General features: G+C 74.1%; 48 protein-coding genes and 2 pseudogenes (1 of these 50 only partly in view). 21 read left to right on the top strand and 29 right to left on the bottom strand.

Features of this window, described 5'->3' with window-relative positions; translation table 11 throughout:
• A protein-coding gene (locus tag ACFY2K_RS06970) for an MFS transporter (RefSeq protein WP_387710015.1) crosses the window boundary here: on the bottom strand, positions 1 to 608 show its 5' portion. 745 nt of this gene lie to the left of the window's left edge; 608 of the gene's 1353 nt are visible here — the first part of the coding sequence; the start codon lies at positions 606 to 608; its stop codon lies beyond the left edge, outside the window.
• A gap of 318 nt (positions 609 to 926) precedes the next feature.
• Here ACFY2K_RS06970 and ACFY2K_RS06965 point away from each other — a divergent pair, with 318 nt between their 5' ends.
• Positions 927 to 3266, top strand: a complete 2340-nt coding sequence (locus ACFY2K_RS06965; RefSeq protein WP_387710013.1) for an ATP-binding protein — start codon at positions 927 to 929, stop codon at positions 3264 to 3266.
• Between the two features lie 39 nt (positions 3267 to 3305).
• Here ACFY2K_RS06965 and ACFY2K_RS06960 read toward each other — a convergent pair whose 3' ends face one another.
• The 4 genes from ACFY2K_RS06960 to ACFY2K_RS06945 form a co-directional block, all read right to left on the bottom strand.
• On the bottom strand, positions 3306 to 4016 hold the full coding sequence (locus ACFY2K_RS06960; protein WP_387710012.1) for a DUF6193 family natural product biosynthesis protein: 711 nt from the start codon (positions 4014 to 4016) through the stop codon (positions 3306 to 3308).
• Between the two features lie 222 nt (positions 4017 to 4238).
• Entirely contained in the window at positions 4239 to 5609 is a 1371-nt protein-coding gene (locus ACFY2K_RS06955; RefSeq protein ID WP_387710010.1) for a TolB family protein, read from the bottom strand.
• 214 nt (positions 5610 to 5823) lie between these two features.
• Entirely contained in the window at positions 5824 to 6618 is a 795-nt protein-coding gene (locus ACFY2K_RS06950; RefSeq protein ID WP_387710008.1) for a YcnI family protein, read from the bottom strand.
• A 160-nt stretch (positions 6619 to 6778) separates the two neighbouring features.
• The gene (locus ACFY2K_RS06945; protein ID WP_387710007.1) at positions 6779 to 7615 is read right to left on the bottom strand and encodes a hypothetical protein; all 837 of its coding nucleotides are present in this window, start codon (positions 7613 to 7615) and stop codon (positions 6779 to 6781) included.
• A 364-nt stretch (positions 7616 to 7979) separates the two neighbouring features.
• Between ACFY2K_RS06945 and ACFY2K_RS06940 the strand changes: the two genes are divergently transcribed.
• On the top strand, positions 7980 to 10028 hold the full coding sequence (locus ACFY2K_RS06940) for a glycosyltransferase (RefSeq protein WP_387710005.1): 2049 nt from the start codon (positions 7980 to 7982) through the stop codon (positions 10026 to 10028).
• Positions 10029 to 10035: 7 nt separating this feature from the next.
• Positions 10036 to 10794, top strand: coding sequence for a polysaccharide deacetylase family protein (locus ACFY2K_RS06935; RefSeq protein ID WP_380592181.1), 759 nt, complete (start codon positions 10036 to 10038; stop codon positions 10792 to 10794).
• Positions 10795 to 10863: 69 nt separating this feature from the next.
• Here the strand turns inward: ACFY2K_RS06935 and ACFY2K_RS06930 are convergent, their stop codons facing one another.
• Entirely contained in the window at positions 10864 to 11340 is a 477-nt protein-coding gene (locus ACFY2K_RS06930; RefSeq protein WP_380531150.1) for a MarR family transcriptional regulator, read from the bottom strand.
• A gap of 415 nt (positions 11341 to 11755) precedes the next feature.
• On the opposite strand from ACFY2K_RS06930, the gene ACFY2K_RS06925 reads away from it, so the two are divergent.
• Positions 11756 to 13264, top strand: a complete 1509-nt coding sequence (locus tag ACFY2K_RS06925; protein WP_380531152.1) for a tyrosinase family protein — start codon at positions 11756 to 11758, stop codon at positions 13262 to 13264.
• Positions 13265 to 13298: 34 nt separating this feature from the next.
• Here the strand turns inward: ACFY2K_RS06925 and ACFY2K_RS06920 are convergent, their stop codons facing one another.
• Positions 13299 to 13634, bottom strand: a complete 336-nt coding sequence (locus ACFY2K_RS06920; protein WP_380531155.1) for a hypothetical protein — start codon at positions 13632 to 13634, stop codon at positions 13299 to 13301.
• A gap of 77 nt (positions 13635 to 13711) precedes the next feature.
• Positions 13712 to 14110: a VOC family protein gene (locus ACFY2K_RS06915; protein ID WP_380643215.1), complete on the bottom strand. Its 399-nt coding sequence runs from the start codon at positions 14108 to 14110 to the stop codon at positions 13712 to 13714.
• 106 nt (positions 14111 to 14216) lie between these two features.
• Here ACFY2K_RS06915 and ACFY2K_RS06910 point away from each other — a divergent pair, with 106 nt between their 5' ends.
• Positions 14217 to 15254: a helix-turn-helix transcriptional regulator gene (locus tag ACFY2K_RS06910; RefSeq protein WP_387710003.1), complete on the top strand. Its 1038-nt coding sequence runs from the start codon at positions 14217 to 14219 to the stop codon at positions 15252 to 15254.
• A 197-nt stretch (positions 15255 to 15451) separates the two neighbouring features.
• On the opposite strand, the gene ACFY2K_RS06905 is transcribed toward ACFY2K_RS06910, so the two are convergent.
• Complete coding sequence (locus ACFY2K_RS06905) at positions 15452 to 16750, bottom strand: Ig-like domain repeat protein (protein ID WP_387710001.1); 1299 nt, start codon at positions 16748 to 16750, stop codon at positions 15452 to 15454.
• Between the two features lie 379 nt (positions 16751 to 17129).
• Between ACFY2K_RS06905 and ACFY2K_RS06900 the strand changes: the two genes are divergently transcribed.
• Positions 17130 to 17783 carry a class I SAM-dependent methyltransferase gene (locus ACFY2K_RS06900; RefSeq protein ID WP_387709999.1) on the top strand — a complete coding sequence of 218 codons (654 nt, stop codon included), beginning with the start codon at positions 17130 to 17132 and terminating at the stop codon, positions 17781 to 17783.
• A gap of 51 nt (positions 17784 to 17834) precedes the next feature.
• Here the strand turns inward: ACFY2K_RS06900 and ACFY2K_RS06895 are convergent, their stop codons facing one another.
• Positions 17835 to 18464, bottom strand: a complete 630-nt coding sequence (locus ACFY2K_RS06895) for a LysE family translocator (protein ID WP_380592170.1) — start codon at positions 18462 to 18464, stop codon at positions 17835 to 17837.
• A 190-nt stretch (positions 18465 to 18654) separates the two neighbouring features.
• On the opposite strand from ACFY2K_RS06895, the gene ACFY2K_RS06890 reads away from it, so the two are divergent.
• The gene (locus ACFY2K_RS06890; protein WP_380532921.1) at positions 18655 to 19269 is read left to right on the top strand and encodes an Imm43 family immunity protein; all 615 of its coding nucleotides are present in this window, start codon (positions 18655 to 18657) and stop codon (positions 19267 to 19269) included.
• 77 nt (positions 19270 to 19346) lie between these two features.
• Here the strand turns inward: ACFY2K_RS06890 and ACFY2K_RS06885 are convergent, their stop codons facing one another.
• Complete coding sequence (locus ACFY2K_RS06885; RefSeq protein WP_387709996.1) at positions 19347 to 20564, bottom strand: serine hydrolase domain-containing protein; 1218 nt, start codon at positions 20562 to 20564, stop codon at positions 19347 to 19349.
• Between the two features lie 216 nt (positions 20565 to 20780).
• Between ACFY2K_RS06885 and ACFY2K_RS06880 the strand changes: the two genes are divergently transcribed.
• Positions 20781 to 21494, top strand: coding sequence for a MarR family transcriptional regulator (locus ACFY2K_RS06880; protein ID WP_380592164.1), 714 nt, complete (start codon positions 20781 to 20783; stop codon positions 21492 to 21494).
• A 39-nt stretch (positions 21495 to 21533) separates the two neighbouring features.
• Here the strand turns inward: ACFY2K_RS06880 and ACFY2K_RS06875 are convergent, their stop codons facing one another.
• The gene (locus ACFY2K_RS06875) at positions 21534 to 22814 is read right to left on the bottom strand and encodes a glycoside hydrolase family 10 protein (RefSeq protein ID WP_387709994.1); all 1281 of its coding nucleotides are present in this window, start codon (positions 22812 to 22814) and stop codon (positions 21534 to 21536) included.
• Between the two features lie 168 nt (positions 22815 to 22982).
• A complete protein-coding gene (locus ACFY2K_RS06870; protein ID WP_387709992.1) occupies positions 22983 to 23324 on the bottom strand; it encodes a hypothetical protein in 342 nt (113 codons plus the stop codon).
• Between the two features lie 356 nt (positions 23325 to 23680).
• Between ACFY2K_RS06870 and ACFY2K_RS06865 the strand changes: the two genes are divergently transcribed.
• The 4 genes from ACFY2K_RS06865 (at position 23681) to ACFY2K_RS06850 (ending at position 27202) form a co-directional block, all read left to right on the top strand.
• Complete coding sequence (locus ACFY2K_RS06865) at positions 23681 to 24796, top strand: molybdopterin-dependent oxidoreductase (protein ID WP_387710193.1); 1116 nt, start codon at positions 23681 to 23683, stop codon at positions 24794 to 24796.
• Positions 24793 to 25281, top strand: coding sequence for a hypothetical protein (locus ACFY2K_RS06860; protein WP_387709990.1), 489 nt, complete (start codon positions 24793 to 24795; stop codon positions 25279 to 25281). Before ACFY2K_RS06865 ends, ACFY2K_RS06860 begins: the two co-directional genes overlap by 4 nt.
• A gap of 186 nt (positions 25282 to 25467) precedes the next feature.
• Positions 25468 to 26313, top strand: coding sequence for an aldolase (locus ACFY2K_RS06855; RefSeq protein ID WP_387709988.1), 846 nt, complete (start codon positions 25468 to 25470; stop codon positions 26311 to 26313).
• Between the two features lies 1 nt (position 26314).
• Entirely contained in the window at positions 26315 to 27202 is an 888-nt protein-coding gene (locus ACFY2K_RS06850; protein WP_380528688.1) for a dihydrodipicolinate synthase family protein, read from the top strand.
• 59 nt (positions 27203 to 27261) lie between these two features.
• Here the strand turns inward: ACFY2K_RS06850 and ACFY2K_RS06845 are convergent, their stop codons facing one another.
• Both ACFY2K_RS06845 and ACFY2K_RS06840 read right to left on the bottom strand, forming a co-directional pair.
• Complete coding sequence (locus ACFY2K_RS06845; protein WP_380643199.1) at positions 27262 to 27837, bottom strand: helix-turn-helix domain-containing protein; 576 nt, start codon at positions 27835 to 27837, stop codon at positions 27262 to 27264.
• Between the two features lie 120 nt (positions 27838 to 27957).
• Complete coding sequence (locus ACFY2K_RS06840; protein ID WP_387709986.1) at positions 27958 to 30039, bottom strand: alpha-galactosidase; 2082 nt, start codon at positions 30037 to 30039, stop codon at positions 27958 to 27960.
• Positions 30040 to 30239: 200 nt separating this feature from the next.
• On the opposite strand from ACFY2K_RS06840, the gene ACFY2K_RS06835 reads away from it, so the two are divergent.
• The gene (locus ACFY2K_RS06835; protein WP_387709984.1) at positions 30240 to 32720 is read left to right on the top strand and encodes an RICIN domain-containing protein; all 2481 of its coding nucleotides are present in this window, start codon (positions 30240 to 30242) and stop codon (positions 32718 to 32720) included.
• Between the two features lie 120 nt (positions 32721 to 32840).
• Here ACFY2K_RS06835 and ACFY2K_RS06830 read toward each other — a convergent pair whose 3' ends face one another.
• Positions 32841 to 34286, bottom strand: a complete 1446-nt coding sequence (locus ACFY2K_RS06830) for a serine hydrolase domain-containing protein (protein WP_387709982.1) — start codon at positions 34284 to 34286, stop codon at positions 32841 to 32843.
• Between the two features lie 292 nt (positions 34287 to 34578).
• Between ACFY2K_RS06830 and ACFY2K_RS06825 the strand changes: the two genes are divergently transcribed.
• Positions 34579 to 36318: an Imm49 family immunity protein gene (locus ACFY2K_RS06825; protein ID WP_387709980.1), complete on the top strand. Its 1740-nt coding sequence runs from the start codon at positions 34579 to 34581 to the stop codon at positions 36316 to 36318.
• Positions 36319 to 36367: 49 nt separating this feature from the next.
• On the opposite strand, the gene ACFY2K_RS06820 is transcribed toward ACFY2K_RS06825, so the two are convergent.
• Complete coding sequence (locus ACFY2K_RS06820) at positions 36368 to 36718, bottom strand: winged helix-turn-helix transcriptional regulator (RefSeq protein WP_380528677.1); 351 nt, start codon at positions 36716 to 36718, stop codon at positions 36368 to 36370.
• A 99-nt stretch (positions 36719 to 36817) separates the two neighbouring features.
• Here ACFY2K_RS06820 and ACFY2K_RS06815 point away from each other — a divergent pair, with 99 nt between their 5' ends.
• Both ACFY2K_RS06815 and ACFY2K_RS06810 read left to right on the top strand, forming a co-directional pair.
• Complete coding sequence (locus ACFY2K_RS06815; RefSeq protein WP_380592147.1) at positions 36818 to 37642, top strand: polysaccharide deacetylase family protein; 825 nt, start codon at positions 36818 to 36820, stop codon at positions 37640 to 37642.
• On the top strand, positions 37639 to 38580 hold the full coding sequence (locus ACFY2K_RS06810; protein WP_387709978.1) for an NmrA family NAD(P)-binding protein: 942 nt from the start codon (positions 37639 to 37641) through the stop codon (positions 38578 to 38580). Before ACFY2K_RS06815 ends, ACFY2K_RS06810 begins: the two co-directional genes overlap by 4 nt.
• Positions 38581 to 38985: 405 nt before the next feature.
• Here the strand turns inward: ACFY2K_RS06810 and ACFY2K_RS06805 are convergent, their stop codons facing one another.
• From ACFY2K_RS06805 to ACFY2K_RS06775, 7 genes are all read right to left on the bottom strand, one after another.
• Entirely contained in the window at positions 38986 to 40179 is a 1194-nt protein-coding gene (locus tag ACFY2K_RS06805; RefSeq protein WP_380592143.1) for an MAB_1171c family putative transporter, read from the bottom strand.
• Positions 40179 to 40700 carry a hypothetical protein gene (locus tag ACFY2K_RS06800; protein WP_380592141.1) on the bottom strand — a complete coding sequence of 174 codons (522 nt, stop codon included), beginning with the start codon at positions 40698 to 40700 and terminating at the stop codon, positions 40179 to 40181. Before ACFY2K_RS06800 ends, ACFY2K_RS06805 begins: the two co-directional genes overlap by 1 nt.
• A gap of 73 nt (positions 40701 to 40773) precedes the next feature.
• Entirely contained in the window at positions 40774 to 41382 is a 609-nt protein-coding gene (locus ACFY2K_RS06795; protein ID WP_387709976.1) for a hypothetical protein, read from the bottom strand.
• 145 nt (positions 41383 to 41527) lie between these two features.
• Entirely contained in the window at positions 41528 to 41878 is a 351-nt protein-coding gene (locus tag ACFY2K_RS06790; protein WP_380528666.1) for a 5-carboxymethyl-2-hydroxymuconate Delta-isomerase, read from the bottom strand.
• A gap of 177 nt (positions 41879 to 42055) precedes the next feature.
• Positions 42056 to 42448 (bottom strand): ribonuclease domain-containing protein, encoded by a 393-nt coding sequence (locus ACFY2K_RS06785; protein WP_380528664.1) that lies wholly within the window; start codon positions 42446 to 42448, stop codon positions 42056 to 42058.
• 100 nt (positions 42449 to 42548) lie between these two features.
• Positions 42549 to 43736: a DUF6183 family protein gene (locus ACFY2K_RS06780; protein ID WP_387709974.1), complete on the bottom strand. Its 1188-nt coding sequence runs from the start codon at positions 43734 to 43736 to the stop codon at positions 42549 to 42551.
• A 32-nt stretch (positions 43737 to 43768) separates the two neighbouring features.
• A complete protein-coding gene (locus ACFY2K_RS06775; RefSeq protein WP_380528661.1) occupies positions 43769 to 44845 on the bottom strand; it encodes a phosphatidylinositol-specific phospholipase C domain-containing protein in 1077 nt (358 codons plus the stop codon).
• Positions 44846 to 45122: 277 nt separating this feature from the next.
• On the opposite strand from ACFY2K_RS06775, the gene ACFY2K_RS06770 reads away from it, so the two are divergent.
• On the top strand, positions 45123 to 45776 hold the full coding sequence (locus tag ACFY2K_RS06770) for a dihydrofolate reductase family protein (RefSeq protein ID WP_380528659.1): 654 nt from the start codon (positions 45123 to 45125) through the stop codon (positions 45774 to 45776).
• 79 nt (positions 45777 to 45855) lie between these two features.
• Here ACFY2K_RS06770 and ACFY2K_RS06765 read toward each other — a convergent pair whose 3' ends face one another.
• Both ACFY2K_RS06765 and ACFY2K_RS06760 read right to left on the bottom strand, forming a co-directional pair.
• Complete coding sequence (locus ACFY2K_RS06765; protein WP_380397908.1) at positions 45856 to 46734, bottom strand: geranyl diphosphate 2-C-methyltransferase; 879 nt, start codon at positions 46732 to 46734, stop codon at positions 45856 to 45858.
• Positions 46735 to 46796: 62 nt separating this feature from the next.
• Positions 46797 to 48131, bottom strand: coding sequence for a family 2 encapsulin nanocompartment cargo protein terpene cyclase (locus ACFY2K_RS06760; RefSeq protein ID WP_380595063.1), 1335 nt, complete (start codon positions 48129 to 48131; stop codon positions 46797 to 46799).
• A gap of 677 nt (positions 48132 to 48808) precedes the next feature.
• Between ACFY2K_RS06760 and ACFY2K_RS06755 the strand changes: the two genes are divergently transcribed.
• Positions 48809 to 50134 (top strand): radical SAM protein, encoded by a 1326-nt coding sequence (locus ACFY2K_RS06755; RefSeq protein WP_380528655.1) that lies wholly within the window; start codon positions 48809 to 48811, stop codon positions 50132 to 50134.
• Positions 50135 to 50182: 48 nt separating this feature from the next.
• Here the strand turns inward: ACFY2K_RS06755 and ACFY2K_RS06750 are convergent, their stop codons facing one another.
• Together ACFY2K_RS06750 and sph are read right to left on the bottom strand one after the other, a co-directional pair.
• A complete protein-coding gene (locus tag ACFY2K_RS06750) occupies positions 50183 to 50986 on the bottom strand; it encodes a thioesterase family protein (RefSeq protein ID WP_380397902.1) in 804 nt (267 codons plus the stop codon).
• Positions 50987 to 51201: 215 nt separating this feature from the next.
• Positions 51202 to 52179, bottom strand: a pseudogene (gene sph / locus ACFY2K_RS06745) (sphingomyelin phosphodiesterase).
• 286 nt (positions 52180 to 52465) lie between these two features.
• Here sph and ACFY2K_RS06740 point away from each other — a divergent pair.
• Complete coding sequence (locus ACFY2K_RS06740) at positions 52466 to 54013, top strand: Na+/H+ antiporter (RefSeq protein ID WP_380595061.1); 1548 nt, start codon at positions 52466 to 52468, stop codon at positions 54011 to 54013.
• 22 nt (positions 54014 to 54035) lie between these two features.
• On the opposite strand, the gene ACFY2K_RS06735 is transcribed toward ACFY2K_RS06740, so the two are convergent.
• Positions 54036 to 54464 carry a DUF3592 domain-containing protein gene (locus ACFY2K_RS06735; protein ID WP_380528650.1) on the bottom strand — a complete coding sequence of 143 codons (429 nt, stop codon included), beginning with the start codon at positions 54462 to 54464 and terminating at the stop codon, positions 54036 to 54038.
• Positions 54465 to 54608: 144 nt separating this feature from the next.
• Between ACFY2K_RS06735 and ACFY2K_RS06730 the strand changes: the two genes are divergently transcribed.
• Both ACFY2K_RS06730 and ACFY2K_RS06725 read left to right on the top strand, forming a co-directional pair.
• Positions 54609 to 55310, top strand: a complete 702-nt coding sequence (locus ACFY2K_RS06730; RefSeq protein WP_380595057.1) for a hypothetical protein — start codon at positions 54609 to 54611, stop codon at positions 55308 to 55310.
• Positions 55311 to 55582: 272 nt separating this feature from the next.
• A pseudogene (locus ACFY2K_RS06725) lies at positions 55583 to 57084 on the top strand (hypothetical protein); the annotation flags it as partial.

The raw sequence follows: 57084 nt of genomic DNA, 5'->3' as shown, positions 1-57084 counted from the left end.
GCCACGAAGCCCCAGCGCCAACCGCCGTTCTCCAGACCGGACTTGCCGATGGCGTGGATCAGCAGGGTGAGCACCCCGAAGGACAGCAGCGAACCCAGGATGATCCCGCCGTAGGAGACCGAGCTGAACGCGAACCGGTGCCGGGGCGGCGCCGTCTCGGTCACGTACGCGGCCACGCTCGGCGCCTCCCCGCCGAAGGCGAGCCCCTGCACCACCCGCACCACGACGGCCAGCACCGCCGCCCAGACGCCGATCGTCCGCTGCCCCGGCAGCACGGCGAGGCCCAGGCTGGCGACGGCGATCACGGCCATGCCGAGGCTGAGCGCGAAGCGCCGCCCCCGCGTGTCGCTGAGCCGGCCGATCAGGTACGAGCCGACCGGGCGGGCGACGAAGCCGACCGCGAAGGTGGCGTACGCGGCGAGCGTGCCGCTGACCCCGCCCTTGCCGTGGCCGAAGAGGTCGGCGGCGAAGTAGGGCGCGAGCACGGCGTACACGTTCCAGTCGAAGGACTCGACCACCGACCCCACCGTCGCCGCCGCCAACTCCCGTCGCCGGCCCCCGTCGTGCACCCCGTCACGGGCGGGGGCGGTATCGATGCGATCTGTCATGGCGTCAGCATGACACCGTTCGACCTGCGGCGGAATCGGGTTCGGCGACCGCTGCGGCGCGAACCCGGCGACCCGGCGACGGCCGGCGCGCGGCCGGTGCGGCGGCGAGCCGCGGTACCCCCGTAACCGCGCCTCGCCGCCGGACGGGCCCGACACCGTCGGGCCAAGCCTTCATCCTCGCCCCGGGACGAGGACGACGACCACGACGTTGACCTGACGTTGACCTGACACTTGGCCTCCGGGGGACTACGCTCAGGCGCGATCCGGGTCGGCCGGGCGGGGCGGCGACACGGTGCGCAGGGAATCCGGAGGGAACGGGTGGGGGCTGCTGCTTTCGCCGCGCTGCTGCGCGAGCGACGTCTGTCGGTGGGGTGGAGCCAGGACGAACTGGCCGACCGCTCAGGGGTGTCGGCCCGGTCGATCAGCGCGCTGGAGGCCGGTGGCCGCCGACCGCGGATGTCCTCGGTGGTCCGGCTCGCCGAGGCCCTCGGCGTCGCCCCGGACGCCCGGGCCCACTGGCTGGCCGCCGCCCGGGAGAGCGATGCGCCTCCCGCCGTGCCCGCCCCGGAGAGCGCGCCGCCGCCCTCCCCGCCGCCGCTGCCCTCCCCGGGGGCCTCGGGCCCGCAGCAACTCCCCATGGCGATCCGGCACTTCACCGGCCGGGCCGGTGAGCTCCGGGCCCTCGACGCCCTGCTCGCCGACGTGACCCCCGGCTGCGGCGCGGTCGTGATCTCGGCGATCGCCGGCACCGCCGGTGTGGGCAAGACCAGCCTCGCCGTGCACTTCGCCCACCGGGTGGCCGACCGCTTTCCCGACGGCCAACTCTTCGCCAACCTGCGCGGGTTCGACCCGGCCCGGGCCCCGGTCGACGCCGCCGACGTGGCCCGCGGCTTCCTGGACGCCCTGGGCGTCCCGGCCCTGCGGATCCCCGCCGACCCCGACGGGCAGCTCGCGCTCCTGCGCAGCCGGCTGGCGGGCACCCGGACGCTGATCGTCCTGGACAACGTCCGGGAGGCGGAGCAGGTCCGCCCGCTGCTGCCGGGCTCCACCACCTGCCTGGTCGTCGTCACCAGCCGCAACCGGCTGCCCGGCCTGGTCGCCCTGGACGGCGCGGTACCGATCGCCCTGGACGTGCTCTCCCGCGAGGAGGCCCGCGAACTGTTCGCCCGCCGCCTCGGCGCGACCACCGTCGCCGAACAGCCCGACGCGGTCGACGAACTGATCGAGCTGTGCGCCCGGCTGCCGCTCGCCCTCAACATCGCCGCCGCCCGGGCCGCCGACCACCCCGGCACCCCGCTCGGCGTCTGGGCGCGCGAGCTGCGCGACTCCCGGGCCCGCCTGGACCTGCTGTCGGCGGGCGACAGCCACGCCGACGTCCGCCTGGTGCTCTCCTGGTCCTACCACGCCCTGGCCCCGCAGGCCGCCCGGCTGTTCCGGCTGCTCGGCCTGCACCCGGGCCCCACCATCAGCGTGCCGGCGGCCGCGAGCCTCACGGGCCGCCCGCCGACCGAGACCCGCGCCCTGCTGGAGGACCTGCACCGGGCCCACCTGATCACCGCACCCGAACCCGGTCGGTACACCTTCCACGACCTGCTGCGCGCGTACGCCGCCGAACAGGCGGCCGCCCTCGAACCACCGCAGGGCCGGGCCGGGGCGACCCGGCGGATGCTCGACCACTACCTCCACACCGCCCACCGCGCGGCCGGGCTCGCCTACGCCGACGACGCCTCCTGGCACCCGCTCGACCTCGCCCGCCCCGCCGCCGGAGTGACACCCGAACAGCTCACCGACCGGCAGCAGGCGCTCGCCTGGTACCGGGACGAACAGCCCGTGCTGGAACGGATCGTCGACGCCTCGCACGCGGCCGGGGCCGACCTGCACACCTGGCAACTGGTCGGCGCCCAGGTGCCCTACCTGCTCAAGTCGGGCCTGTGGCAGCAGTGGCAGCGCGCCGGCGAGACCGCGCTGGCCGCCGCCCGACGCGCCGGCGACCCCGACCGCCGGGCCCACGCCCACCGCTGGCTCGGCCAGGTGCACCGCTCCCAGGACCGCCAGCCCGAGGCCCAGCGCGAACTACGCCTGGCCCTGGCCCTGTTCGAGGAGACCGGCGACCGGCCGCGCGAGGGCCGCACCAGGCTCGACCTCGCCATCGCCCACGGCGAGGTCCGGGACGACGCCGAGGCGGTGGCCGAGTCCCGACGGGCCCTGGCCCTGTTCGAAGAACTCGGCGACCCCTCCGGACAGGCCCTCGCCCTCAACAGCATCGGCTGGTACCTGGCCCAGCAGGGCGAGCTGCGCGCCGCGCTCACCCACTGCCGGCGCGCCCTGGACCTCGCCCGCGAGGCCGGCAACCTGCCCGGCCAGTCCTCCATCTGGGACAGCATCGGCTACATCCACCACCGACTCGGCGAGTACCGCGAGGCCCTGCCCGCCTACCACGAGTCCCTGAACCTGCGGCGGGCGGTCGGCGACTACTTCCTCCAGGCCGACATCCACACCCACCTCGGCGACACCCACCTCGCCCTCGGCGACCGGGAAGCCGCCCGAGCCGACTGGACCCGCGGCCTGGCCATCCTGGACGACCTCCAGCACCGCGACGCCGAAGCCGTCCGGGCCCGCCTCCACCGCCTCGACGCCGCCCCGGACACGGACCGATAGCAGGCCTCGGATCCCGAGCCGAGCCGCTCGAACGGCGCTCTAACGCGCCGCTCCGATCCCCTCCGGCAGGACGGCCACCACGAAGGCCACGGCCTCCTCCGGCGTCTCGAAGCGCGCGAGCAACGTGCCCCCGTTCCGTACCCCGTAGAACCCCTCGTCGTGCGGCCAGATCATGGGCCCGACCCTTGTCGTGGTCCGCTTCGCCGTGATGCTGGTGGAGAACCCGAGGTTGAAGTGGCTGGTCACCGGCATCAGTTGGCGGAGCACCGGCTGGGCGTACGCCGCCGCCAGCAGCGCATGCACGCGCGGGAACCGGTTCATCGGCGGCATGTGGATGCCGTCGAGTCGGCGGCACCACTCCAGCTCGACGGCACCGAGCGGCTCCCGCTCGTGCGCGAGGGCCCAAGGGCGGAACTCGATGCACGGGGCCTGCTCCCTGGTTCCCGCGAGCCCCGCTCCACCCGTCCAGGCCACCACCGCCCTGACCACCTCGGCCGGGTCGGCGGTCGACCCGCCGGCCAGGCACCGGCCATTGCTCTGGAGGTACACCCAGAAGGTCCGACGCTGCTCGTCGGCCGGGCGCACCCACACCCGCCGGTCGAGCCCCGCGTCGACGTACGCGGCTGTGCCCCTCCACGGTCCTTCGTGCTCAGGCAGAACGACCCCGAGGCCCTCCGCCGCACGCAGCAACCTCTCCCCGAGCGTCACGCCACCCCAGTCGTCCTCGCCGGACCCCACCTCGAAGCCCATCCGACCAGTATGCCGCCGAGCGCATCGACGGTCTCCGTCGATCAGGCTACGGTCCTCCTCACCTCGGGCCGGGCGCCGGCCGGGGTCGATGCCTTCTGCTCGGACGGTGCGCGCCGAGGGCTGTGACGGCGGTACGGCGGAACTGCTGGTCCACCTGCCGGCCCTCCCCGTTCGACGGTGTCGGGGCACGCTACCACCGGGGTGACCGGCAGGTGGTCCGTCTCACGGGCGGCGCAGGAAGACGTCCTGGAGGAGGTTGGTGTCCCCCGGGACGAGGTTGCCGTCGTCGGCGTTGAAGATCACGGTGTCGCCGGTGGCATCGACCCGGGGGGCGGAGGAGGCGGCCGTGCTCTGGGCGCCGTCGCGGGTGAGGCTGACCCGCTCGGTCGTCCCCGTCCGCAGGTCGCGGCGGAAGACGTCGACGGCGCCGTTGGTGTCGCCGGGGACGAGGTTGTCGGCGGCGGAGTCGAAGTAGACCCAGCGGCCGTCGGCGGTCATCTCGCCGCCGGAGGATTCGCCGTCCGGTGTGCTGCCCGACAGCCCGGTGTCGACCTGGGTGGTCCGGCCGGTGGCCAGTTCGTGGGCGTACACGTCCAGTCGGGTGCCGCCGTGGCCGGGGCTGCCCTGGCCGTAGGTCGCGAGGGAGTAGAGCAGGTAGCGGCCGTCCCGGCTGATCCGGGCGTCGTGGGCGGCGTCGCCCAGGTGCCCGGCCGCGTCCAGGCTGCCGGCGGCGATCCGGCCGGTGCCGGCCTTCCAGACGTAGTAGGGGTAGTAGTGCGGCCGGGCCAGTGCGGGGGCCGCGGTCGCGGCCGGGGTCGCGGCGGGGAGCAGGTTGCCCGCCCGCGAGCCGAAGGAGACGGTGGAGCCGTCGGCGCTGATCGTCGGGTCGAAGGAGTTGGCCTCGGCGGCCGTGCCGTCCGCGCCGACGGTGACCAGGCGGCTGGTGCCGGTCCGGCGGTCGGTGACGTAGACGTTGTTCTGGCCGGTGACCGCCGCGCCGCTGGCGAGGTCGCCGCGGTTGGACACGTAGGCGACGTAGCGCCCGTCCCGGCTGATCGACGGGCTCTCGGCGTCGTAGCGGCTCTGGTCGTCGGTGGTGGGCAGGCCGCCCGCGGTGACCAGCTCGGTGCGGCCGGTCCAGCGGTCGCGGACGTAGACGTCGCTGCGGTGCTTGGCGCCGCCAGGCAGCACGTTGGTGGCACTGGCGCTGAACGCCACGTACCGGCCGTCACCGCTGATCGAGGCCTGGAAGGTCATGGCGTTCAGCTTGGATCCGTCGTCGGCGACGCTGACCCGCTCGACGTGGCCGTTGCGCAGGTCCCGGACGTAGATCTCGACGTTGTTAGGGGTACCGGGTAGCGGCAGCAGGTTGGTGGCGGTCGAGGAGAACAGGGCGTAGCGGCCGTCGTCGCTCAGGCCGAGGGCGGTCGAGTAGCCGTCGAGCTGTTCGCCCTTGGGGCCTTCGCTGACCCGGGCGGTCTCGCCCTTGGGCGGCCGGGCCTCGGCGGCGGGCATCGCGGCGCCGGCCGCGAGGGCGGCCACCAGGACGGCGGCGGCGCGGGCCGACCGGCGACGGGTGCGGGCGGTGGTCATGGATCATCCTCCCCAGATGACGGTGCCGGGCCCGAACACCCCCCGCGGCCCGGTTCGGGACGAGCCAACCGCCCGCGCGGACGGCCGGTCAACGACCGTGGGCCAGGTCGTCCGGAAACACGCCACCGCCGGGGCTTCCGGCCGAAACCTCCCGCTCCGCTACGCCGCCGGGGCCGGGCCGGTGCGGCAGGAGAGCGCCGCACCGGCCCGGGGCTCACGCCGAGGTGCCCGTACGGCCGCGGCGGCCGAGCAGTACGCCAGCCGCCGCAGCGAGGACGCCGAGCACGCCGACCACGATGCCGGCGATGCCGAGACCGCGGGCGGTCGAGTCGCTGGCGTCGGCCTTCGCCGCAGCAGCCGCAGCCGTCGCCGTCGCCGTCGGCGCTGCCGTCGCACCGCCCGACGGCGCCGGAGTCGCGGCGCCCGCGCTGTCCCCGTCGGCGGCCGCGGCCGTCAGGTGCAGCACGGGGGCCGGGTTCTTCGGCTCCGGCTGTCCGGCCTGGGGCTCCTCGATCCAGCGCACCACATTGCCGTCGCTGTACGTCTGGAGGGCCTTGAAGACCACCTGGTCGGTGCCCTCGGGCAGCGCGCCGAGCTCGACGGTGAAGTCCTGGTAGTGGCCGGGGCTGATCTGGCCGCCGGTCCAGATCACCTGGGAGACCACGTCGGTGACGTCCCCGTCGTCGGTGTGGATCGGGGTGGTGAGCTTGGTCGTGGTGATCTTGTCGGTCCAGCCGGGCACCGGCGCGACCAGGGCGGACGGGACGGGGTGGTCGGTCGGGAAGTCGATCTCCACCTTGACGGTGCTCTTGGTGTCGTCCTCGTTCGGCACCCGGAAGGCGAAGGTCCGGTCGGTGGCGTTCTTCGGGACGCTGGACGGGTCCACGATGACGTGCGCGGAGGCCGTGGTGGCGGCGGCCAGGACGGTCGCGGCCGCCAGGGCGGCAGCGGCGGCCAGGCGGGTGGTGCGGGTCAAGGGAGTCGGGCGGGTCAGGCGGGAAGCTCGCATGATGCGGTCGTTCTCCAGAGGAGGGCACGCGTGGCCGCGCACGGGCGGGCGGCGGGCCGGTGTCCGAACCGGGACGTCGTCGGCCGCCGTACGGGAGGTCGCGTGCGGTGGGTGATCGGGGGCGGGAGGACGGCCTGGCCCGGGAGCGTCCCCGCTCCGGTCACGCCGTCGCACACCCCGGCGGGCCGCGCCTGATCACCACGTGCCGTAGGAAGGCCGAGCACGCCCGGCCCGAGCGGTCGGCGCCCGAGGCCCGGCGCAGCGCGCGCCCGGGGGCGTTCAGCCCGTCCCGCAGGGCCGTGAACAGGGCCAGTACGCCTCGGAGTTGAGCCGCGCAGGCCCGCCCGGTGGCCTCGGCGGCGCGGGCCGCGAGCCGGACCAGCGCCCACACCGCCGCCTCGCCCCGGCGCAGCCACCAGCCGGCGGCGAGGGTCGCGCCCAGGTGCGCCAGGAGCATCGCGGGGCTCAGCCCGACGAGCGTCGCATGGCACCAGAAGCCGAGGTGGCTCGCCGCCACGGCGGTGTGGTGGGCGGTGCCCGCGCCTGCGCTCGCCGTGACGTGCGTCATGGCAGCGCTCCGACGCCCGGCCATCCCCGGCATGCCCGCCATGTCCGGCATCCCACTCATATCCGGCGTTCCGGCCGTCCCACCGGTGCCGCCCCGCGCCGTCCCCGACTGCCCGGCCCCGGTACCAGCCCCGGCAGCGGCCCCGGCCGCGTGGAACAACAGGTGCAGGCCCGCCTGGCCGCCCAGCAGAGCGCCGACGATCGCCCGGGCCGAACGCTCCCGCCGCGCACCGACCACGGCGAACGCCGCGACCAGCACCCACCCGAGCAGCAGCACGCCGGGCGACAGCCGGTCCCCCGAGGCCAGCACGTGCCCGGCGGCGGACAGCACGAGGCAGACCGTCGCGAAGGGCAGGGCCCGCAGCACGCGAAGGTCGAGGGCGGCGGCGCGCACCGGTAGCGGTGCGGGCCCGGCGTCGAGGTCGGTCATGGCGGCGCCATCATGGCACGGGATCCCTGGGCCCCGTCGGGGTCTCCCCTGATTCGTCCCCGATCCGGCGCCCGGCGGCGTTTCGGCCCACCCCGCCCCGGCTACCACAGCCGTACGACCCGTCCGGGAAACCGGGCCGCAGGCCTTCATCGCGGCACGCCGGAGGGGTAGTTGAGCTTAAGCGGATCTTCAGCAAGCCCCTGTCATCCTGACCGTGCCGCGGTTCGCCGCGGCCCCAGCCGCCGCTCGTCGCACCAGGCGGCTTCCCCCCGCGCCCCGGCCGCGTCCGGGCACCGGATCGTGCCCGGACGGGCACCGGAAGCCACCCGCCCCTGCCCCGTCACCGCCAGAGGATCGGCCGATCGTGTCGCAACTCCCGCACCTCCACGAGGCATCGGCGCACCACGCCGACGCGTCCCGCCCGTCCGCGCCAGCCGCCTCGACCGCCGCCGGGACCGCCGCCGGGCGCGTCGTCATCGTCTCCGCGAGCGTGGGCGCCGGGCACGACGGCGCCGCCGCCCAACTCGCCCTGCGCCTGGCCGGGTCGGGCCACACCGTCGACCGCTGGGACTTCCTGGACCTGGTCCCCGCCGGGCTCGGACCACTGGTCTCGGAGTGCTACCGGCGGCTGCTGACCATCGCCCCCTCCGCCTACCAGCGGATCTACTCCAGCACCGAGTCCACCGGCCGGCCGGGCGCCCTGATCCGGCTGATCCAGCGCAGCACCCACCGCAAGCTGCTGCGCGCGCTGCCGCCGGACACCCGCGCGGTGGTGGCCACCTACCCGATCGCCGGGCAGGTGCTCGGCACCCTGCGCAGCCGGGGTCGGCTGGCGGTGCCCGCCGCGGTCTACCTGACCGACTTCTCCGTGCACCCGCTCTGGGTGGCGCCCGGCGTCGACCTCCACCTGGCGGCCCATCCCGTCCCCGCCGAACAGGCGCGTGCGCACGGGGCCGAGCGGGTCGCGGTCGCGGGCCCGGTGGTCGACCCCCGGTTCACCCCGACCACGGAGGCCCTGCGCACGGCCGCCCGGGACCGGTTCGGGCTGCCTCCGGGCGCACCGCTGGCCCTGCTGGTGGCCGGCTCCTGGGGGGTGGGCGAGGTGGCGAGGGTGGCCGCCGAGGTGCGGGCCACCGGGGCGGCGGTGCCGGTCGTGGTGTGCGGGAAGAACCGGGCCCTGGCGGAACGGCTGCGGGCGGACGGCGTCGAGCACGCCTTCGGCTGGGTCCGGGACATGCCCGGCCTGATGCACGCCTGCGACGTGCTGGTGCAGAACGCCGGGGGCCTGACCTCGCTGGAGGCGTTCGCCTGCGGCCTGCCGGTGGTCAGCTACCGCTGCATACCCGGGCACGGCCTGACCAACGCGGCCGCCCTCGACCAGGCGGGCCTGGCCCCCTGGGTCCGCGACCCGGCGGAGCTCGCGGCCGTGCTCACCGCCATGGTCGACGGGCCCACCGGGCGCCGGTACCGGGAGGCGGGGCTGGCGCTGCACCGCGACGCGTCCGGGCCGGCGGAGGCCATCGCGGCCATCGCGGCCGGTTCCTCCGGCGCCGTACGGGCCGCCGGTGGCTCTCCCGGCGTACCGGGCTCCGCCCCCTCCCCCGCCCTACCGGACTCCGCCGCCTCCCCCGCCGTACCGGCCGACGCCGCGCCCCCGGTGCACGCCGGACCGCCACCACTGATCCCCGCGCAACGCCGCCGCCCCGACCGGGAAGCCATCCCCACCCGCGCCTCCGCTCCCACCCCACGCCGCCCCGACCGCAGCCCCGACCGCCGCCCGGGCCGTCGCGTCGGCCTCGCGGTCGCGGCGCTCAGCGCGACCGCCTGGCTGTCCACCGCGGGCACCCAACTCGCCGTCGCCTACGGCGGGTTCGACGCCGTCGACGCCGGCCGCACCGGCCGGGCCTTCCTCGTGGTGCACCCGCCGCACGGCGGGCACCTCGACGACGCCACCCTGCGCGCCCTGTCGGCCGTGCAGGCCGCCGTCTCGGTCGACACGGACGAGGCCGCCGCCGACCCGGCCGAGGTCCGCCGCTTCGCGGCCGCCGGGCTCACCCTGGTCAACGCCGGCTACGGCCCGCCCTACCAGAGCGGGATCGTCACCCGCCGCGACTCCGTCGAGGCCGGGGCCGACGCCCTGCGCTCCGCCACCGGCGCGGGCAGCTCCTTCTTCCTCTCCAGCCGGGACGTGGACGCCCTCGACCTCGGCCTGGCCGCCTACCACCGCGAGCACCTGGTCGTCCCGGACCTCCGGATCGCCTGCGGCAGCGCCGTCACCCCGCAGCTGAGACCCGGCCAGATCGTCCTGGTCGAGTGCGGCAGCGCCGATCCGGCGGGGCTCACCACGACCATGAACCGCCTGCTCACCTCCCACCGCCCGCCGCGCCTCGGCGCGCTGAACTCCCTTTCCTGAGGCCCCCATGAAGCCCCGCGCGCTCCCGCTGCTCGGCGCCGCCGCTGCCACCGCCGCCGTCGCCGTCACCGCCCTCCACGCGGCTCCCGTGCTCTCCACCTACGGACCGCTGCGCAACCGGCTGCTGCCCCGGCTCGCTGGGACCGGCCGCCCCGACCACGTGGCTCTCACCTTCGACGACGGCCCCGACCCGTCCTCCACGCCCGCCTTCCTGGCCCTGCTCCAGGAGCGCCAGGTGCACGCCACCTTCTTCCTGCTCGGCTCGATGGCCGTCCGCGCGCCCGCGCTGGTGCGGGAGATCGCCGACGCCGGGCACGAGATCGCCGTGCACGGCTGGGCGCACCGCCCGCTGCTGCTGCGCGGGCCGCGCGCCACCTACGAGGACCTGCGCCGGGCCCGCGACACCGTCGCCGACCTCACCGGCACCGCGCCGCAGTGGTTCCGGCCCCCGTACGGCGTCATGAGCGCGGGCGCCCACCTCGCGGCCCGCCGGCTCGGCCTGGCCCCGGTGCTGTGGACGAGCTGGGGCGAGGACTGGACCGGCCGCGCCACGCCGGACACCGTCCACCGCACCGTCACCGCGGACCTCTACGGCGGCGGCACCGTCCTGCTGCACGACTCGGACTGCACCTCGGCCCCCGAGGCCTGGCGCTCCGCCCTCGGCGCCCTGCCCCGGCTGCTCGACCACTGCGCCACCCGGGGCTGGCAGGTCGGCCCGCTCCGCGAGCACGGGGTCGGGGCGGGGCCCCGAGGCGGCGCGGCCTGAACCGGACCGACCACGGAACCCGGCGCGTCAACCGACGACGGAACCCGGCGCGTCGGCGGCCCCGGCGCGTCAGCCCGAAACGGACTGCGGCCCGGCCGCGATGCGGGCCGCCCGGGCGCACACCCGCCGCAGCAGCGCGTTCAGTTCGGTGCGCTGGCCCTTCGTCAGCGGGGCCAGCAGGTCCTCCTGGACGCTGGCGGCGTCGCCGTGCAGCCCCTCCAGGGCGGCCTCGCCCGCAGCGGTGAGGGTCACCACCTCGTGGCGGCCGTTGACCTGGACGACCATCGACTGCACCAGCGCGGCGGCCAGCAGTTCGTCGAGCGCCCCGGAGACCTCCGCCTCCGGCAGGCGCAGCCGGGCGGCGAGGTCGGGCCGGGCGTGCGCGCCCTGCCGGGACAGCGCCGCGAGCACCGACAGGTGGGTCTGACCCATCCCCCGGGCCCGCCAGCGGTCCGCCAGCAGGCCGTCCGCCGCCCGGCCGGCCGCGGACAGCAGGTAGACCGTCTGCTCGAAGGGACTCGACGATCCCTTCCGCCCGTCGTACACGTGCCATCCAATCGCTGGGAGAGGGCTGCACCACCTCCGGTCCGGGCCCCGGAGTGCCGACGCCCATGCCCGCGCCGGGCCGAGTCGTACCGGCGGTGAGCGGTACGGAACGCGCGGAGGGCGCGAGGACCACGGGCACGCGGTGCCGCGGACGGGCGGGAGCAGCCACACCCTACCCACGGTCGGCGGCTCCGGTCTACATCGATGTCGTCGAACCGCGAGGTCACCGGCCCCGCGCCGCGCACCCGGACCGGGTCACGCTCCGACGGCCGGTCGACGTATCTCCGCACCCGGGCACGTGTCGGTCGTACAGAGACCTTTCGGGCTCCCGCATACTCGCGATCGCTGTTCGAGGGCGCCGACGCCGCGCCCGGCAGCCGACCCGAGCACCCGCCCCGAGCCCGCCGGAGGACCCGTGACCACACCCCCGACCACCCCCGACCCCGATCCGGTCGTCGCGGCGCCGACGTACCTGGCGGACATCCGCACCTACTTCCGCCCCGAGGACGTGGCCCACATGGCCACCAAGGGCATCGACCTCGGCACCTACGACGGGGTGAAGCAGAACGCCCTCACGATCTTCGCCCACACCTCGCCGCCCAACGCGGGCATGCCCCCGGACGCGGCGGGCAAGTGGAGCGCCAACCGCTCGCAGACCTTCAAGAACTGGATCGTCAACGGCTTCCCGCTCGGCACCTCGACACCGGTCACGACGCCGCCCGGCGGGGCGGCCCCGGCCCGGCTGCGCAAGGACGTCACCACGCTCACCGACGCCGAATTCGCCCTCCTGACAACGGCGTTCAACGGCGTCATGGCCCGCTCCAGCACCGCACCGGACGGCTACTTCACCCTGGCCGGGCAGCACGGGCTCCCCAAGGCCTGGTGCCTGCACCACGAGCCCCGCTTCAACCCCTGGCACCGCGTCTACCTGCGCGAGTTCGAGGACGCGCTGCGTTCCGTCCCGGGCTGCCAGGACGTGACGCTCCCCTACTGGGACATCTCCACCCCGCTGCCGGACCGCCTCCAGCACCCGCCGTTCGACCAGTACGTCCTGCCGGCCGACCCCGGCGCCACCGCGACGCCGCCGGTCACCGGGCTCTTCCCGTACACGACCGAGCGCTACCCGGTCGCCGAGATCACGGCGAACGTGACGAGCTTCGGGGTCCTCGACGACATCGCCACGTCGATGGCCCAGTCCCTCTGGGGCGCGTCCGACATCAACGGCTACCAGAAGTTCTCGATCCAGGCCCACGACAGCGGCCACGGATCGGTCGGGCCGACGATGGGCGTCCAGGAGGTCTCCGCCTTCGACCCGGTCTTCTGGTTCTTCCACTGCAACATCGACCGGCTGTGGCTGCGCTGGCAGCACCTCAACACCGCGACCACCCTGGCCGGGTTCCGCACCACCCTCGCCGGCGGGGACGACAGCTGGCTCACCGACCCGAGCTTCAACCCGCTGCCGCCGTTCACCGCGACCGCCGACCAGACCATCGCCACCGACATCGGGTACGACCGGCTGGACCTGCCCCCCGCCCCCGCGGAGACCGTCATGGAAAACCTCTCCGGCAGCATCGACGCCGCCCGCACCTTCTCCTTCCGCAGCGCCGACCCGGTCTCGGTGCGGGTGAAGGGCATCAACCGGCTGAACATCCCGGGCTCGTTCGTCGTCAGCCTGCTCGCCGACGGCGAGCCGGTCGCGAAGCGGTTCTTCTTCCAGCCGAACAACCCGCGCCAGTGCGAGACGTGCGCCAAGCACGCCACCGTCAACATCGACTTCCGGCTGACGAGGGAGCAGGTCCTGGACCGCACCCTGAGCGTCCGGATCGACGTCCCCGGGCACTCCGAGAAGGTCGGCACCGCCTTCCCCCTCGCCCAGGCCGGCCACCCCACCGTCAACGCCCGCCTCCTGGCCGGCGAGGCGTAACCCGCGGCCCCTCCCGTCGCTCTCCCCCGACCTCTCAGACGAAGGCGATGACGAGCAGGACGGCCGCCACCAGCAGCGCGACCGTCAACGCCGACGTCCCGCTGCGGCTGCCGGGGCCGCCTGGGCCGCCGGAGGTGACGGCGGCCCAGGAGACGGCGGGGACCGCCACCGTGAGCACGATCGCCAGCCACCTCACGGTGCCCATCGGGACCCCGGCGACCTCGGCCCCGAAGACGGTCGTGAACATCACCAGCAGCCAGGCCGTCGCCGTCAGCAGCGCCCAGGCCGCCCGGGCGGTCCACCGCTCGACCGGGTCGGCCGCACGGAAGTTGCTGCGGGTCATCGTCAGGATCCGGGTCCAGTTCGTCACCGGAACATTCTGTCGAACCGGACTCGCGGGGGCCAGGGGCGGGCCTCCCCTGGCAGCGGGCTCGGCGGGCAGCGGGCTCAGCGGGCGAACTTCTGCCGCGCCGCCGGGGTGACGGGGGTGAAGAAGTTGACCAGGTTGCCGTCGGGGTCGCGGAACAGCAGCGACCGGTTGCCCCAGGGCATCGTGGTGGGACCGGCGACCACCTCGGTGAGGACGGCGGTCAGATTGCGGTGGACGCGGTCCACGTCGTCGACCAGGAACTCGGTGATCACGCTGTGGTTGTCCGCCGGGCGGGCCGAGCCGGGGGCGAACAGCGGGACGGTACGGGTGCCGGCGATCGCGAGGGTGGCCCCGCCGATCCCCAGTTCGGCGAAGTCCTCGGTGGCCCACACCGCCCGCACCCCGGTGACCTGCTCGTAGAAGGCGACGAGGCGGGCGACGTCGGCGGTGATGACGCGGATCGAGACGAAGTCCATGGGGATCTCCTTGGCTGAACCTGAAACGGGACTCGGGAACCTGCACGTCGCAGGCTAGGCGGGATACCGGACAGAACCGGTCCTCTATTCCGCCTAGGCTTCGACCATGCCCCGACCCACCGCCCGCGTACTGACCCTGCTGGAGCTGCTGCAGTCCGGCGGCACCCGGACCGTCGCCGAACTCGCCGACCGGCTCGGCGTCCAGGGGCGCACCGTGCGGCGGTACGTGGACCAGCTGAGCGAGCTGGGCATCCCGGTGGAGTCGGTGCGCGGCCGCTACGGCGGGTACCGGCTCGCCCCCGGGTACCGGCTGCCCCCGCTGATGCTCGGCGAGGACGAGGCGCTGGCCGTCCTGCTCGGCCTGCTCGCCGGCCGCCGCGCGGGCCTGAGCACGGCGGAGCGCACGGCGGGCGAGACGGCGGCGGCGAAGATCCGCCGGGTACTGCCCCAGCACCTCGCCCGCCGGCTCGACTCGCTCCTGGACGCCCTCGCCTTCACGGACCGGCCCGGCGAGTTCGACACCCCGGACGCCGAGGTCCTGCTCACCCTCGCCGACGCCGTCCGCCACCGCCGACCGGTCTCCCTCCACCACACCGGCCGCGACGGGCGCCGCACCGAGCGCACCCTGCACGCGTACGGGATCGTCGCCCACGCGGGCCGGTGGTACGTCACGGGCCGCGACGCCCTGATCGACGAGGACCGGACCTTCCGCCTCGACCGGATCGCGGACGCCCGCACCCTGCCCGGCTCCTTCGACGTGCCCGACGGCCCGGATCCGGCGGACCGCGTGCTGTCGGCGTTCGCCACGGCCGACTACCGGTACGAGGTGACGGTCCGGATCCACGGGACGGTCGGGCAGATCCGCGCCGGGCTCCCGGCGAGCGTCGCGCGCCTGGCGGACGACGCCGCTGAGGGCGTCGCCCTCCAGGACGACGCGACGGCCGAGCGCTGGCGGACGGTCGAGCTGCGGGCGGAGCGGCTCGACTGGCTGCCCGCCGTACTCGCCTCACTGGACCGGCCGTTCGCCATCGAGCGGCCCGACGAACTACGCGCCCTCGTCGCCGCCCTGGCCGACCGCCTCGCCTCCTACACCCGTGGCCAAGCCCCCGACCACGCCACCGGCAACACCACCGGCCACACCTGAGCCGCGCGGGCCGGCAGCCGGTGAGGCCGAACTGCCGGTCGGCGCCGCTGCGCCGGCCACGCCTTCGTCTCCTGCCAGGCGGCCCGCTCCTCGGCCAGGGTGCCCCACCACCAGGTGAACGGGGAGGTGGCGGAGTCCAGTCCCTTCCGCCACCGGTGGAGGCAGGGTCTGCCTCCGGTGCTGCGGCGGCGTTCCGATCAGGGACTCACCGTCACGGTGATGGTCTCGGGGTCGGCGGCGTTGTCCTGGTACACCGAGTCGCCGCTGTAGACGGCGGTAATGGTGTGGGTGCCTGCGGTGCGGAAGGCGGTGACCGTCCCGCCGGCGGCGCACCTGCCGAGGGAGAGGAACAGGCGTCCCGTGCCGAGGGCCGTCCCGGTGGTGGTGTCGGTGAACGTGACGGTTCCGGTGGGCCTGGTCGTGGAGCCCGCGCCGGGGCAGACGGTGTCGCTGAGCACGACCGGCGAACCGATCCGGGTGCTCCGGGGAATCGCGGTCATGGTCGTGGTGACCGGCTTGCCCACGGTGTAACTGATGATCACCTGGCCGTTCTGGTTCGCCGTCCCGATCGTCGAGGCCGCGTAGGACGTCCCGGTGCCCGACGGGGTCGCGAAGCTGCTCCCGCCACCACCACCGCCACCGCTCGCCAGGGTGCCGGTCCTGTTGACGGCAGCGCTGCCGCCGCCCCCGCCGGCGAAGTACCCGCCGCCCCCGCCACCCCCCGCACCGGTGGCAGTGGCGGCACAGCCGCCGTCGATCGCCCCGCCGGTGCCGCCGGTGCCGATCGCGGTACCGACGAACCCGCTTCCCGGCGCACCCGTCGTGGCGTTGCAGAACGCGACGGTGCCGGCCGCCCCGCCCGGACCACCCGTGTTCGTGCTGGTGCTGCCGCCGCCACCGCCCTGCCCCGGCGCGGCTCCAGGGCCGGTCGCGCTTCCCGCCGTACCGCCGGTGGCGTCGGGTGTCGTCCCGCCGTTGCCCCCGTCGCCGCCCTTCAGGCTGCCCCCGGTACCCCCGGCGGCACCGCCGCCCCCGGCGACCACCAGGAAGGAGCCCACGCTGACGCTGGACGCACCGCCCCCGCCCGGCCCTTCCGCCCGGAAGCCGGTGACCGGGATGCCCCCACCCGGAGCTCCGCCGTTGAACCCGCCGGCACCCCCCGTCCCCGTGCCGTTGCAGCCCTTGCCGCCCGCGCCGCCGACGTTGACGGTGACCGTCGTCGGGGCGGTGGTCTGCGGGAGGGTGGTGACGACCCGCGCCCCCGTCCCGCCCGTCCCCGTGACGGAACAGGAGGTACCGGTGTTGTCGCCGCCGCCCGCACCGTCGGCGGTGATCGTGACCACCGCCTGCGCCGGGATGGTGAGGCTCTGCGAGCCGCCGGTGAAGGCGAAGGTGACCACCGGGTCGGCCCCTCGGGTCCGCACCGGGGTGGTGCCCGGCGCGAACCCCGTCGCCGCAGCGGTCGCGGGGATCACCCCGGTACCGGCCAGCGCCACGCACACCCCTGCCACCACCCCGGCCCGCCACCACCGCGCACGAACGTGGACGCCCGCCTCTCCTGCGACGACGGGATGTCCTGGGGCGTGGTGTCCGATCACTGGTGTCTCCCGATGTGCTGGCTGGAGGTGGGGCTTCGGGGTGCTGGATCACGCGACCCGTGCAGCGGTGGCATCCCTGCTCCGGAGCGTGATCACCCGGCCCAGCGTGACGACCGGCCGGCCCTCGCGCCCCGATTGCTCCGACGGCGGCGTGCCGCACACCATCACACCGGGCGGCACCCGGCACCCGAACTCACCGAGCCGCGTACACCGGCGCCAGCGCCCCGGGTGGTCCCACCAGCACGACGCCCCTCGGCAGGCACTACCGTCCTCAGCCATGACCGAGCCGACCTACCTGCACGCCACTCGGGTGGCCTACGACACCGTTGCCGTCGACTACGCCCAACTCGTGCCACCCGCGTTCGAGGGCGACCTGTACGGCCGCGCGATGATCAGCACATGCGCCGAACTCACCCGGGCCGTCGACGCCGGGCCCGTCGCTGACCTCGGCTGCGGGCCCGGCCACGTGACGGCACACCTGCACTCCCTCGGGCTGACCGCGTTCGGCATCGCCCTGTCGCCGGAGACCGTTGCCGTCGCCCGTCGCACGCACCCGGACCTGCAGTTCGACGAAGGGTCGATGACCGACCCGGACCTGCCGGACGGCACTCTCGGCGGCATCCTCGCCTGGTACTCGACCGTCCACACCCCTCCGGAGCTCTTGCCGGTGGTCTTCGCGGAGCGAGAGGCCCCGACAGGGCCAGCAGGCCTACCTCCTGGCCCGAAAGCCGGGGCAGCCGACAACGCCGCGTGGGACGAACCCGCCGATCTGCTTCCCGGCGACAGTATCGAGCGAGACCGGATAACCGGATGCCCAGGGGTGACAACTCCAGCGACGCCGAGCTCGGACGCACAGCGCACGGCGAGGACGCCGCTCAGGCGCAGGAGTGGGAAGTCGGTGGGGCCGACTTCCCACTCCTCGTTGCCTTGAGGGTCACACCCTTGAGCCGGGTCGACGGGTGGTCGATCCGTACGGAACGCCCTATCGCTCGACCGCGAGACGTACGCCCAGGCCGATGAAGACGCCGCCGGTCGCCACGTCGAGTCGGCGGCGCGCGGCCGCGCGCCGGTCGAGCCAGCCCCCGATCCGGCCCGCGAGCACGCCCACGGTGCCGTCGACCAGGAACTCGATCGCGATGAAGACCGCCCCGAGGAGCAGGAACTGGAGCCAGACCCGACCCAGGCCGGGGTCGACGAACTGGGGCAGGAACGCGATCGTGAACGTGACCATCTTCGGGTTCACCAAGTTGGTCAACAGCCCGCGAACGTAAGCGCGTCGGCCGGAGACCCCGTTCGCGCCCGCCGACTCGACCCGCTCCCGGCCGCGGTGGCGGATCGCCTGCACACCGAGGTACACCAGGTAGGCGGCGCCGGCCAGGCGCAGCGCGGTGAACGCGGTCGGCGCGGCGGCGAAGAACGCGGACAGTCCCACGGCGGCGAGCGCGATGTGAACGGCCTCACTGGTCGCGACCCCCGCGGTGGCGAGCAGCCCGGCACGGGCGCCGCCGCGGATCCCGCAGCCGAGGATGAACAGCATGTCCGGTCCCGGGGTGACCATCGCGACGAGGGTGGTGACGAGGAAGACGGCGAAGAGGTGCGGATCGACAGGCATGGGCCGATGCTCGTGCGGGCGTGGCAGCCCTGCAAGCGATATTCGTAGGTCGAGACGGAGGACCGGCGGCGAGGTGAAGGCCCGGTACCGCCGCATTCACGAATCCCGTGCGGCCGCACTGATCGGTAGGCTGGCGGCGACGGGGGCGGGGGCCGGCTCCGCGTCCGGCCGTGGACGGGGGATCACCGCTTTGCACTTCGCGTTGGCGTACCAGGACGAGGCCCGCTGCCCGGCCTTCCTCAACGGGTTGATCCACGAGGAGTTCTCGGACGACGGCCACGACCGGCCGATGCAGTACGCCTGGCACTACGCCACGGGCGACGCCCCGCTCGCCGACCTGCCGGCCGAGCTGTGGCTGATCACGAAGGACCGGGCCTACGACTTCGACTTCCACACGCAGTTCGACGGGCACGTCGTCAGCGGCGAGTTCCTGGCCCTGATGCGGGCCACCGACACCGGTGGCTGGCAGGCCGCGAAGCTGAACGTGGTGTCCAGCAAGGGCAGGCGGATCCCCGCGAAGGACTACTACTTCGTGAAGTTCCCCCGGACCGAACTGCTCAAGGTCGAGGACGTGGTCGACCTCGCGGGGTCGAGGATCGACTTCCGCCGCGACGGGCAGATCAAGAAGGTCTGGGAACTGCGCTTCGGGACGCCGCCGGAGCGCGACCTGTTCCTCTTCGACTCCATCCCGCTCCTCGGGGTTGCCTTCTGCTCGGAGAGGTTCGCCGAAGCCGCGCGGCGGTTCGGCCCGAGAGGAGTCACCTTCGTGGAGCTGCCGGACATCGGGACCGTCCAGAGCGCCTGACGCACTCGACGGCCGAGGAGTGGGAAGTCGGTGGGGCCGACGTCCCACTCCTCGGTGTTGTCCGGGTTCCGGGTTCCCTACTTCTTCCCCTCGCCGCAGAACTCGGCCTCCAGTTCCTTCGTGAAGACCGCGACCGGCCCCCACGCCTCGCCGTTCGCCCAGTCGCCGTTGACCTGGGTCGACATCATGTGGCGGCCGTCCCGGCTCCCGAACGTGTACGACCAGGAGCCGTTGATCGCCCCGCCCATCCCCCACACCTCGCCGCAGGACAGCGTGATCGAGCCGATTCCCAGGCCGTAGTGGGAGTTCGGGATCCACCCCGTGGGGCCTGCCTTCGGGTCCTTCATGGTGACCATCTCCGCCATCTGGGCCGGCGGCAGCAGCCGGCCGCCCAGCAGCGCCTGGAAGAAGGTGCTCAGGTCCCCCACCGTGGAGATCATGTCCCCCGAGCCGTAGCCCCAGGACGGGCTGAGCTCGGTGACGTCGTGGACGGGCAGCGTCGGGGCGTCGAACGGGCCGAGCTTGGAGTAGAAGCGGCCGTGCGGCCCCTGGATGCCGGTGTCGTCGGCGGCGGGCTCGTAGGTGCTCTTGAGGTGCAGGGGCTTGGCGAAGCGGTCGGCGATCTCCTGGGCGAGGCTGTGGCCGGTGGCCTGTTCGACGACCAGCGCGGCCAGCACGTAGTTGGTGTCGGAGTACTCCCAGCTGGTGCCGGGCGCGAAGCTGGGCTTCACACCGATGCCGATCCCGACCAGCTGGCGCGGGGTGAACCGGTCGAAGCGGTGCTGCAGGAAGGCCTCGCCCCGGAACTCCTTCGAAACCGTTTCGTCCATCGCGAAGTTGGCGATCCCGCTGGTGTGGTTGAGCAGCTGGCGAAGGGTGATCTTCGACCCGTCGTACCCGTTGCCGTCGACCAGGCCGGGCAGCCACTGCTCGACGCTGTCGTCCAGTGTCAGCTTCCCCTCGGCCTCCAGCTGGAGCAGCGCGGTGGCCACGAAGGTCTTGGTGGTGCTGCCGATCCGGAACCGGTCCTGCGGCTTGAACTTCTGCCCAGTGGCCAGGTCGGCGGTGCCGGACTGCCCGTACCAGGTCGAGCCGTGGTCGCGGACCTCGGCCGTGACCCCCGGCAGGCCGTTGACGGTGACCGCCTGGTCGAGCGCGGCCTGGAGTCCCTGGTGGCCGCCGTGCCTGGCATCGGGGGCGGCGGCGAGGGCGGCCGGGGCGGCGGCGGTCAGCAGGGCGGCGGCCACGGCGGTGGCGAGGCCGGTGGCGAGGGCGGTGCGGGTGGTGGTCTTCACGGTGGGTCCCCCTGGTCGGTCGGGCTTTCGTCGTCGGTGAAGAACGTACGGCCGAGTTCGAGGATCCATCAACATCTGATTGCTTCAACGCCAGTATCGCAGCAGGTCAGTGACGGTCAATCATTGCAATGACGATGCCGACGAATGCAAACGCGGTTGCAACCGCGCGGCCCGGATCCGGATACTCGTGCGAAGGCCCGAGGAGAGGAGCCACCCGTGCCGGGTGCCAGGCTGAGCCCGCAGGACCGTCTCGCGATCGCGACCGGTCTCGCCGAGGGGCTGGACTACGCCGCGATCGCCCGGCTGATCGCCCGCCCCACCTCCACGGTGACCCGGGAGATCGCCCGCAACGGCGGGCCCGGCCGCTACCGCGCGGAGACCGCCCAGCGCGCGACCGCCCGCCGGGCCCGACGCCGGCCCGGCCTCGCCCGACCGTCCGGGGGCACCCCGGCCGCACCGGACGGGCGCGACCCGGCGGCCGTCGACGACTACGCCGGCCGCTTCGCCGACCTCCTCGTCCACATGGGGCTGCCCCGCATGGTGGCCCGGGTGCTCAGCTGTCTGTACGTCACCGACAGCGGCAGCCTGAGCGCGGCCGACCTGGTGCGGCGCCTCGGTGTCAGCCCGGCCTCGGTGTCCAAGGCCGTGGGCTACCTCGCGGACCAGGGGCTGATCCGCCGCGAGCGGGACGGGCAGCACGGCCGCCGCGAGCAGTACACCATCAACGGCGACGTCTGGTACCGCTCGATGCTGGCCAGTGCCCAACGCAACGCCCTGCTCGCCGAGTTCGCCCGCACCGGCGCCGACCTGCTGGGCGCCAGCACCCCGGCCGGGCAGCGTCTCGACACGGCGGCGGACTTCCTCGCGGAGATCGGCACCGACCTCGTCCGCGCCGTGGAGCGCCGCCGCTCCGGCACCGGGCTGTCCTGAGGGGGGCGGACGCCGCCGTCCGCGTCTACCAGGACGGTCTCACGGACGGTCCCGGGACGGGGACGGGGACGGCGGGTAGTGGTCGGCGACGACGCGGGCCATGGCGCCGATGGGGTCCTCCGCGACGTCCTGTGCCGCGAAGAAGCAGTGGCCGCGGACCGTGCCGTAGTCCTGGTCCAGGGTGAGGTGGCGGGACAGTTCGGCCGGGTCCTGCCAGGCGGCGGGCTGGCCCGACGCGCCCGCCTTGTACAGGGCCTCGCCGAGGTAGAGGTCGACGCCGGTGCCCCTGGCCACCTCGTCCCACCAGGGCACCAGGAGCGCGTAGTCGGCGGGGGCGAAGCCGATGTTCCAGTAGAGCTGCGGGCAGATGTAGTCGATCCAGCCCTCGCGCACCCACGTCCGGGTGTCGGCGTGCAGGTCGTCGTAGGCCTCGATGCCCGCCGTGGTCGCCGAGCCCCGCTGGTCGGTCGCCCGGTTGCGCCACACCCCGAACGGGCTGATCCCGAACCGCACCCGGCCGTTGGCCTCCTTGATCCGGGCGCCCGTCTCCCGCACCAGGAGGTCGATGTTGTCGCGCCGCCACGCGGCGCGGTCGGGGAAGTCCGCCCCGTACCGGGCGTAGGCCGCGTCGTCGTCGAAGCGCTGCCCGGCGACCGGGTACGGGTAGAAGTAGTCGTCGAAGTGGACGCCGTCGACGTCGTAGCGGCGTACGGCGTCGAGCACGGCGTCCTGCACGAAGCTGCGGACCTCCGGCAGGCCCGGGTTGTAGTGGAGCCGCCCGCCGTAGCTCACCACCCAGTCGGGGTGGACCCGGGCGGGGTGCGTCGGGACGAGCCGCGAGGGGTCGTCGTGGGTCGCGATCCGGTACGGGTTGAACCAGGCGTGCAGTTCCAGGCCGCGCTGGTGCGCCTCCTGGACGGCGGTGCCCAGCGGGTCCCAGCCGGGGTCCTGGCCCTGCACCCCGGTGAGCCAGGCCGACCAGGGCTCGTACGGGGACGGCCACAGCGCGTCGGCGGTGGGGCGGACCTGGAGCAGTACCGCGTTCAGCCGCCGCTCCTGCGCCTGGTCGAGCAGGGTGAGGAGCTCGGCGCGCTGGGCCTCCGCGGTGAGGCCGGGCCGGGAGGGCCAGTCCCGGTTGGCCACCGTCGCCAGCCAGACACCGCGGAAGTCCCGCGCGCCGTCCCGCCGTTCAGCCGTCGCCCGCAGGGGCTTCTGCTGCGGCCCGCCCCGGCCTGCGGCGAGCGCCGGGCCGGCCGCGGCCAGCCCGCCGAGTGCCGCCGCCGTGCCCGCGACGAAGCCCCGCCTCGTGATTCGCCCCATGTCGCACCCCTCGTTCGCTTCCGCTTCCCGCAGCTCGCTTGCCGCAGCTCGGCTGCCGCGGCTCGCTGCCCGTCGGTCCGGCCGCCCTGACGAGGGACCGGTCCCTGCGTGCCAGGAGCAACGACCCGGGGAGCGGGTGGGTACGGGCATGTCGACCCGATGGCCGCATCACCCCGGCCCGGAACCGGAACCGGCTCCGGGCCCGGGGCCGGAGACGGAGACGGCGGCAGCGGAGTCGACGGCCGCCTGCACCGCCTCCAGCAGCTCGACCAGGCCCTGGGCCTGCTCCCATTCGGCGGCCGTGTACGTCCAGACGTAGCGGGCCCCCGGCGCCTCCGGCCGGCCGTGCGCGATCTCCACCGTCCGCTTCCCCTTCCGGTCCGGGCCGGTGACGCTCAGGTGCAGGTACCGGACGTGGAAGCGGATGGGGTCACTGCCGAAGATCTCCAGAATCCGACCGTCGAACGAGTAGAACCTGTTGCCGAACGTGGTCGTGATCTCGTCGTTCATGGGTGGACCCTACGTGCGGTGACCATTCGTCACCAGGCTTTCGTCACACCAGACTTCCGTCACCAGCGGGGCATTGGTGATTCGTTGGCGGAACGTTGGCAGCCGTGACGAGCATGAGGCTCCCGGTGCCGGCCCGTTTCGCCCCACCGGAACGGGCACGGTCCGGTTCCCCAAGACCGAACACCGAGGGCCCTCGCGGCCCCACCGGGCCTCCCCCTGGTCGGCGCCGTTCGCATTCCGTAAGGACGTCGCAGCACCTCACGGCACGTCCGGCGCGCTTCGATGGACGGGTGGATTCCAAGCCCTCCGGTGCCCGGCGCCGCCTCGACCGCCCGCTCCCTCCCCCGCCCGACTCCCTGCGACGCGGCCCCTTCCGCGACGGCACGTTCACCTCCGCGCTGCACGAGCCGCGCACGGCCGTCGTGCTCGGCCGGTGGCTCGGCGCGGCCCTGCTGGTCTGCTTCCTGACCGGCCTGACCAGCCACCTCCTCCAGGACCCGCCGCACTGGCTCGCACCGCACCTGCCCTCCCGGCCCGTGGACGGCTACCGGATCACCCAGGGACTGCACGTGATCAGCGGCATCGCCGCGATCCCGCTGACCGGCACGAAGCTGTGGACGGTCTACCCCCGGCTGTTCGACTGGCCGCCCGCCCGCAGCGTGCTGCACGCCCTGGAGCGGCTGGGCATCGCCGTCCTGGTGGCGGCCGTGCTGCTGGAGCTGTGCACCGGTCTCCTGAACACGCTCCAGTGGTACCCCTGGCCGTTCCCGTTCCGCCAGACCCACTTCTGGCTGGCCTGGCTCGCGATCGGCGGCCTGCTGGTCCACCTGGCCGTCAAGGCACCGCTCGTCGCCCGGCACTGGCGCGCCCGGGGTACCCCGGCGGTGGCCGGGCGCCGGGGGTTCCTGACCGCCGTGGGAGCGGCCGTCGGCGCGGTGACGCTCACCACCGCCGGGCAGACCGTGCCCTGGCTGCGCGCGGTGGACCTGCTGGCCCCGCGCCGCCCGGGCCAGGGGGCGGGCGGCCTGCCGGTCAACCGTACGGCCGCCCAGGCCGGGACGGTGACCGTACCCGCCGACTGGCGGCTGGTGGTCGACGGCCCCCGGCCGTTCCGGATCGGGCTCGCCGAGCTGCGCCGACTCCCCCAGCACGAGGCGGTGCTGCCGATCGCCTGCGTCGAGGGCTGGAGCGTGAGCGCCCGGTGGGGCGGGGTCCGGGTGGCGGACCTGCTGGCGCGGGCCGGGGCGCCGCCGGGAGCGGCCGTACGGGTCACCTCGCTGGAGGCCGAGGGGCCGTACCGGGTGTCCGAGCTGCCCGCCCCGTACGCCGCCGACCCGCTCACCCTGCTGGCGCTGCGGGTGGACGGCGAGGAGCTCAGCGCGGACCACGGCTTCCCCGCACGGATCATCGCGCCGAACCGGCCCGGCGTGCTGCAGACCAAGTGGGTGGCCCGGATCGAGGTGCTGGCATGACCGCGCTCGCGACCTGGCTGCGCGGGGCGGCCCTGGCGGCCGGGCTGACGCTGACCGGCGTCGGCCTGTACGGGCTGCTCGACGACGCCTACGTCACCGAGCCCGCAGGGGTGCTGTGGTGGGCCGTCGGCGCCCTGGTCCTGCACGACGGGCTGTGGCTGCCGCTGGCCTGCCTGACGGGCGCCGCCGTGGCGGCCGCACTCCGCGCAGCGGGCCCGGCCCTCCGCGCGCCAGGCCCGGTCCGCGGCTGGGTGCTGCGCGGCTGGCTGGTGGTGGCCGCCGCGCTGACCGCCGTCGGTCTGCCCGCCGTCCTGCGGGCGGGCCGCGACTCCGGCAACCCGACGGTGCTACCGCTGCCGTACCTGCGCAACTGGCTGCTCCTGCTGGCCGCCACCGCGCTGTGCGCGGCGCTGATCGCGCTCGCCCGACGGCGGCGACGGCACCGGCAGTTCCAGCGACGACACCAGCACCGGTCCGCCGGCTGAACTGCCCCCTCCGGCAGGCGACATGGACGCAGGACACCTTGTGTCCTACAGTGAACGAGGTGTCACCCGGTTGCGGCACGCCCGTAGGAACACCCGCAGGCACAACCACAGGCACGCCAGCCGCACCTGACCGCACCCGACCGTACGCGACACCACCGCGTCACGTCACCGAGGAGAGCCACGGCCATGACCGACACCTTCGAGGCCGGCAAGTCCGAACTGGTGGAACTCGCCCACCACCGGATGCAGACCGCGATACCCGACAACGACTGGACGGTGCGCCAGAAGCTCGCGCTCACCTGCCGCATCCTGTTCGACGCCGGGCACGACTCCGGCCTCGCCGGGCAGATCACCGCCCGCGCCGAACGCCCCGGCACCTACTACACCCAGCGGCTGGGCCTCGGCTTCGACGAGATCACCGAGGACAACCTGCTGCTCGTCGACGAGGACCTCACCGTCCTGGAGGGCGACGGCATGGCCAACCCGGCCAACCGCTTCCACAGTTGGGTCTACCGTGCCCGACCCGACGTCAACTGCATCATCCACACCCACCCGCTGCACATCTCCGCGCTGTCCATGCTGGAGACCCCGCTCGTGGTCTCGCACATGGACATGTGCCCGCTGTACGACGACTGCGCGTTCCTGGAGACCTGGCCCGGCATCCCGGTCGGCAACGAGGAGGGCGAGATCATCTCCGCGGCCCTCGGCGACAAGCGCGCCCTGCTGCTCGCCCACCACGGCCAGTTGGTCGCCACGGGTACGGTCGAGGAGGCCTGCACCCTCGCCCTGCTCTTCGAGCGGGCCGCCAAGCTCCAGCTGCTGGCGAGCGCGGCCGGGAAGATCCAGGAGATCCCCGGCCTGCTCGCCCAGGAGGCCCACGACTGGATCTCCACCCCCAAGCGCGGCCAGGCGAACTTCGCCTACTACGCCCGCCGCGCCCTGCGCGCCGGCCACGGCGACGCCCTCACCACCCCGACCGCCGCACCCGCTACACCCGCCGCACCCGCCGCACCCGCCCGGAAGGAGTCCTGACATGGCGACCACCCTGGAAGGGATCATCGCGTACCCGGTGACCCCGTTCTCCCGCACCGACGGCGGCCTCGACCTCGACGGGCTCACGGCACTGATCGACCGTCTGGTCGTCTCCGGCTGCCACGCCGTCGCCCCGCTCGGCTCCACCGGCGAGAGCGCCTACCTGGACGACCCGGAGTGGTACGCCGTCGCCGAGGCCTCCGTCTCCGCCGTCGCGGGCCGCGTCCCCACCGTCGTCGGCATCGCCGACCTCACCACCCGCAGCGCCGTGCGCCGCGCCCGCTTCGCCGAACAGGCCGGCGCGGACGTGGTGATGCTCCTCCCGCTCTCCTACTGGACGCTCGACGAAGAGGCGATCACCCGGCACTACACCGCCGTCGCCGACGCCGTCGGCATCCCGATCATGATCTACAACAACCCCAGGACGGCCGGGGTCGACCTCCCGCCGGAGCTCATCCACCGGCTGGTCCGGGACGTCGACAACATCACCATGGTCAAGGAGAGCAGCGGCGACATCCAGCGGATGCACCGCCTCACCCAACTCTCCGACGGCGCAATGCCGTTCTACAACGGCTCCAACCCGCTCGCGCTGGCGGCCTTCGCGGCCGGCGCCAGCGGCTGGTGCACGGCTGCGCCCTGCCTGATCCCCGAACTCCCGCTGGAGCTGTACCGGGCGGTGCGCACGGGCGATCTGGACGCGGCCCGCGAGGTGTACTACCGCCAGCTGCCCGTCCTGCAGTTCCTGATGCGCGGCGGGCTGCCGACCACGGTCAAGGCGGGCCTCTCCCTGCTCGGCCTGGACGTCGGCGAGCCCCGGCCGCCGCTGCTGCCGCTGGCGGAGGAGCGCCGGGCGGAGCTGGCCCGGCTGCTGGCGGACGCCACCGGCTGAACCCCCGCCGGGGAACAGGGGAACCGGGCAACAGCGGCACTCAGGGCAGGCTGAGGCACTCAGGGCAGGCTGGGGACCCGGTCCACGGTGCCGTCCTGCTCGTCGTGGATGACCACGAGGATGTGGGCCGGCTCCGGACCGGTGCTCCGGCAGCGGTGCGGCACCGCCGAGTTGAAGTACACGCTGTCCCCCGGTCCCAGCTCCACCGTCCGCTCGGGGAACTCCAGCTCCACCGCGCCCGCGTGGACGAAGAAGAACTCCTCCCCCGGGTGCGACTTGAACGGGGAACCGGTGGCGTCGGTCGGCGGGTACATCACGAACGGCACCATCCGCTTGCCGCTGAGGCCGGTCGCGATGCCCTCGTAGTGCGGGGCGCCGGGGCCGGCCCCGCCCGCGATCGGGGTCCGCTCCCCGGCGCGGACCACGGTCACCAGCTCCGGCTCGACCTCGTCCGAGAACAGCCGGCCGACGTCGACCCCGAGGGCGCGGGCCAGCTTGAGGGCGGTCGAGATCGACGGGTCGCTGAGGCCGCGCTCGACCTTGGAGAGGTAGCTCTTGGTGACGCCGACCTGCTCGGCCAGCGCCTCCAGGCTCAGCCGGTTCTGCTGCCTCAGCACCCGCAACCTGCTGCTCATGCGCCGCGCCACCCCTCACCTGCGGAACCGTCCGGGCCATCATCCCACCACGGACCCCGGCGCCCGGCCCCGGCGGTGCGTCACCCGGTCACGTCACCCGGTCACGTCACGCGGTCGGGGCTACGAGAGGACACTCCAACCCTGCCCCGCCGCAGCGCCGTTCGGCGCCGCGGTGGTCACCGTCGTGCCCGCCGCCCCGCCGCCCGCGTCGAGCGCGAGCCCGGTGGCCACGTTGGTGACGGTGAGCACCCCGGTCGCGGTGTTCCGGACGACCCGCCACTCCTGCCACGGGTTGCCCGGCGAGTAGTTCAGCAGGTAGGCGCTGCCTCCCGGCGAGGTGCCCGCCGCCAGGACGGTGTGGACGTGGGTGGCGGTGTCGCAGTTATCGCTGATCCGCACGGTGCCGTCCGGGTTGCCGGTGAAGATCCACTGCTCCGACGTGTGGGTGGGCCACCAGGTGTTGACGTCGGCGGCCGCGCCCAGCGGCGCGCTGCACGTGCCCGCGACCTCCAGCACCGGGCCGCCGGAGCCGCCCGTGCCCAGGGCGTGGTACTTGCCGTCGTCCACGACCGTCGCCGGGCCGGTCGCGGCCTGCGGGGTGAGCCGGTACATCGCGACGCCGTGCGCGGGCACCCAGGTGCCGCCGACCGCGGCGCTGCCGGTCACGGTGCCGGTCGCGCCGGACCACAGCTCCTTGTAGCCGAACCCGCCGGTCAGCCCCAGCGAGGCGAGGTCCGTGCCGATCGTGTGCGCGGCGGCCGGGTCCTGGTTGACCAGCAGGACGGCGGTGCTCCCGTCGGCCAGTTGCCGCTTGAGCACCACCGGCGCCGTGCTGCTCGTGGGCGCGGCGCCGACCAGGGTGGCGGGCTGGGCCAGCGCGTCCTGGTCGACGGCGACCACGTCCCGGTTCTCCAGGACCGCCAGGCTCGACGCGCCGATCCCGGTGGACCAGGTGTGGCCGCCGTCGGTGTGCTGCGACTGGGCGGCGGTCCGCAGGTCGGCCCCGGAGATCAGCGGGGCGGCGAGCATCGCGAGCACGGAGGTCTCGGTGCGCGACTCGTCGTCGGTGAACGGCTTGTGGCAGGTGCAGGTGTCGGTGGTGCCGTAGAGGCCGTAGACGTCGTTCCAGCCGGTGTACATCATGTCGAGGTCGTTCCAGCTGCCCGGGCGCACGTTCCCGGGGTAGCGCAGGGCCGTCTGAAGCTGCCCGTTCCACAGCACGCCGTCGAGCTCGCTGTCCCGGTCCCCGCCGATCCGGCACAGGTTGGCCACCTGGCCGCACCAGACGCCCGTCGGGGCGTAGCCGGGCGCGCTGAACGGCGCCGTCCCCGCCGCCCGGACGACCGGGTCGGTGCGGGCCGGGTCCGCCGGGTCGAGGAGGTAGGGCACGCCGGTGTGGGCGGGCTGGGCGGAGACGCTGAGGGTGACCTTCGGGCGGCCCTGGGCGGCGGAGGCGGCGTCGAGGGCCCGCTGGAAGGTCTGGACGCGGGCGTAGACGGAGCGGGTGAGCTCCTTGCCCTCGCCCTGGGTCGCGTAGTCGTGGCCGTCCGGGCCGGTGATCTGCGGCCCGTACGGGCAGTCGTCGTACTTGACGTAGTCGACCCCCCAGGAGACGAAGTCGCCCGCGTCGGTGGCCTCGTGGCCGAGGCTGCCGGGGTGCATCTGGCAGGTCTCGTAGGTGTCCGTGGCGTAGAGCCCGAACTTCATGCCCTTGCTGTGGGCGTACTGGGCCAGGTACTGGATGCCGTTGACGGTCCGGCCGTCGACGGTCTGCGAGGGGAAGTGGTCGGGGCGCGGGACGAGGTGGCCGGAGGTGGGGTCGTTGCCGGTGCCGTCCGTCCCGGCGACCGGGTTCCCGGCGGTGTCGTACAGCTGCATCGAGCCGTACGGCGTCCGGACGAAGTCGGCGCTCTGGCCGTCGCGGTGCCAGAGCGACCAGCCGTCGTCGACCGTGACGGTGTTGTAGCCGGCCGCCACCAGGCCGTTGGCGGCCATGAAGTCGATGGTCTGGACGACCTGTTGCTCGGTGACCTCGGTGCCGAGGGAGTTCCAGGAGTTCCAACCCATCGGCGGGGTGAGGGCGTTGCCGTTGCCGAGCGCGGCGGCCGGGGTGGCCGCTCCGAGGGTGAGGGCCCCGAGGCCGGTCACGGCGAGGGCCGAGGCGAGCAGGGGTGCCGCGAGGCGGCGTGGGAGAAGGCGCACGTGCGCTCCTGTGGGGGTGGTGGGGGTGCGTGGGGGGTGACACTCGGTCGGAATCGGGGGGACTGGCAGCCGCCCGTGCGCTTTCCGTTGACGGCTTCCGATGCGACATGTGAAATAACACATGTCACCGATCACATGGGTCAAGGCTTTTGCCGCGATTTTGAACGTTCAAATGCTCAGGTCCCCGTCAAGGAGCCCGCATGCCCCCCGCGCCCCGTGCCCGCGCCACCGCACTGCCGTCCGGCCTCGCCCTCCTCGCCGCCCTCACCGTCCTCGGCGCCCAGGTCACCACCGCGACCCCGGCCCGGGCCGCCCAGGACACCCTGGTGGACGGCGGCGGCTACGTCCTCGGGGCGGCCCCGGGCGGCGGGTGCCTCGGGCCGAGGTTCGCCGAGGCCCGGCCCGGCACCCCGGCCGTCCGGGCCGCCTGTGAGGGCCTGTTGAGCCAGCGCTGGCAGCTGCGCCGGACCGGCGCCCCGCCCCCGGGAGCGACCGCGACCCCCGCCGGCTACCTCCTGGTCAACGCCGCGACCGGGCAGTGCCTGGTCGTCACCGGCCCCGCGCACCAACGGGCCCGCACCGCCGTGACCGAGGACTGCGGCAGCCACCCCGACCACGAACGGTTCGCCGTCTCCCCGGCCCCCGGCGGCGGCCACACCCTGACCGCCCTCGACGACGGCCAGTGCCTCACCGCGCCGCACGCCACGCCCGCCGACCACCCCGGCCGAACCGACCACTCCGACCGGGCCGACCTGCCGGTGCTGGCCCGCCGCTGCGACTCCGCCCCCGACCAGCGCTGGACCCTCACCCGCACCGAGCCGCTGGTCCTCGACAACCCCGGCTTCGAACAGGGCACCACCGGCTGGACGTTCACCGATCACACCGGCGTCGCCACCAACAACCCGCACTACGGCGGCCGCCTCGCCTACCTCGACGCGGGCCCCGACCACCGGGTGAGCCGGCAGCTCACCGCCGTCACCGCCGGGACGTACGACCTGTCCGCCTGGATCGCCACCGGCGCGGCCGGGGGCAGCTTCTCGGTGGCCGTCAACGGCACCGTCGTACGGTCCCTGACCCTGCCCGAACAACCCGTGTACGCCAGGTACACCCTCCCCCGCGTCACGGTCGCGCCCGGCGACCGGATCACCCTCGCCATCGGCTCCGCCCCGTCCGGCTGGATCAACGTCGACGACGCGTCCGTGGCCCCCGCCGCCCCGAACGACCCGCGGATCAGCTCCTCCGACCCCGAGCTGGTGGCCCTGTTCGACTGGGCGAAGACCAAGGCCAACGGCTGGGTCCAACAGGCCGGCGCCCCCGGTGTGCTGAACATGGACGAGAACAACACCGGCGGCACCTCCACCGGCACCTACGACACCACCTACTGGGCCGGCTACCCCTTCCGCTCCGCCTTCTACAGCCGCGACTTCGCCCACCAGCTGGTCGGCGCCCACCTGCTCGGCCTGGACGCCCAGAACAAGACCATGCTGCGCGCCTTCGCCGCCTCCGCCACCGACCTCAACGGCGACTACCCGGTCTGGGCGCTCAACTTCGACGCCAGGACCAACGCCGCCATCGACTACCACGGCCCCACCAGCTTCGTCCGCGAGCTGCCCGCCCCCTTCGAACTGGTCCAGAAGACCGGCGAGGCCTACCAGTGGACCGGCGACCGCGACTACGCCGACGACCCGCTCCTCACCGACTACGTCCGCACCACCCTCGGCAGCTTCATCACCCGGCACCCCGGGCCGATCGACGACCACGGCGTCCCGATCCCCCAGGCCACCAGCGGCAGCATCTTCGCCGGCACCGCCGGCTACGCCGAGAACGCCACCACCGCCTACGCCGAGGCCGGCGACGCCCTCGCCTCCCAGTACCAGGCCTACCTCGCCGCCGCCACCCTCGCCGCCGCCCGCGGCGACACCACCGGCGCGGCCGGGTACCGGCAGGCCGCCGACACCCTGCGGACCTACGTCAACACCACCTGGAGCACCGACCCGGACCACCCCGCCGAACTCGTCCACGGCTACGACACCCAGGGCCGCCCGGTCAGCGGCTGGGGCTACGAGACCAGCGTGCTGATGCCGATGAAGAAGCTCCTCGCCCCCGGCCCCCGTCTCGACGACTACCTCCGGTACATCGACACCCAGGAGTCGGGCCCCCAGGCCTCCGTCAACGCCGAGGCCCTCACCTACCTGCCCGACACCTACTTCGCCAACCACGACGGCGCCACCGCCTGGAAGTGGATGCGGCAGATCTACCGCGGTGTCGACCGGACCCACGCCAGCGGCCGGATGCTCAACGGCGACTACCCCGAGCTCCCCTTCACCCTGCTCGCCCAGACCGTCCAGGGCCTCCTCGGCGTCCAACCCGACGCTGCGGCCCACGCCCTGACCACCACCTCCCAGCTGCCCGCCGACATCGGCTGGGTCCAGGTCGCCGACATCCCCGTCGGCTCCGGCACCGTCACCCTCCGCCACGACGGGCAGCGCAGCAGCACCCTCACCGACACCGGCCCCGACCGCCTCACCTGGGAAGCCCGCTTCCCCGGCGCCCACACCACCCTCACCGTCGACGGCCACCCGCAGCCGACCCGCACCACGACGGTCGACGGCCGGACGTACACCACCGCCACCGTCACCCTCGCCCCGGGCCGCACGGCCACGGTCTCGGTCGGCGACTGACCGACTGACCGACTGACCGGCACGCGCTGACCCGGCGGCAGCGGCGAGCGGCCGCAGGCGCCGAGGGGCCCGGCAGCGGCGTGGGTGACGCCGCTGCCGGGCCCCTTCACGCCCGCGTCGCTACGCCGACTTGGCCGTGGCCCGGACGCCGAAGTGGACGTACCGGCTCCCGTCGGCCAGGGCGTAGAACACCACCGGTATCCACGCGTCCTTCTCGTTCCGACGCCCCGCGAAGACGGTCTTCGCCGGGGCGTCCGACACCGCCGTCAGCTGCCACACCAGCGGGTCGAAGGTTCCCGCGAGGCCGTCGGCGCCCTCGTACGTCAGGGTCAGCACGCCCTCGGCGTCGCCCTCGCCGCGGCCCTCACCTCCGCTCTCGGCGATCGTCATCAGGAAGCCCTCGCGGCGGTACCTGCCGACGAACCCCCCGAGCTCGACCACCGGCGGCCGGGCCGGCGGCTCGAAGCCGGGCATCGTCACGTCCGCGAGCTCCGCCGACAGTTCCCGGCACAGCGCCTCGAACACCTTGGGCGCCGCTCCCCCGCCGTTCGTCAGCAGCACCACCGCGACGCCCTTCTCCGGCATCGCCCGCAGGTACGCCAGCTGCCCGAAGGTGCTGCCGTCGTGCCCGAACCCCCGGACGCCGTCCCATTCGAAGAGCCCCCAGCCGAGCCCCCAGTGCGCGCCGAGGAACCACTGGTCGGGCATCTCGACCTCGCGGTTCAGCATCGCCCCGACCACGGCCTCCGGCAGCACCCGCGTCCCGTCCGGCGCGGCGCCGCCGTCCACGAACAGCCGCGCGAACCGGGCGACATCGGCCGCCGTCGCGCAGATCCCGCCGTACGGGCCGGCCGACCGCGGCATCATGTTCCACAGCGGCGTGGGCACCGGCTCCTCGCCCGGGTCGCCCATGTGCCCCATCGCGGCGCGGAAGCGCAGCACCTCCTCCGGCAGGGTCATGGTGTGCTCCAACCCGAGCGGGCCGGTGAGCAGTTCCTTCAACGCCTCGTCCCACGTGCCGCCGGTCACGACCTCGACGATCCGGCCGAGGACGTTGTACGCGGTGCTGGAGTACGACACGGTCGCGCCGGGCGGGTTGGTCAGTCCGACCGTACGGGCGCCCTCGACGTAGCGGGCCAGGCAGTCGTCCCCGCGGCCGGTGTCGCTGACGAAGTCGCCCTCGATGCCGCTGGTGTGGTTGAGGAGTTGACGTGGCGTGATGGTGCGGGTGGCCTCGGTGTCGGCGATGGCGAACTCCGGCAGGACGTCCACGACCGGCGCGTCGAGGTCGAGCTTTCCGGCCTCCGCGAGCAGCACCACCATCGCGGCCGTGTAGCCCTTGCTGACGGAGCCGATCTGGAACACGGAGTCCGCGGTCACGGCCACGCCGGTCTCCGAGTGCAGGATGCCGGAGGCCAGTTCGTGGATCTCACCGCCGGCCAGCACGGCCAGGGTGGCGCCGTGGATGCGGTGGGCGGCGAGGAGTCCGTCGAGCCGGGCCTGCCAGCGGGCGGTGTCGAAGGCCGGTGCCTCCCCGGTCGCTTCACGGCTCAGCTTCTCCGGCATGTGCTCTCCCTCGCGGTCACGACGATGCATGGGCGGTCCGTGGACGGTTCAGCGGCGGCGGACCCGGCGCGTGCGGACAGTCCGGTACGACTGGCCGTCAACTTCTCCATGGCAGGCGGGATTCCGGGCCCCCAGCCCGCATGCTCCGCCGCCGCCGATCATGACACTAGCGCGCCCACGACCATTTTCAAACATCGTTTGAAATCGGATGGCCGCCACCGGCCCCCGCGCCGCGCACTGTCGGACCCCACGTCTAGGCTGACGGCCGGGCAAGGGATCAAGGAGCGGCACTGTGCGGATCGAACGTCACCAGGTGGACGGAGCGGCGGTCTCGGCGGCCCGCGAGGGCTTCACCGACCGGATCGGACGGATGGTCCGCTCGTACGCGCGCGCCGATCTGATGACCGCCACCGAATGGCGGCTGATCGCCGACGAGTTCCTCGACCACCTCGGCGCGCTCTCCGCCGACTCCCCCGCCCTCGACACCCCGGAGGCCCGGGCCGTCCTCAAGGACGCCGCCGAGGCCGCCGCCGGCGCCATCGCCTTCGCCGCGTACTACGCGTACGACGGCTTCCAGGTGTTCCTCGACTACCCGAACTTCGGGATGAGCTACGACCCGGAGGAGGCGGACGGGAGCGTACGGCGCAGCCTCGTCCTCCCCCGGTACTGGCTCGACGCGCTCTGCCTCGCGATCCTCTCCGACCGGTTCACCCGGCACGGCGAGGCCTTCGCCCTCACCTGGCAGGCCATGCCCGCCGGCGGCGGCTACTCCGCCGCCCAGCTCGTCAACGGCTTCATGGCCCACCTCCTGGGCCGTACCCGCGACGAGGACGCGACCGGCGGCGAGCCGACTGACAGCAAGCCGACCGAAGCCGCGACCGCCGAACAGCGGCTCGCCGCCATCGACGCCGCACTGGCCCGGATCGAGGACCGGGACAGCGAGGCCACCCAGGCCCTCCGCACCCTGCGCGCCCTCGCGGCGGAGGACCGCGCGGCCTTCGACTCCGGGTTGCTCGCCCTCCTCGACCGCGCCGACGGCACCAGCCCCCGCAGCCTCCTCCCGCTGCTCCCGCTCGCCCTCGCCGCGCTCGCCCACCGGGCCCACGGCTGGCTCCCCGCCGTCGACACCGACTACCTCCCGCATGCCCTGGTCACCGGCTTCGCCGGCCCCGGCCCCCGGGTCGCCGGTCTCGGCCGCGACCGGCGCCCCGACGCCGTCGCCCGGCTCGCCGCAGGCCCCGTCCGCATCGACCGGCCGAGCCCGGCCCTCCCCCTCCACCCCGACAGCGAGGCCCTGTACGAGCGGCGCACCCGGGAAGCGATCGACCCCGGGCCCGAGGACCGCCACACCGTCGCCCTGCTCGCCCGCGCCCTGGGCAAGCAGGTGCTCCTCCTCCGGGCCCGCGCCTCGCAGTCCGCCGACGTCACCGACACCCAGCTCGCCGGTCTGCGCCTGGCCTCCCAACTGGGCGCCGCGCTGTTCCGCATCGCCCTCGCCGAGCCCGGCACCGAGGCCGAGGTGACCATCGGCGGCCGCACGGTCCGCTACCCGGCCACCCGGGACGAGGACACCGGCCCCGGCCACTGGCAGCTCGCCCTCGACCTCGCCCTGATCACGGGCGTCCGCGAGGACCTCGCCCCGGTCGTCCTCGCCGGCCCCACCCACTCCACCACCGACCGCTCCGCGTACGCCTGCTACCGCGTCGCCCTGCACGACTACTTCCGGGGCGTCGACCCGCTCCCGGCCACCGAACGGGCCCTGCGCGAGGCCGAGCGGACGAAGGAGTGGGGCTTCCCCGGCCCGCCGGTGGTCCTCTTCTCCCAGCTCGTGGAGGGCGACGAGACGAGCTTCAACCTGGCGCTGATCGACGCCCTCGAAGCCCACCGCGACCACCACTCGGTCGCCGACCGCGCCACCGACGCCGAGGCCGCGATCAGCCTCGACGTCCTCGCCCTCGCCTGCCACGCCCGGCGCCGGGGCTGGGCCGTCCACGTCGAGTCCCCGTACCTCCCGGCCCGCCTGCTCGCCTGAGGTAGGTCCCTCCTCGCAGCCGGGGACGCGAGGAGGGGGCCGCGGGCGCTCAGTCCGTCCCGGGCTCCTGGAACGCCGTCACCGCCGCGCCGTGCTCATGACCCCACCGGGTGAGCACGGCGATCGGCTCGACCAGCGTCCGGCCCAGGTCCGTCAGCGCGTACTCGACCTTCCCGGCCCCGGCGTGACGGCCGACCAGGCCGTGCCCCTGCAACCGTCGCAGCGTCTGGGTCAGCACCTTCCGCGAGACCCCGCCGATCGACTCGGCCAACTCGCCGTGTCGGCACGGCCTCCGGCTCAACGCGAACAGCACGACCACGGCCCACTTGTCGGCGATGACCTCGACCGCCAACCGGGCCGGGCAGTCGGCGAGGAAGTCGCTCCCGGGGTACTCACGCATGGTGCGACGGTAGTCCAGCGCCGGGAACCCGGAGGTAACCGCCGCCTCACTAGCGTCCATGACGTCCATCACGGAAGCTACCGAGCTGGGGGAACCCGCATGGGAACGGAATCCGCATGGCCGGGCGGGCGGAAGGTCGCCGCGCTGGTCACCGTCGCGCTGGAGCTGTGGTCACCGGGGCACTGGCCCGCCTACGCGCCGATGGCCGCGGCGTGGCCGCTGCCCGGCGTCGACGACACCCACAGCGCCTCCTGGGTGGACTACGGCGTCACCACCGGTATCCGGCGGCTGTTGACCGTCCTCGGTGACCTGCCCGCCACCGTCGGCGTGAACGGGCTGGTGGCCGAGCGGCACCCCGGGACCGTCCTGGCCGTGCACGAGGCGGGCCACGAGATCGCCGCGCACTCCTGGGCCCAGGACGTGGTGCCCGCACTGCTCGACGTCGACGCCGAGCGGGCCAACATCCGTCGCTGCACGGACGCCCTCCGCCAGGTCACCGGGGTGCGTCCGACGGGCTGGTTGAGCCCGCGCGCCACCGGTTCGCGGGACACCGACGGCCTCCTCGCCGAGGCCGGCTACCGCTGGACCGGCGACCACTGCGACCACGAACTCCCGCAGGTCCTGTCCACCGCCCACGGTCCCCTGGTCTCCCTCATGCACGGCGACCACTCCGACGTCCGGGACACCGCGGCCGGCCCGTACGCCTACCGCGACCTGCACCGCGCGCTGTTGGACGAGTTGCTCGCCGCTCCCGGCCCGGGCGTCTTCCGGCTCACCGTCCACGCCCATGTCGCGGGCCGGCCGCTCCTCGCGGGCATGGTCGGCCAGATCCTCGACCACCTCCGGGAGTCCGGCGACGTCTGGGTCGCCACCCACGCCCAGCTGGCCGAGCACGTCCTGGCGCAGCGGGGAGGAACGCCGTGACCCACGTCCTCGTCGTCGGCGGCACCGGCGCCATGGGAAGCCACCTGGTCCGGCACCTGCTGGCCACCACCGACGCCACCGTCACCGTCCCCACCCGCCACCCGGAGTCCGCCCACGCCACCGCTCTCGCCGCCACCGCCCCCGGCCGCGTGCGGCTGGTCCGCTCCGACCCGGCGGCCCTCGACGTCCTGATCGGGCAGGCCGACCGCGTGTTCGCCAACACGGACTTCTTCGCGACGGGCAGCGCCGTGGGTGAGTACCGGCAAGGGCTGCACCTGCTGACCGCCGCGGCGCGGGCCGGGGTGGAACGCTTCATCTGGTCCTCCTTGGACAGTGCGGTGTCCCTGACCGGCCGTCCCGTCCCGCACTTCGACAGCAAGGCGGCCGTCGCCGCCCACATCCAGCTGATGCGGTCGGAGGAGATGCTCCGCCAGGAGAGCGACGGCTGGTACACCGAGCACGTCTCGATCCTGACCACCGCGCCGTACTTCGAGAACCTGCGGGACCGGCTCACCCCCCGACCGGACGGCCGGGGCGGCCTGACCTTCCGGCTCCCCCTCGGCTCCGCCCGCTATCCGCTCGTCGCCCTCGACGACATCGCCCGGTTCGCCTGCCGCATGTTCGACGACTGGCAGTCCTGGGGTGCCCGCGACCTCGCGGTCATCGGCGACAGCCTCACCGGCGACGAGATCGCCGCCACCTTCACCCGGGTCACGGGCACCCCCAGCACGTACGTCCCGATGCCGCACGAGGAACTGCGCGCCGCCCGACCCGTCTTCGGCCACGACTACGCGGCGATGTTCCGGTTCTTCGCCGACCGCGACCTCTACACGCGGGACCGGGACATCGACCTCCTACGCCGCCTGGACCCCGCCCTGATGACCTTCGAGGACTGGCTCCACCACACCGGCTGGACCGGACCGCCACCCACCGGCTGACGCCCGCCCGAAGGCCCGGCCGCCTGGCCGGCCGACGACCGTCCCGCGACGGCTCGATGGCCGTACGGAGCGCTCCCGCCCACCCCCGTGGGACGGGAACGCTCCGTACGGCCACCCGGCCACCGGACACCCGCAGGCCGGACAGGGCCGTCGTGCCCCCGGCTAGCTCCAGCCCGTGTCACGGCTCCGGCGGTGTCCGCCGCGGCTGTCGACCGTGCTGAACATGCCCCGACCCCCTGTTGGTCCGGCGGGTCACCCCCGCTGCGGTGACGATTATAATCGCCAGAAGCCGAAAACCGCACCTCCCGTACGGCACTGACCGGCGAACAGAGTCGCCGACCGGCCCGTCGGTGCGTCAACTGGCCGGTCGGCCGGAGAGCTTGGGCGACGGGGCGCCTTCGGTGGCTACGCCGTCCCGTCCGCGCCGAGCCGGCGGTAGGCGGCGGCCACGGCCAGCATCCAGGCGATCTCCTCGCGCGGGGTGCGGCCGCCGGTGGTCGCGGCGAGGGCCGCCGGCGGGGTGGGGGCGGGCAGCTCGCGGGCCCGGTGGCGGACGGCGGCGCGCAGCCAGCGGGCCTCGACCCGGGCGAGGTCCTCGCAGGCGGCGGGCGTCGGGACGCACTCGGCGGCCCGGGTGTCCCCGCAGGCGGGATCGCACCCGGAGCCCTGGGTGTCCTCGCGCAGCACCAGGGCGGCGTCCCGGATGGCGAAGGCCCGGTGGGCGAGTTCGACCGAGCGGTCCCGGACGGTCAGCACGTCCCGCAGCCGGCTGCTCGGGGTGCCCAGCACCACCTGGGGGACGGCGGCCACCACGTCCGCCCAGAGCGGGTGCAGCCGCCACAGCGCGTACTGGTCGCGCAGGTAGCCGACCACCGTCCGGGCCGGCGGGATGGTGACGCCGAGGACGAGCAGCACCAGCATCAGGGCGGGCAGCACCTCGCTCGCCGTGTCCTGGAGCGGGATCGGCTTCCCGGCGGCGTCGAAGCGGGTGGAGTCGCCCTTGGCGAGGGTGAACCAGTACCGGTAGAGCGTGTACAGCAGGCCGGTCGCTCCGGCGGCCGCCAGGCAGGTGATCCCCACCCGCAGCGCCCCGCGCGGAACGGCCGCCCGGTTGGACCAGAACAGCACCATCGCCCGTGCGCTGGCCAGTGCGAAGGCGGTGTTGAAGACGCACAGGTAGGCCTTCACCCACGGGTCCCCGAAGTGGGCGTCGATGCCGAAGGCGCCGTCGGCGTCGTGCGGGAGGGCGAAGACGAACAGCAGGCTCAGCACGATGCTCGCGGCCAGCGCCGACAGCAGCCGGGCGCGGGCGGCCCGGGGCCGCTCCGGGCGGTGGCGCACCTCCTGGACGTACTCCAGCAGGAAGTACACCGCGGCGATGCCGACCAGGTGCTTGAGCAGCTGGGTGACGTCCCGGATGCCGGTGAGCTCGCCCAGGGCCCGCTCGACGAAGGCCGGACGGCAGCTGAGCCCGAGGGCGATCGCCGTGAAGGCCGCCCACAGCGCCCGGTTCGCCCGGGTGGTGAAGGCCGTCGGGGCCCGCCAGAGCACGACGCCCCAGATCAGTGAGGGCATCAGCCAGGTGAACAGCGGGCGCATCAGGACTTCCTCCACCGGGGTTGGCGTATCGGGTGCAGCAGGCTCTCGGCCAGCCGGTCGGAGACCGGGCTCGGGTCGGTGGTGGAGCCGACCAGGTCGGCGAGCAGCAGGGCGATCATCTCCGCCTCCTGCTCCTCGGCCGTGTGGTAGCTGGTGCGGCCCGCGCCCATCAGCTGGGCGATCAGTTCGGGCGTCAGGTCCGGCAGCAGCGCGGTGAGCCGGGAGAGTTCGAGGGTGCCGGTGTGGCCGCACAGGACGTGGCCGAGCTCGTGCAGCTTGATCAGGTCCTGGTGGGCGGGGCTGGTGCGTTCCTCGTAGTAGACGACGTCGACGCTGGGCAGCGCGATCCACAGCCCGCAGGGCAGGTCGGGGCCGAGGGCGGGCAGCGGCTCCATGACGATGCGGCGTCCCCGCTCGCGCTCCAGGGCGGCGCGGAAGCCCTCGACGGTGAACGGGGCGGGCAGGCTCAGGCCGGAGAGCCGCTGCTCGCAGCGTCGGCGCAGGCCGCGGGGGAAGGCCAAGGCGGGGGTGTTCCTTCGGAGCGAGGGGCGGGAGCCGGTCGGGGGACGGTGGTGCGTGGTGCGGTGCTCCCGCTCATCCGGCGCCGGTCGGACCCGCCTCCTGACCTGCCACGCCCCTGCCGACGACGCCCTGACCGCTCGCGCCCTGACCGCTCGCGCCCTGACCGCTCGCGCCCTGTCCGCTCGCGTCCTGTTCGAGCTTGCGGAGGTTGTCGGCGAGCGAGAGCAGCACCCGCAGACTGCCGTCGGACAGCGCGGAGGCCCGCTTGACCAGGTTGACCACCCCGTCGTTGCCCAGCGCCTGCCGCAACTCGGCGATCCGCTCCAGCTGGTCGAGCTGTTCGTCCACCACGGCGGCCTTGGCGTCGTCCAGGAAGTAGCTCGCGCCGGCGCCGATGCCGAAGCCCCGGCCCAGCCAGTCGAGCGTGTCCACGGTGGGGTTGCAGGCCTGGCCCTTCTGGTTCAGGCCGAGGTGGAGGTTGCGCACGGTGTCACGGGAGATGACGTCCCGCCCCGCCAGGCGGTTGATCCGGTCGGCGAGTTCGCGGTAGGCGGGGGGCCGGCCGCCCGATCTGGTCGCCTCCCGGGCCATCAGCCGGTCCAGCCGACGGGCGATGGCCGAGGCGCGCTCCCCCGGCTGCTCCGGCCCGCCCGTCCCGTCACCAGCTGCTGACTTCACCATGTGCGTCCCCCTCCACGACCCTGTCACGATACCGTCGGTGTTCGACCGGTCGGTAGCGCGGACCGGCCCGGTGGGCTGGCGCGCGGGGGCGGCGCTTCCGTGACGGGCCCGGGTGCAGGAGGGCGGGCGCCGCTCCGGCGGCCGCTCAGCGGCCCGGGTGGTGGACGAAACGGTAGGTGTCGCGGTCGAGTTCGGTGACCTGCACGCCGATCGCGGTCGGTACGGCGAGGTGGGAGCGCAGCACGTCGAGTACCCGGGCGGTCAGTTCGGCGCGCTGCGCGGCGGTCCGGCCGGCCAGGATCTTCACCTCCACCAGCACCACGGCCTCACCGCTCGCGCCGTCACCGACGGTGTGGTGCGGGGCCGGGCGGAACAGGGTCTTGCACTCCGCCACCGTGGTGTCGATCACCTCGGTGACCGTCTTGTGCAGTTCGGCGGCCAGGGCGTCCCGGTCGAGGGCGAGTTCGGCCGAGTGGTCGACCAGGAGCTGCGGCACGGGATCCTCCGGAGGGGGTACGGGCGGGCAGCGCCGACCCTATCGTCCGGGCCCCGCGCGGCGGTCGGCGGGAACGGCGGTGAGCGGCAACGGCACCAGGCAGCATCGGCAAGGGCAAGGGGCGGGAACGGCAGCGGGCCCCGGCGCGCGGCCGGGGCCCGGGGGCGACGGGTCGGGTCAGCAGCCGAAGTCGATCAGGCGGAAGGTCGCGTAGTGGTCGGCGGTGTAGTAGTCCTCGTGCGAGCGCTGGCCTGTGACGATCCGGCGGGTGCCGCGGGTCGGCGCGCCCGGGGTCACCACGGTGTACTCGTGGTAGTAGCCGGAGCGCTGGGAGGGCAGCACGTGCTCCTTGTTGGTGAACACCACGCCGTCCTGGGAGTACGGGAACGGCCCGCCCTTGGCGATCAGGCCGAGGGTGGTCCGGGCCTGGGACGGCAGGGCGGACACGCACACCTTGCCGCTCACCGCGGCCTGCGCCTCGGTGGCGACGGCGACGGGCGCCAGGGTGGCCAGGGAGAGCACGGCGACGGCGGCGGCGCGGGTCTTCCACGCGCGTAGAGTTCGGGTCATGTCAAACAGGATGGCGAACCCGGGAGCTCCCCGGAAGCCCCGTCCGGAGTCTTCATCTCCGGTCAACTCGCCGTACCCGCCAATGACTTGAACCGGCCGGTCAGCCGCCCCGGTAGTCCGTGGCGGCGATCACCGCGAGCCGGCGGCGCCCGGCGTCCAGGACGGCGAAGCCGAGGTCCAGGTCGTCGCGGATGAACCAGTCCCCGCACATGGTGAAGGCGTACCAGGCGCACTCCCCCGCCCGGCGCGCCACCTCGGCCACCCGCTCCTCCGGGCCCGCGCCCACCAGGGCCGCGAGCGAGCGCCAGGCCTCCAGCCGGCCGTAGCCGCCGTACGACCACACGCGTTCGTCGCCGGCGCCGCTGGAGGCGGCGACGAACAGCTGGCGCCAGACCGCGGCGGCGGTGGTCGGCACGACCGCCAGGTGCGCGGCATGCGCCCCGCCGTGGGCCTCGTCCACGCCGTCCACGCCGCCCAGCGGGCCGCGGCAGCCCTCCCCGGACATGCAGTCCAGCGGCAGCCCGGCCAGCGTCCCCGGGAGCTCCGCGGGCGCGACCGGCCGCTCGGCCTCGAACACCGCCGCCTCCAGCTGCCCGTTGAACTGCCGGGCCCAGCGCCGCAGGGCCACGGTCAGCCCGGGCTCGTCCGCCCCGATCTCCACCGCCACCCGGCCGGCCGCCGCGATCCGGTCGCCCTCCGGCAGTGCGTACGGGACGCCGAACGCCACCGCGCCGCGGGAGTAGTGCGCCATGAGGGGCTCGCCCTCGATCGGGTCGAGGGTCCAGGGCAGCCGGGCCAGCGGGTGCGCGGCCCAGTACGGCGAGGCCGCCGCCCAGGCCCGCGCTGCGGGCAGCTCCGCGACCGGGGCGCCGCGCAGCACCAACTCCTGCACCAGGCAGGCCCGCAGCTCCTCCGGCACCCGCGGATGGCCGGCCGGGGCCCCGAACACCCAGGCCAGCGCCTCCAGCGGCTGGTACTCGGCCAGTACGGCGGCGGTCCGGTGGAGCGGCCGACCGGGGCGCAGGCTGACGGCGGGCTTGAGCGCGAACGCGTGCTCCACGTGCACCCGCCCGGGCGTGCTGATCACGTCCCAGAGGACGTGGTCGTAGAGGGAGGCGTACTCGGCACCCGCCCAGCCCGAGCCGTAGCGGCGGTGCAGCGCGGCGCCGACCTCCACATGGAAGGCCGTGTCGCCGCGCTCCAGGTGCGCTTCGAGCAGCAGGCACACCTCGCTGACCTCGTACGTCCCGGCCAGCCCGGCCACCAGTTGTTCGATCGTCTTCGCCACGAGGGCGAAGCCTACGACCGCCCGGTCGCCGGTCAGCCCCGGGCCAGCACCAGGGACTGCACCGCCGGGAGCCTGCGCCAGTCGCTGGACACGATGCTCGCGTGCGCCCGGGCCAGCTGCTCGGTACGGGCGCTCGCCTGGTCGACGGTCGGGTCGGTGGCGCTGATCTTCGGCGCCACGTTCTGGGCGTCGGTCATCACCAGCAGGTAGTGCGAGCGGTCGTACCAGGCGGTGTCGATGCCGTTCAGGTAGCCGGCGGCGTCGCCGTCGAAGACCACGAACCAGGGGCGGATCCCGGCGTCGGCGCCGGTGTACTTGGCGCGCGGGTCGCCGGCCGCCGCGCCGTGCACGGCCGGGAACAGCTGGGCCCGGCCGATCCGGCCGGAGGCGGCCAGGTCGCGCAGGTGCCGCCCGTACTCGACGTCGGTGTGCAGGGTGTCGAAGGGGTTGTGCTCCTCGACCGTCCCCGGGATCGCGTAGAGCAGCACCCGCCCGGCGAGGGCCGAGCGGGTCGGCCAGTTGCCCGCCCGGACGGCCTCGTCGACGGTGGCGTAGGCGCCGCCGCCGGGCTTGGCCAGCACGTCGGCCGGGCGCAGCACCGCGTCGCCGAGGTGGGCGGCGATCAGCGTGTCCAGCTGGTCGGGGCCCATGCCGAGGTTGGCCGCGAAGCCGCCCTTGACCTCCAGCTTGATCACCAGCGGGCCGGCGCCCGGGTGGGCGCCGAGCCAGACCCGGACGTCGTCGAGGCAGTGCTCCAGGTTCTTGTTGGTGCCGCCGCCGTAGAGCTGGGCCGGGGTGTCGGCGGCGGTGCAGTTGTTGGAGTTGCCGAGCGGGTTGGAGTGGCTGACCTTCCACTCGTGGGTGACGGTGTCGGTCCAGAGGTCGAGTTCGATCATGCCGGTGCCGGTGTCCAGGCTCTGGGCGAGGTACGGGTAGGCGGCCGGTTCGTAGGTGTTGTGCAGGCCGACGGTGGTGGCGGAGCCGAACGGCAGGGCCCCGGTGCCGTCGTCGGTGTCGGCGGCGCCGAGGGCCGCGGTGGGCACCAGGGCCGCGGCGGTGGCGAGCAGGCCGGCGGCCAGCAGGCCCGCCAGGGTACGGCGTACGGTCATCGGAATCGTCCCCCCGGGAAGGTCACGACGGCCGCGGGTGCGCGCCGCCGGAGGCAGCATCGCCGGACCGGGCGTGCACCTCGTGAAGAAGGCACGACAATATCGTGACGGCTTCGCCACCTCCGCCCCGGGTTCCGGCCGCCGCGGCCGCCGCCCGCGGCACGCCGCGCCCCTTCCGTGACGGTTCGTCAGATCCGTCGTACCCGGGCGCTAGCGTGGCCCGCGAGCGGGCGGCCGTGACCGGGCGCCCGAGAGCCACGAGCAGCGGAGGCGCACGATGTCCCTGGTCCGGGTCCACAACTTCTCGATCTCCCTCGACGGGTACGGCACCGGCGAGGGCCAGAACCTGGAGCAGCCCTTCGGGCACGCCGCCCACCGGCTGCACCAGTGGTTCTTCGGCACCCGCACCTTCCGGCGGATGACCGGCCAGGAGGGCGGCGGCACCGGGCTGGACGACGCGATGGCCCGCACCTGGGCCGAGGGCATCGGCGCCGAGATCATGGGCCGCAACAAGTTCGGCCCGCAGCGCGGCCCCTGGGAGGACGAGGCCTGGCAGGGCTGGTGGGGCCCCAACCCGCCGTTCCACACCCCGGTCTTCGTGCTCACCCACCACCCGCGCCCGACCGTGGAGATGGAGGGCGGGACGGTCTTCCACTTCGTCGACGCCTCCCCCGAGGAGGCGCTGCGGCGGGCCCGGGAGGCGGCCGGCGGCCTGGACGTCCGGATCGGCGGCGGGCCGCGCACCGTCCGGGCCTTCCTGGAGGCCGACCTGGTCGACCACCTGCACGTGGTCGTGGTGCCGATCGTGCTGGGCCGGGGCGAGTCGCTCTGGGCCGGGCTGGAGGGGCTGGAGGAGCGCTTCGACACCGAGGCGGTGAGCAGCCCGAGCGGGGTGACCCACCTCACCTTCACCCGCCGCGCCCGCGCCTGAGCGAGGCCGGCCCACAGCCGACGGGCGGCCGCCCCGTGCAGCGTGCGCGGGGCGGCCGCCCGTCGGTCCGGCGCCGGGGTCAGACCCGGTCGGCGGCGATCAGCACGTACTGGAAGGAGCCGTCCTTGTAGGACTCGATGAACGCCTCCTCGATGCCGGTGACCAGCGAGGTGGTGTTCCGCAGCTCCCAGTAGGGCAGGGTGTCCGGGGTCAGGTCGATGACGGCCTGGGGCACCAGGCGGTTGTCGGCCATCGCCCGCAGGTACTCCCGACGGGAGTGGATGTTGCACTCGAAGTGCGCGTTGATCTGCGAGACCCACTTCGACGGCTGGCCGTACTTCGGGTTCCAGCAGCCGGTGATGGTCACGTAGCGGCCGCCGACGGCCAGCACCCGGGAGTGCTCGGCGAACAGGTCGTGCAGGTCCACGTACATGCTGGACTCGTTGTTCCAGGAGCCGGCCACCGAGCCGTTCTCCAGCGGCATGTCGAGCATGTTGGCGACCCGGGAGCGGACGAAGTCGCCGATGCCCAGCTCGGCGGCGCGCTTGTTGCCGAACTCGGCCTGCTGGGTGGAGAGGGTCAGGCCCTCGACCCGGCAGCCGAAGCGCTGGTGGGCCATGACCATCGAGCCGCCGCGGCCGCAGCCCGCGTCGAGCAGGGTGGACTCGGCCTTGATGTCCCCGAGGTGGTCGAGCAGCACGTCGGCCTGGGCGGACTCCAGGCGGTGCAGCTCGGCGATGACCTTCTTCTCACGCTCGCTGTCGGCCGGGTCGCCGATCGCCTCCTGGTCGATCTCGCCGATGCCGTAGTGGTGGTGGTACAGGCCGTCGACGTCGCCCAGGCGCAGGTTCACCGGGCGGGCCTCGTTGTTCCAGTAGCGCGCGATGTCGCTCTGGTACGGGGTGGCCGGGCCGGGAATGGCGGTGCCGGCGGTGGTGATGTCGTCGGTCACGGACATGTGGGTCAACTCCAGGGTGATCAGGGTTGGTTATCGAAAAGGTGCGACTGCCGACCGGCGCGTTACCAGAAGTCGGGCAGGCTGTACCGGTGGGTGTTGGTCTGGTGCCAGTAGTGGTTGCCGTCGAGCCAGGCGGCCACCCCGCGCAGGAAGCGCACCAGGGTCGGCACCGGGCAGGCGACGGCCAGCGCGGCCGACTCGGCCTCGAAGGCGTGCATCAGCTCGTTGTGGACACCGACGGCCTTGAGGTAGCCCTCCTGGCGCGAGACGCCCTCCCGCTCGGAGATCACGGTCGGCAGGTTCAGGTGGAGCCCCGGGCTGGCGAGCTCCTTGGTGTACGAGTACAGGTCGTTGACGATGGTGGTCGCGTTGCCCGCCAGCGCGATGATCCGCTGCATGGCGGGCAGCGCGTGCAGCTCGACGGGCAGCTCGTAGCCGCCGACGGTGTCGGTGATCGTCGGGCAGGGGCGGAAGTTGTTGAACTGGCGCATCGCCAGGTACTCCCAGACCTCCGGCACGTGCTCGGCCTCGGCCCAGGAGGCCTCGGCCAGGTACCCCATGTGCAGCCGCGCCATGTCGTGCCGGAAGCGGTCAGCCTGGGCGGGCGTGGAGGCCGCGACGAAGTAGTCCATCGCGGACCGGTAGGAGCGCCGGGGCGCGTCCTCGGAGAGCGAGGCCTCCCAGGCCGGGTGGTACTCCGCGGTGGTGTGCAGCGGGTCCAGCGCGGTGTGCGCGAGCAGCAGGCGGCTGCCCAGGCCGACGGGCGAGCCGCCGAGGTCCTCGCAGTAGCAGTCGTCCACCGCGTTCTCGGCGACCATCAGGCGGGCCGCGAGCATCAGGTGGTCGACGCTCGGCGCGTCGGGGTGGCAGGCCACCATGTAGCGCCCGGTGGAGAACCCGTCGAAGTCCTTCTCCCACTCCGGCGGGTAGAGCTCGATCTCGTCGATCGCCCAGGCCTTGATCTTGAGACTGAGTTCCGCCACCCGCACCGGGTCGGGCTCGGCGATCGGGTGGTGGTAGAGCCCGGGGATGGGGTCGCCGGTCTTCGGCTTGCCACCGCTCCGCGCCGCGGCCGGGGCCCCGAAGGTCAGCGCGGGACCGGAGGGCAGCACGGGGGCGGACGACGGCACGGGCGCGGACGGCAGGGCCTCGGGGAGGACGGCCTCCAGCGCGGCGGCCGCGGCCGCCAGGGCCTCCGACGCGACGGCCCCGACCAGCGCGGCCCCCGCGGCCGGGACGGCGCCGACGGCCACCTCGACCACCGACGCGTCCACCACCGCGACGTCGACCGCCGGTGTCTGCGCCAGCGGCAGCTCGGGATCCGCAAGCTCGGACACCGCGGCCTCGGGCGCCACAGCCTCGGGCACCGCAGCCTCGGACGTCCCGGCCTCGGCCACCGGCGTCGGCGGCCTCAACTGCAGCCCGGCGGTGCCGAGTCCGGTCGGGCCGCGCAGGATCCGGTCGATCGCCGGGGAGCTCATGAGCCCACCGCCGGGGCGTCGACGGGCCCGGGTGGGGTACCCGTTCTGGTGCACAGGGGCATGGAGCCTCCTCTGAGAGGGATCGCCTGGTGTGACGGGTCGTCATCTCGCCCGCCGCGACGGGGAACTCCACGCCGCGGGCCCCGTCTCGCTCGGTTCCCCACCGTAGGCGCGAAAGCCCGTTCCGGATCGCAACGGACGATCTTCTACACCCGATAGGGTGAACGTTCCGGCTCACGGCGTTTGGCCGCGCCGGTGTCGTGCATCGGTCCACCCGGGGCCCCGGGCTGCGGTTCCGCGCCGGACGGCCCCCGCCCGCCCGGGCAGCGCGTCAACCTGCCGATCACCATCCGTGTCCGCGCCGCCCGACGGCGTCGCACCCCCCGCAGTGCGGGCCGTTCGACCGCGGATCACCCGATCCGGACCGCCCGCGCCCCCACCCGCACCCCCGCATGCACCCGGCGGGCGGGCAGCGGGCGACCGGGCGACGACCGGCGGGTGGGCCGGTGTCCCGCCGCCCGCCGATGGCGTAAGGGGGAGAAGAATGGGCGGGGCGCCGTGAGAGGAACGCGGCCAGGAAGGAAGACCAGCACATGGAGAGCCAGGCCCGCAGCCGCACCGAAGTCGTCGAGGACCTCATGGAGCGCTTCCCCGACGTGCCCCGGGAGGCGGTGATCAAGGAGGACCTGCTGCGCGGCGGCATGGCCTTCGACGAGTCCGCCCTCAGCGGCAGCACCGGGGCCGACGGCAGCGGCGAGATCAAACCGAAGTCGTACTTCATCTTCTCCTTCGACCACCGCACCCTGCCCGAGCTGGGCGCCGCCGCGCTGAACCGGCCGCCGGAGGAGGTCGTGCTGACCGGCGGGCCGTACGGGCTGCGCCGCACGGTGGTGTCGGTGCGGGTCAACCCGGACTCGCCGTACCGGGTGCGTGCGGGTGAGGACGGCACGCTCGGCCTCTACCTGGACGGCGCGCGGATCGCCGACGTCGGCCTGCCGCCGATGCCCGACTACTACCGGCACACCCTGGCCAACGGGAAGTCGGTGATGGAGGTCGCCCCGACCATCCAGTGGGGCTACCTGATCTACCTCACGGTGTTCCGGGTGTGCCAGTACTTCGGCGCCAAGGAGGAGTGCCAGTACTGCGACATCAACCACAACTGGCGCCAGCACAAGGCCGCCGGCCGCCCGTACACCGGGGTCAAGCCGGTCGAGGAGGTGCTGGAGGCGCTGGAGATCATCGACCGCCACGACACCGCCCGCGCCTCCCGGGCGTACACCCTCACCGGCGGCGCGATCACCTCGCAGGTCGGCGGCCGGGACGAGGCGGACTTCTACGGGCAGTACGCCAAGGCCATCGAGGAGCGCTTCCCCGACCGCTGGATCGGCAAGGTGGTCGCCCAGGCGCTGCCGCGCGACGACGTGCAGCGCTTCCACGACTACGGCGTGAGGATCTACCACCCCAACTTCGAGGTGTGGGACAAGCGCCTGTTCGAGCTCTACTGCCCCGGCAAGGAGCGCTACGTCGGCCGGGACGAGTGGCACCGCCGGATCCTGGACTCCACCGAGGTGTTCGGCGCGGAGAACGTGATCCCCAACTTCGTGGCGGGCGTGGAGATGGCCGAGCCCTTCGGCTTCACCACCGTCGACGAGGCGATCGCCTCCACCCGGGAGGGGCTGCGCTTCTTCATGTCCCACGGGGTGGTGCCGCGCTTCACCACCTGGTGCCCCGAGCCCACCACCCCGCTGGGCAAGGCCAACCCCCAGGGCGCGCCGCTGGAGTACCACATCCGGCTGCTGCAGGCCTACCGGGCCACCCTGGAGGAGTTCGGCCTCTCCTCCCCGCCCGGCTACGGCCCGGCCGGGCCCGGCAGAGCGGTCTTCTCGGTGAGCTCCTTCATGGACTCGCTGCCGGGCTGAGCCGCTCCGCGGTGGGTGCCGCCGCCTCGGCGGCACCCACCTCAGTTGTCAACTGCCCTGCTGCCGACGGACGGTGAGGATCTGCTCGGCCCGGCCCACCGGGCCGTGGACGTCGTGCAGCACGGTACTGGTGACGCCGTGGCCGGCCGGGCCGAAGCTGACGCCGGTGTCCAGGCCGGTCCAGCGGCCGCCGGGGCGGCGGTGGAAGTGGACGGTCAGGTCGGTGTTCGGGAACATCCACTCGGTGGGCTGCTCCCGGACGGCGATGCCGTTGGCGGTGTCGACCAGGGCGACGAACGCGGCGTGCGGGCTCGCGGCCTCCCCCGCGACGAGCTCCAGCGGGGTGGTGAGCCAGGCGGCGGCCCGGCCGGGCGCGGTGGAGCGGCGCCGGACCTCCACCGAGGCGATGTAGCCGCCGGCCCACTGCTCGCTCATCGGCCAGGGCTCGAACTCCTCGGGCGCGGGCAGCGGTTCGTCGTGGGTGCCGGCCACGGCGGCGGTGTCCTGCTCGGCCAGGAACCAGGCCCGGGCCCGGACCACGGCGCGGCCGGCGATCGAGGCGACCGCCTCCACCAGCTCGATGGTGCGGCCGGGGCGGAGGGTCTCGACCGTGATCTCCAGTTCGTCCAGGGCGATCAGGCCGAGGATGTCGAAGCTCACCCGGGCCAGGGCGAGGCCGTCGGCGGGGCGCCCGGCCCGGTGCCGGTCGATCGCGTGGACGATCAGGCCGCCCACCGGGCTGAAGTGCTGCTCGTCCGGGTGCCAGGCGCCCTGGGCGTGGACGGTGGGCTTGTACTGCTGCTCGCCGGTGCGCTGGTAGTAGCTGTCGGGTGCGGCGGTGGGGCTGGTCAAGGTGCGCTTCTCCTCGGGCCGGATCGCGGGGCTGCCGGGCGGGCACCGGTCCCGGCGTGGCCGGCGTCCGCGCTCCCGATCGTAGGAGCCCGAACCGGCCCGGACGCTGTGATGCCCGCCACAGCGGCCCCGCACCCGCCCCGCCCGACCTGCGGCGCGACACGTGCCCCGCCCGACCTGCGGCGCCGTCCCCGGCCGGACGGCGCCGCCCGGCCTCAGCGCGCGATCAGCGGGTAGTGGTCGGAGAGGTCGGTGTAGGTGTAGCTCTTGCCCCAGCTGCTCACCGTCCAGGGCGCGCTGTGCACCCGGCGGACCTCGTTGGTGTACTGCTGCGGGCGGGCGTGGTCGGCGCGGTAGAGGACGTGGTCGAGGTCCTCCTTGGGCTCGCCCGGGTAGCGGTAGGCGGCGACGGAGTTGTCGGCGGTGTCGAAGGAGTACGGCCAGCCGGTGCGGGCGGAGGCCGGGGCGAGGTGGCCGTTGTCCAGCAGGGCCTGGTACTCGGTGCCGTGGAAGTCGATGTTGAGGTCCCCCGCGACCAGCACCGGCTCGTCCGCCGGGATCCGCTTCGCGTCCAGGAAGGCCCGCATCGCGCCGAGCTGCTTGGCCCGGATCGCGGCCGCCTGCCCGCTGGCACACCCGGAGTCGGTGGACTGGAGGTGGGTGCCGACCACGTGGGTGCGCCGGCCGTCGACGTCGAGGACGACGTAGGCGAAGCCCTTGTTGGACCACCAGTCGGAGCCGCAGGCGTCCTTGTAGACGTACTGCTCCTTGTGGAGGATCGGCCACTTGCTGAGCACGGTGACCCCACCGTCCTCGGGGGTGGTGGAGCTGTAGCTGCCGGAGGTGGCGTCCCAGCCGCCGGTGGAGCGGCCGACCACGGGGGTGTGGAAGGGGTAGGCGGCGGAGGCCTTGGCGATCAGGGCGTCGGAGGCGGCGTTGTCGAAGGCCTCCTCCAGCACGACCACGTCGTGGCCCTGGAAGAAGTCCGCCGAGGCGATCGCCTGGGCGCGTTACTGCTGGCCCCAGTTGGGGTAGAGCGAGGTGCTCATCAGGAAGGTGTTGTAGGTCAGGACGTCCAGCGGCGGCGCGGTGGCGGGGGCGCTCTCGGCGCCGGCCGGGGCGGCGCCGAGAGCGGCGAGCACGGTGGCGGCGGCACCGGCGGCGAGGGTGCGGCGCAGGGACGGCAGGTTCATCGGGGCTCCGTGGGGGGACGTCGTCGGCCCGGCGGATCGCGGGATGTTGTGCATCCAACTTCCGTACGTGCACGGCCCGCAAGACTTCCGGCGAGCATGCGGTGAACTCGTTCGGAACAGCACCACCGGCCGGTGGTGCGGGCCGTGGCGCCGGAATTCCCTGCCGAACCCCGCCAAAGGACCGATAAGATGACGATCGGTGTGCCGGGAAGTCTGGTCGGCTCGGGGGACGACTGCGGCGATCGGGCCACGGCGACCCCGATGGTGCGATGGGTCGTTTCTGCAGATGCACGCCGTGGGGATCGTTCTCGTCCTGGTCGTCCTGGCCACCAGCGTGGCCACCTTCGCCCGCCGATGGCGGGTGCCCGCCCCCTCGCTGCTGGTCCTCGTCGGACTCGGCGTCGCCCTCCTCCCCGGCGTCCCCGCGCTGCACGTCCCCCCGCAGGTCATCGGCGCGGTGGTGCTGCCGCCGCTCCTCTACTCCTCCGCCGAGGAACTGTCGCTGCGCGACCTGCGCACGGTCTGGCGGCCCGTCACCGTGCTCTCCTTCGGCCTGGTCTTCGCCTCCGCCGCGGCCGTCGGCTTCCTCGCCGTCGCCGTCGCCGGGCTGCCGCCCGCGATGGCCTTCGTGCTCGGCGCCGTGCTCTCCAGCACCGACCCGGTGGCCGTCACCGCGCTCGGCCGCCGACTCGCCCTGCCCGGGCGGGTCCAGGTGCTCGTCCAGGCGGAGAGCCTGTTCAACGACGCCACCTCGCTGGTGCTGTTCAAGGTCGCCGTCGGCGTCGCCGTGGCGGTCGGCGGGACGGTCGACCTGCCCGCCGCGGGCGGCGAACTGGTGCTGCTCGGCGGGGGCGGCAGCCTGGTCGGCGCGGCCGTCGCCGGGCTGGTCTGGCTGCTGCGCCGCCGCACCACCGACCCGGTGCTGGAGACGGTGATAGCCCTGGTCACCCCGTACGCGGCGTACGTCCTGGCGGAGTCCGCGCACACCTCCGGCGTGACCTCGGTGGTGGTCGCCGGGGTGCTGCTCGGCCGCTCCGGCCACCGGCTCACCGACGCCCGGATCCGGCTGCAACTGCACGCCGTGTACGCGGTGGTGGTGTTCCTGCTGGAGAGCGTCGTCTTCTCGATCGTCGGCCTGGAACTGCCCACGCTGGTCCGGGAGCTGCCGGCCGGCGCCGGCTGGTGGCCGCTCCAGTCGGTGGCCATCGCCGCCGTGCTGATCGCCGTCCGGGTGCTGTGGACCCTGCCGCTCACCCGCGCCGTCAGGCCCAGCCGGGGGCGGCTGTCCTGGCGGGTCGCCGGGGTGGTGACCTGGGCCGGCACCCGGGGCGTCATGCCGCTGGCCGCCGCGCTCTCCATCCCGCTGCTGACCGAGGGCGGCGCCGCGCTCGACGGGCGGCCGCTGGTCCTGGTGCTGACCGTCTCCAACGTCGTGCTCACCCTGGTCGTCCAGGGACTGACCCTCGCCGCCGTGGTCAACCGCTCCGGACTCGCTCTGGAACCCGAGCACACCGCGCGCGAGGAGGCCGACGCCCGCGACGAGCTCAACCGCGCCGCCCTGGACCACGTGGACGGCCTGGCCGAGCTGGAGGCCGTCCCGGAGACCGCCGTCGACCGGGTCCGCCGCGCCCTCACCGCCCGGCTCGACCGCACCCCCGAGACCCCCGACGGCAACACGGCCGACGACGCCTACCGCCAACTGCGGCACGAGGTCATCACGGTGCAGAACGACCGGCTGCACCGGCTGTACGAGGAGCACCGGATCAGCGACACCACCCTGCGGCTGCTCCAGCGCGACCTCGACCTGGAACAGGCGGCCCTGGGCAGGACGTGACCGCGGGCCGGCCGGCCCGCGGTCAGAACATCAGCACCAGCAGGCCGGCCGCGCCCAGCGCGCAGAGCAGCGCGAGCGCCGCCAGCCCGAACTCGTTCGGAGGCGGCGGCAACCGGCGCACCGGGTGGACGGCCAGCCCCCGGCCGGGGCGGGCGGGGTGGTACAGCACGGTCACCTCGTCCCCCTCCTGGTAGCGGCCGCCCTCGGGGCGCGCGTCGTGCCGCAGCAGTTCGACCACCCGGCCGTCCGGCAGGCCGTACTCGATGGTCACCCGGCGGCGCTCGTACCCCTCGGAGGTGGTGTGCCAGCGCACCCGGCGGACCCGGCCGACGGCGCAGACGCCGCCGCGGCGCAGCTCCCGGACCGTCCGGCCCGCCGAGGCGAGCAGCGCGGCCAGCCCGGCCAGGACCGCTGCCCCGACCAGGAGGAACAGATCAAGAACCGCCCCCACAGAAGTCAATGTACCCACCACGCAACGGAGTTGGGAAGACGGCCGACGGGCCGCACCGGCCGGGCGGTACCCCGGTCTTCCGGGTGTCGGGGGCTGCCGTCACACTGTCGCGAGCACGAAGCAGAACCACCGAGCGGGGGCAGCATGGCCAAGCGTCCGAACAAGAAGCAGAAACGGCCGCTGGCGGCCGGGGTCGTCCGGCCGGCCAAGCCCGTCCGCCGACGGCCCGGCAAGGACCTCCAGCTCGCGCCGCGCACGGTGCGGCGCACCGCGCCGCTGGTCGGGCTGCTCGCCCCGCTGCTGATCATCGGGCTGCTGGCGCTCGCCACCAACCCCGACTACCAGGCCCCCTGCACCATCCTGGCCGTCCTGGTGCTGATGGCGGCCGTCGTCGGACTGATGATGATCCACAGCAGCGGCTGGGTGGTCTGGCCCGCCGTCGTGCTGGGCCTGGTGCTCCTGGTGATCCCCACCACCGCCCTGCGTGCCCAGCTGATCTCCCACCGCGGGGTGGACACCCGGGTCGTCATCACCTCGGCACACAGCGGCAAGGACAAGACGGGCAAGGTCAGCTGGACCTGCGGCATCCGCCGCGAGGACGGCCACCCGCTGCCGCACGGCACCATCGGGGGCTTCGGCTGCTCCGGCTCCTCGGTCGGCAGCACCACCACGGTGCTGGCCGACCCGGACGGCTGGGCGCCGCCGGCCAACCTGGACGACGACCTCTCCTTCCGCGGCGCCGGGGTCTGGGTCACCGGCGCGGCCGCCGTCCTGTGGGCCGCGCTCACCTTCGCCACGGCCCGCCGGACCCTGCGCGGGCGGGGTCGGCGCAAGGGCGCGGCCTGACCGGGAAACGGATCGGCGGATTCGCCGGTTCAGCATTTCGGCGGAGAATTCCCGGCGGAGGAGTTCCCTGGTCAACGGCCCATGGCCGCACCGCACAGGTGAAGCGCACATGGCATTTTCCCGGTCTCTCGTCGACTCCCGTCCCGGCATTTGCGGGGAATTCGCGCATTGCTCGATTGATTCGCGCAAGTCCCTTCCTTTCCCGGGCCGGATCTGCCAGCATCGTCCGCTATCCGGCGACCGAGCTGGAAGACGACCGGGGGAGGAACTCCATGCTCGGCTCCGTCCTGCGCAGAGCGCGCGGGCAACGGCCGTCGGCCGACGGCGGCACCGTCCACCGGCCCGGCCACCGTCCGGTGCGCTGGGTCCCCACCCGGCTGAGGGCGAACCCACTGGCAGCGCTGCTGATGGCGCTGCTCGCCCTCGTCACGGTCTTCCTGGCGGCCGCCTTCCCGCGGATCGCCGACCGGGGCGCGGACACGGCACTCCGGGACTTCGTCGACCGGGCGGGCCTCAACCAGACCAGCCTGCAGACCACGTCCAAGACGCAGGACGACGACACCCCCGCGGCGCTCGACCGGGTGCAGCGCGAGGTCACCGAGCTGATCGGCCGACAGCTGCCGCTCGCCCAGCCCGGCCGGGCCAGCGGCACCCGGGCCGTCGCCGACCGCGGCATGGGCAACCCGGAGTACGTCCGGATCGCGGAGAAGCGCACCGACCCCGTCCTCGGACTGCTCTACGTACCCGACCTGTCCAGCCGGGCCACCCTCACCGACGGCAGCTGGCCGACGCCCGGCAAGATCGGCGGCCCGCTGCCGATCGTGATCAGCCGGCAGGCCGCCGACACCATCCACATCAAGCTCGGCGACGTCGTCGACAACGGCTTCGACGGCGCAGGTGCCCAGCGGACCAGCGTGGTGGTCGGCTTCTACCGGATCAACGATCCCCAGGACCCGTTCTGGGACAACCTCGGCTGCCCGGCCCGCGCCTGTCTGCGGCCGACCCCCGAGCACGAGCACTGGGCGACCAGCGGGTTCGTCGACGGTGCCGGCCTGGCCGCGCTGGCGCGTTGGGGTTCGGGCGCCGAGAACTTCTGGCGGCTGCCCGTCGACCCCGGCGCGCTGCGCGCCGACCGGCTGGAGGACACCCGCCGCATCCTCCGCTCCTACCTGACCGGACACGACGCCACCGATCTGGCCGGCACGACCGGACGCCGTGACCTGCACACCTCCTCGGGGCTTCCCGAGGTCCTGACCCGGGCGGAGGACCGCTACCGGGCGTCGTTGCCGCTCAGCACGATCGGCCCGGCGGGCGTGGCGGGCGTGGCCACCGTGGTGCTGTTCCTGGCCGCGGCGCTGACCACCGACCGGCGAGCCGCGGAGATCCGGTTGCTGCGGGCCCGTGGCGGCTCGCTCGCCGGGGTGCTGCGGCGGCTGATCGGGGAAGGCCTGGTCACCGTGGTGCCCGCCGCCGTGCTCGGCACGGCGCTCGCCGCGGTCCTGCTGCCGAGCCCCCGGTGGGGCGAGTCGACGGTGGCGGCCCTGGCCTCCGCGCTGATCGCGCTGCTGGCCTTCCCGGCCCGGGCGGCCCTGCTCCGGTCCCGTCCGCGCGCTGCCGCCGGACGGCGTCGGCTGGTCGGCGAACTCCTCGTACTGGCGGTCACGGTGGCGGCGGTGGCGGAGGTCCGGCGTCGGGGTGTGGGGACGGGTGGCGGGTTGGATCCGCTGCTGGTGGCCGCGCCGTTGCTGCTGGCGGTGACGGGTGGGCTGGTGCT

Origin of the sequence: Kitasatospora sp. NPDC001309 (assembly GCF_042896295.1) — a bacterium.
Lineage (GTDB): Bacteria > Actinomycetota > Actinomycetes > Streptomycetales > Streptomycetaceae > Kitasatospora.
The sequence above is the reverse complement of the archived record's forward strand: the minus strand, read 5'-3'. Positions and strand labels throughout refer to the sequence as shown.

Coding starts and splice junctions, on each gene's coding strand:
- ACFY2K_RS06960 (WP_387710012.1), bottom strand. CDS start 4,016: ATGGGCTTCGAGGTGGGGTCCGGCGAGGACGACTGGGGTGGCGTGACG.
- ACFY2K_RS06955 (WP_387710010.1), bottom strand. CDS start 5,609: ATGACCACCGCCCGCACCCGTCGCCGGTCGGCCCGCGCCGCCGCCGTC.
- ACFY2K_RS06950 (WP_387710008.1), bottom strand. CDS start 6,618: ATGCGAGCTTCCCGCCTGACCCGCCCGACTCCCTTGACCCGCACCACC.
- ACFY2K_RS06945 (WP_387710007.1), bottom strand. CDS start 7,615: ATGACCGACCTCGACGCCGGGCCCGCACCGCTACCGGTGCGCGCCGCC.
- ACFY2K_RS06935 (WP_380592181.1), top strand. CDS start 10,036: ATGAAGCCCCGCGCGCTCCCGCTGCTCGGCGCCGCCGCTGCCACCGCC.
- ACFY2K_RS06915 (WP_380643215.1), bottom strand. CDS start 14,110: ATGGACTTCGTCTCGATCCGCGTCATCACCGCCGACGTCGCCCGCCTC.
- ACFY2K_RS06910 (WP_387710003.1), top strand. CDS start 14,217: ATGCCCCGACCCACCGCCCGCGTACTGACCCTGCTGGAGCTGCTGCAG.
- ACFY2K_RS06900 (WP_387709999.1), top strand. CDS start 17,130: ATGACCGAGCCGACCTACCTGCACGCCACTCGGGTGGCCTACGACACC.
- ACFY2K_RS06895 (WP_380592170.1), bottom strand. CDS start 18,464: ATGCCTGTCGATCCGCACCTCTTCGCCGTCTTCCTCGTCACCACCCTC.
- ACFY2K_RS06875 (WP_387709994.1), bottom strand. CDS start 22,814: ATGGGGCGAATCACGAGGCGGGGCTTCGTCGCGGGCACGGCGGCGGCA.
- ACFY2K_RS06870 (WP_387709992.1), bottom strand. CDS start 23,324: ATGAACGACGAGATCACGACCACGTTCGGCAACAGGTTCTACTCGTTC.
- ACFY2K_RS06860 (WP_387709990.1), top strand. CDS start 24,793: ATGACCGCGCTCGCGACCTGGCTGCGCGGGGCGGCCCTGGCGGCCGGG.
- ACFY2K_RS06855 (WP_387709988.1), top strand. CDS start 25,468: ATGACCGACACCTTCGAGGCCGGCAAGTCCGAACTGGTGGAACTCGCC.
- ACFY2K_RS06850 (WP_380528688.1), top strand. CDS start 26,315: ATGGCGACCACCCTGGAAGGGATCATCGCGTACCCGGTGACCCCGTTC.
- ACFY2K_RS06845 (WP_380643199.1), bottom strand. CDS start 27,837: ATGAGCAGCAGGTTGCGGGTGCTGAGGCAGCAGAACCGGCTGAGCCTG.
- ACFY2K_RS06835 (WP_387709984.1), top strand. CDS start 30,240: ATGCCCCCCGCGCCCCGTGCCCGCGCCACCGCACTGCCGTCCGGCCTC.
- ACFY2K_RS06830 (WP_387709982.1), bottom strand. CDS start 34,286: ATGCCGGAGAAGCTGAGCCGTGAAGCGACCGGGGAGGCACCGGCCTTC.
- ACFY2K_RS06820 (WP_380528677.1), bottom strand. CDS start 36,718: ATGCGTGAGTACCCCGGGAGCGACTTCCTCGCCGACTGCCCGGCCCGG.
- ACFY2K_RS06815 (WP_380592147.1), top strand. CDS start 36,818: ATGGGAACGGAATCCGCATGGCCGGGCGGGCGGAAGGTCGCCGCGCTG.
- ACFY2K_RS06805 (WP_380592143.1), bottom strand. CDS start 40,179: ATGCGCCCGCTGTTCACCTGGCTGATGCCCTCACTGATCTGGGGCGTC.
- ACFY2K_RS06795 (WP_387709976.1), bottom strand. CDS start 41,382: ATGGTGAAGTCAGCAGCTGGTGACGGGACGGGCGGGCCGGAGCAGCCG.
- ACFY2K_RS06785 (WP_380528664.1), bottom strand. CDS start 42,448: ATGACCCGAACTCTACGCGCGTGGAAGACCCGCGCCGCCGCCGTCGCC.
- ACFY2K_RS06775 (WP_380528661.1), bottom strand. CDS start 44,845: ATGACCGTACGCCGTACCCTGGCGGGCCTGCTGGCCGCCGGCCTGCTC.
- ACFY2K_RS06770 (WP_380528659.1), top strand. CDS start 45,123: ATGTCCCTGGTCCGGGTCCACAACTTCTCGATCTCCCTCGACGGGTAC.
- ACFY2K_RS06765 (WP_380397908.1), bottom strand. CDS start 46,734: ATGTCCGTGACCGACGACATCACCACCGCCGGCACCGCCATTCCCGGC.
- ACFY2K_RS06755 (WP_380528655.1), top strand. CDS start 48,809: ATGGAGAGCCAGGCCCGCAGCCGCACCGAAGTCGTCGAGGACCTCATG.
- ACFY2K_RS06740 (WP_380595061.1), top strand. CDS start 52,466: ATGCACGCCGTGGGGATCGTTCTCGTCCTGGTCGTCCTGGCCACCAGC.
- ACFY2K_RS06730 (WP_380595057.1), top strand. CDS start 54,609: ATGGCCAAGCGTCCGAACAAGAAGCAGAAACGGCCGCTGGCGGCCGGG.